50 protein-coding genes and 1 tRNA gene (2 of these 51 running past the window's edge) are annotated in these 57,671 nt (G+C 62.2%); 34 read left to right on the top strand and 17 right to left on the bottom strand.

The features are described from left to right. On the top strand, positions 1-2,189 hold the 3' portion of the coding sequence (alaS, locus tag GGR30_RS08085; protein WP_183484568.1) for an alanine--tRNA ligase. It extends 466 nt beyond the left edge of the window; 2,189 of the gene's 2,655 nt are visible here — the last part of the coding sequence; its start codon lies beyond the left edge, outside the window; its stop codon occupies positions 2,187-2,189. Positions 2,190-2,219: 30 nt separating this feature from the next. On the opposite strand, the gene dusA is transcribed toward alaS, so the two are convergent. Further along, a complete protein-coding gene (gene dusA / locus GGR30_RS08080; protein ID WP_183485045.1) occupies positions 2,220-3,200 on the bottom strand; it encodes a tRNA dihydrouridine(20/20a) synthase DusA in 981 nt (326 codons plus the stop codon). A gap of 647 nt (positions 3,201-3,847) precedes the next feature. Between dusA and ampH the strand changes: the two genes are divergently transcribed. Beyond that, positions 3,848-4,951 carry a D-alanyl-D-alanine-carboxypeptidase/endopeptidase AmpH gene (gene ampH / locus GGR30_RS08075; RefSeq protein WP_183484566.1) on the top strand — a complete coding sequence of 368 codons (1,104 nt, stop codon included), beginning with the start codon at positions 3,848-3,850 and terminating at the stop codon, positions 4,949-4,951. Positions 4,952-5,380: 429 nt separating this feature from the next. Further along, a complete protein-coding gene (locus GGR30_RS08070; protein ID WP_183484564.1) occupies positions 5,381-5,632 on the top strand; it encodes a DUF4031 domain-containing protein in 252 nt (83 codons plus the stop codon). 2 nt (positions 5,633-5,634) lie between these two features. Here GGR30_RS08070 and recJ read toward each other — a convergent pair whose 3' ends face one another. From recJ to GGR30_RS08045, 5 genes are all read right to left on the bottom strand, one after another. Beyond that, on the bottom strand, positions 5,635-7,449 hold the full coding sequence (recJ, locus tag GGR30_RS08065) for a single-stranded-DNA-specific exonuclease RecJ (protein ID WP_183484561.1): 1,815 nt from the start codon (positions 7,447-7,449) through the stop codon (positions 5,635-5,637). A gap of 558 nt (positions 7,450-8,007) precedes the next feature. After that, positions 8,008-9,321 (bottom strand): homoserine dehydrogenase, encoded by a 1,314-nt coding sequence (locus tag GGR30_RS08060; RefSeq protein ID WP_183484558.1) that lies wholly within the window; start codon positions 9,319-9,321, stop codon positions 8,008-8,010. 151 nt (positions 9,322-9,472) lie between these two features. Continuing rightward, entirely contained in the window at positions 9,473-10,690 is a 1,218-nt protein-coding gene (locus GGR30_RS08055) for an LL-diaminopimelate aminotransferase (protein ID WP_183484555.1), read from the bottom strand. A gap of 182 nt (positions 10,691-10,872) precedes the next feature. After that, entirely contained in the window at positions 10,873-11,238 is a 366-nt protein-coding gene (locus GGR30_RS08050) for a hypothetical protein (protein ID WP_183484551.1), read from the bottom strand. After that, complete coding sequence (locus tag GGR30_RS08045) at positions 11,186-11,677, bottom strand: ferritin-like domain-containing protein (protein ID WP_246413664.1); 492 nt, start codon at positions 11,675-11,677, stop codon at positions 11,186-11,188. Before GGR30_RS08045 ends, GGR30_RS08050 begins: the two co-directional genes overlap by 53 nt. 176 nt (positions 11,678-11,853) lie before the next feature. On the opposite strand from GGR30_RS08045, the gene sfsA reads away from it, so the two are divergent. From sfsA to GGR30_RS08020, 5 genes are all read left to right on the top strand, one after another. Further along, positions 11,854-12,558 (top strand): DNA/RNA nuclease SfsA, encoded by a 705-nt coding sequence (sfsA, locus tag GGR30_RS08040; RefSeq protein WP_183484548.1) that lies wholly within the window; start codon positions 11,854-11,856, stop codon positions 12,556-12,558. A 38-nt stretch (positions 12,559-12,596) separates the two neighbouring features. Further along, complete coding sequence (gene map / locus GGR30_RS08035) at positions 12,597-13,433, top strand: type I methionyl aminopeptidase (protein WP_183484544.1); 837 nt, start codon at positions 12,597-12,599, stop codon at positions 13,431-13,433. Between the two features lie 10 nt (positions 13,434-13,443). Then, complete coding sequence (gene radC / locus GGR30_RS08030) at positions 13,444-14,265, top strand: RadC family protein (RefSeq protein ID WP_183484541.1); 822 nt, start codon at positions 13,444-13,446, stop codon at positions 14,263-14,265. A gap of 211 nt (positions 14,266-14,476) precedes the next feature. Next, the gene (gene sthA / locus GGR30_RS08025; RefSeq protein WP_183484539.1) at positions 14,477-15,892 is read left to right on the top strand and encodes a Si-specific NAD(P)(+) transhydrogenase; all 1,416 of its coding nucleotides are present in this window, start codon (positions 14,477-14,479) and stop codon (positions 15,890-15,892) included. A gap of 3 nt (positions 15,893-15,895) precedes the next feature. Then, positions 15,896-16,765: an aminoglycoside phosphotransferase family protein gene (locus tag GGR30_RS08020; protein WP_183484536.1), complete on the top strand. Its 870-nt coding sequence runs from the start codon at positions 15,896-15,898 to the stop codon at positions 16,763-16,765. 58 nt (positions 16,766-16,823) lie between these two features. Here GGR30_RS08020 and tig read toward each other — a convergent pair whose 3' ends face one another. Both tig and GGR30_RS08010 read right to left on the bottom strand, forming a co-directional pair. Beyond that, on the bottom strand, positions 16,824-18,398 hold the full coding sequence (gene tig, locus GGR30_RS08015) for a trigger factor (RefSeq protein WP_183485039.1): 1,575 nt from the start codon (positions 18,396-18,398) through the stop codon (positions 16,824-16,826). Positions 18,399-18,597: 199 nt separating this feature from the next. Then, positions 18,598-18,673: transfer RNA gene (locus tag GGR30_RS08010), tRNA-Thr, on the bottom strand. Positions 18,674-18,846: 173 nt separating this feature from the next. On the opposite strand from GGR30_RS08010, the gene GGR30_RS08005 reads away from it, so the two are divergent. Together GGR30_RS08005 and GGR30_RS08000 are read left to right on the top strand one after the other, a co-directional pair. Beyond that, on the top strand, positions 18,847-19,620 hold the full coding sequence (locus GGR30_RS08005) for an NAD kinase (protein WP_183484533.1): 774 nt from the start codon (positions 18,847-18,849) through the stop codon (positions 19,618-19,620). 102 nt (positions 19,621-19,722) lie between these two features. After that, positions 19,723-21,318, top strand: coding sequence for a hypothetical protein (locus GGR30_RS08000; protein WP_183484530.1), 1,596 nt, complete (start codon positions 19,723-19,725; stop codon positions 21,316-21,318). A gap of 12 nt (positions 21,319-21,330) precedes the next feature. Here the strand turns inward: GGR30_RS08000 and GGR30_RS07995 are convergent, their stop codons facing one another. Then, positions 21,331-21,933, bottom strand: coding sequence for an NUDIX domain-containing protein (locus GGR30_RS07995; protein ID WP_183484528.1), 603 nt, complete (start codon positions 21,931-21,933; stop codon positions 21,331-21,333). A 104-nt stretch (positions 21,934-22,037) separates the two neighbouring features. Between GGR30_RS07995 and GGR30_RS07990 the strand changes: the two genes are divergently transcribed. Together GGR30_RS07990 and GGR30_RS07985 are read left to right on the top strand one after the other, a co-directional pair. Beyond that, positions 22,038-22,901, top strand: a complete 864-nt coding sequence (locus GGR30_RS07990) for a 23S rRNA (adenine(2030)-N(6))-methyltransferase RlmJ (RefSeq protein WP_183484524.1) — start codon at positions 22,038-22,040, stop codon at positions 22,899-22,901. A gap of 108 nt (positions 22,902-23,009) precedes the next feature. Next, positions 23,010-23,609 (top strand): glutathione S-transferase N-terminal domain-containing protein, encoded by a 600-nt coding sequence (locus GGR30_RS07985; protein ID WP_183484521.1) that lies wholly within the window; start codon positions 23,010-23,012, stop codon positions 23,607-23,609. 75 nt (positions 23,610-23,684) lie between these two features. On the opposite strand, the gene GGR30_RS07980 is transcribed toward GGR30_RS07985, so the two are convergent. Next, the gene (locus GGR30_RS07980; protein WP_343066477.1) at positions 23,685-24,320 is read right to left on the bottom strand and encodes an outer membrane protein; all 636 of its coding nucleotides are present in this window, start codon (positions 24,318-24,320) and stop codon (positions 23,685-23,687) included. Positions 24,321-24,659: 339 nt separating this feature from the next. Here GGR30_RS07980 and GGR30_RS07975 point away from each other — a divergent pair, with 339 nt between their 5' ends. The 7 genes from GGR30_RS07975 to GGR30_RS07945 all read left to right on the top strand — a co-directional run bounded on the left by GGR30_RS07975 (position 24,660) and on the right by GGR30_RS07945 (position 30,401). Continuing rightward, positions 24,660-25,430: an SDR family oxidoreductase gene (locus tag GGR30_RS07975; RefSeq protein ID WP_183484515.1), complete on the top strand. Its 771-nt coding sequence runs from the start codon at positions 24,660-24,662 to the stop codon at positions 25,428-25,430. Further along, the gene (uvrC, locus tag GGR30_RS07970; protein ID WP_183484512.1) at positions 25,427-27,448 is read left to right on the top strand and encodes an excinuclease ABC subunit UvrC; all 2,022 of its coding nucleotides are present in this window, start codon (positions 25,427-25,429) and stop codon (positions 27,446-27,448) included. Before GGR30_RS07975 ends, uvrC begins: the two co-directional genes overlap by 4 nt. 142 nt (positions 27,449-27,590) lie before the next feature. Further along, positions 27,591-28,187: a CDP-diacylglycerol--glycerol-3-phosphate 3-phosphatidyltransferase gene (gene pgsA, locus GGR30_RS07965; protein ID WP_183484509.1), complete on the top strand. Its 597-nt coding sequence runs from the start codon at positions 27,591-27,593 to the stop codon at positions 28,185-28,187. Beyond that, positions 28,184-28,438, top strand: coding sequence for a molybdopterin converting factor subunit 1 (gene moaD, locus GGR30_RS07960; protein WP_183484506.1), 255 nt, complete (start codon positions 28,184-28,186; stop codon positions 28,436-28,438). Before pgsA ends, moaD begins: the two co-directional genes overlap by 4 nt. 4 nt (positions 28,439-28,442) lie before the next feature. Further along, positions 28,443-28,904 (top strand): molybdenum cofactor biosynthesis protein MoaE, encoded by a 462-nt coding sequence (locus GGR30_RS07955; RefSeq protein WP_183484503.1) that lies wholly within the window; start codon positions 28,443-28,445, stop codon positions 28,902-28,904. Between the two features lie 112 nt (positions 28,905-29,016). Continuing rightward, positions 29,017-29,724, top strand: coding sequence for a DJ-1/PfpI family protein (locus GGR30_RS07950; RefSeq protein WP_183484500.1), 708 nt, complete (start codon positions 29,017-29,019; stop codon positions 29,722-29,724). A 26-nt stretch (positions 29,725-29,750) separates the two neighbouring features. Further along, positions 29,751-30,401: an FkbM family methyltransferase gene (locus GGR30_RS07945; protein WP_183484497.1), complete on the top strand. Its 651-nt coding sequence runs from the start codon at positions 29,751-29,753 to the stop codon at positions 30,399-30,401. A 66-nt stretch (positions 30,402-30,467) separates the two neighbouring features. Here the strand turns inward: GGR30_RS07945 and GGR30_RS07940 are convergent, their stop codons facing one another. Beyond that, on the bottom strand, positions 30,468-33,890 hold the full coding sequence (locus tag GGR30_RS07940; RefSeq protein ID WP_183484494.1) for a YhdP family protein: 3,423 nt from the start codon (positions 33,888-33,890) through the stop codon (positions 30,468-30,470). A gap of 185 nt (positions 33,891-34,075) precedes the next feature. Here GGR30_RS07940 and GGR30_RS07935 point away from each other — a divergent pair, with 185 nt between their 5' ends. Together GGR30_RS07935 and GGR30_RS07930 are read left to right on the top strand one after the other, a co-directional pair. Beyond that, a complete protein-coding gene (locus GGR30_RS07935; RefSeq protein WP_183484491.1) occupies positions 34,076-34,546 on the top strand; it encodes a peroxiredoxin in 471 nt (156 codons plus the stop codon). A gap of 170 nt (positions 34,547-34,716) precedes the next feature. Next, positions 34,717-36,132 carry a DEAD/DEAH box helicase gene (locus GGR30_RS07930; protein WP_183484489.1) on the top strand — a complete coding sequence of 472 codons (1,416 nt, stop codon included), beginning with the start codon at positions 34,717-34,719 and terminating at the stop codon, positions 36,130-36,132. 409 nt (positions 36,133-36,541) lie between these two features. Here the strand turns inward: GGR30_RS07930 and GGR30_RS07925 are convergent, their stop codons facing one another. Continuing rightward, positions 36,542-37,033 (bottom strand): flavin reductase family protein, encoded by a 492-nt coding sequence (locus GGR30_RS07925; protein WP_183484486.1) that lies wholly within the window; start codon positions 37,031-37,033, stop codon positions 36,542-36,544. Between the two features lie 144 nt (positions 37,034-37,177). Here GGR30_RS07925 and GGR30_RS07920 point away from each other — a divergent pair, with 144 nt between their 5' ends. The 6 genes from GGR30_RS07920 (at position 37,178) to GGR30_RS07895 (ending at position 44,620) form a co-directional block, all read left to right on the top strand. Beyond that, positions 37,178-38,266 carry a branched-chain amino acid ABC transporter substrate-binding protein gene (locus tag GGR30_RS07920; RefSeq protein ID WP_183484483.1) on the top strand — a complete coding sequence of 363 codons (1,089 nt, stop codon included), beginning with the start codon at positions 37,178-37,180 and terminating at the stop codon, positions 38,264-38,266. Positions 38,267-38,349: 83 nt separating this feature from the next. Beyond that, complete coding sequence (gene rpe / locus GGR30_RS07915; RefSeq protein ID WP_183484480.1) at positions 38,350-39,015, top strand: ribulose-phosphate 3-epimerase; 666 nt, start codon at positions 38,350-38,352, stop codon at positions 39,013-39,015. A gap of 31 nt (positions 39,016-39,046) precedes the next feature. Continuing rightward, positions 39,047-39,766, top strand: coding sequence for a DUF2259 domain-containing protein (locus GGR30_RS07910; RefSeq protein WP_183484477.1), 720 nt, complete (start codon positions 39,047-39,049; stop codon positions 39,764-39,766). Between the two features lie 119 nt (positions 39,767-39,885). Further along, entirely contained in the window at positions 39,886-41,193 is a 1,308-nt protein-coding gene (gene purB, locus GGR30_RS07905) for an adenylosuccinate lyase (protein WP_183484474.1), read from the top strand. 80 nt (positions 41,194-41,273) lie between these two features. After that, on the top strand, positions 41,274-41,825 hold the full coding sequence (locus GGR30_RS07900) for an RBBP9/YdeN family alpha/beta hydrolase (RefSeq protein WP_183484471.1): 552 nt from the start codon (positions 41,274-41,276) through the stop codon (positions 41,823-41,825). Positions 41,826-42,094: 269 nt separating this feature from the next. Then, positions 42,095-44,620, top strand: a complete 2,526-nt coding sequence (locus tag GGR30_RS07895; RefSeq protein ID WP_183484468.1) for a sensor domain-containing protein — start codon at positions 42,095-42,097, stop codon at positions 44,618-44,620. A 193-nt stretch (positions 44,621-44,813) separates the two neighbouring features. Here GGR30_RS07895 and pyrG read toward each other — a convergent pair whose 3' ends face one another. From pyrG to tpiA, 3 genes are all read right to left on the bottom strand, one after another. Then, on the bottom strand, positions 44,814-46,445 hold the full coding sequence (gene pyrG / locus GGR30_RS07890; RefSeq protein ID WP_183484464.1) for a CTP synthase: 1,632 nt from the start codon (positions 46,443-46,445) through the stop codon (positions 44,814-44,816). 191 nt (positions 46,446-46,636) lie between these two features. Next, on the bottom strand, positions 46,637-47,080 hold the full coding sequence (gene secG / locus GGR30_RS07885) for a preprotein translocase subunit SecG (RefSeq protein WP_183484461.1): 444 nt from the start codon (positions 47,078-47,080) through the stop codon (positions 46,637-46,639). Positions 47,081-47,390: 310 nt separating this feature from the next. Beyond that, positions 47,391-48,161, bottom strand: a complete 771-nt coding sequence (gene tpiA / locus GGR30_RS07880; RefSeq protein WP_183484458.1) for a triose-phosphate isomerase — start codon at positions 48,159-48,161, stop codon at positions 47,391-47,393. 397 nt (positions 48,162-48,558) lie between these two features. On the opposite strand from tpiA, the gene parE reads away from it, so the two are divergent. The 6 genes from parE (at position 48,559) to GGR30_RS07850 (ending at position 56,130) form a co-directional block, all read left to right on the top strand. Further along, positions 48,559-50,613: a DNA topoisomerase IV subunit B gene (gene parE, locus GGR30_RS07875; protein ID WP_183484455.1), complete on the top strand. Its 2,055-nt coding sequence runs from the start codon at positions 48,559-48,561 to the stop codon at positions 50,611-50,613. A gap of 333 nt (positions 50,614-50,946) precedes the next feature. Then, positions 50,947-51,888: a patatin-like phospholipase family protein gene (locus GGR30_RS07870; RefSeq protein ID WP_183484452.1), complete on the top strand. Its 942-nt coding sequence runs from the start codon at positions 50,947-50,949 to the stop codon at positions 51,886-51,888. A gap of 41 nt (positions 51,889-51,929) precedes the next feature. Continuing rightward, on the top strand, positions 51,930-53,603 hold the full coding sequence (locus tag GGR30_RS07865) for an alpha/beta hydrolase (protein WP_183484449.1): 1,674 nt from the start codon (positions 51,930-51,932) through the stop codon (positions 53,601-53,603). Between the two features lie 163 nt (positions 53,604-53,766). After that, positions 53,767-54,468 carry a L,D-transpeptidase gene (locus GGR30_RS07860; RefSeq protein WP_183484446.1) on the top strand — a complete coding sequence of 234 codons (702 nt, stop codon included), beginning with the start codon at positions 53,767-53,769 and terminating at the stop codon, positions 54,466-54,468. 255 nt (positions 54,469-54,723) lie between these two features. Beyond that, entirely contained in the window at positions 54,724-55,296 is a 573-nt protein-coding gene (locus GGR30_RS07855; RefSeq protein WP_183485036.1) for an NAD(P)H-dependent oxidoreductase, read from the top strand. A 153-nt stretch (positions 55,297-55,449) separates the two neighbouring features. Next, positions 55,450-56,130 (top strand): hypothetical protein, encoded by a 681-nt coding sequence (locus GGR30_RS07850; RefSeq protein WP_183484443.1) that lies wholly within the window; start codon positions 55,450-55,452, stop codon positions 56,128-56,130. Between the two features lie 26 nt (positions 56,131-56,156). Here GGR30_RS07850 and GGR30_RS07845 read toward each other — a convergent pair whose 3' ends face one another. Together GGR30_RS07845 and GGR30_RS07840 are read right to left on the bottom strand one after the other, a co-directional pair. Continuing rightward, complete coding sequence (locus GGR30_RS07845) at positions 56,157-56,759, bottom strand: flavin reductase family protein (protein WP_183484439.1); 603 nt, start codon at positions 56,757-56,759, stop codon at positions 56,157-56,159. A gap of 1 nt (position 56,760) precedes the next feature. Further along, a complete protein-coding gene (locus GGR30_RS07840; RefSeq protein ID WP_183485033.1) occupies positions 56,761-57,339 on the bottom strand; it encodes a nitroreductase family protein in 579 nt (192 codons plus the stop codon). A gap of 199 nt (positions 57,340-57,538) precedes the next feature. Between GGR30_RS07840 and GGR30_RS07835 the strand changes: the two genes are divergently transcribed. Further along, positions 57,539-57,671 carry the 5' end (the start) of a hypothetical protein gene (locus GGR30_RS07835; protein ID WP_183484436.1) on the top strand. It continues 743 nt past the right edge of the window, so only the first 133 of its 876 coding nucleotides appear in the window; its start codon is at positions 57,539-57,541; the stop codon falls past the right edge of the window.

Below are 57,671 nucleotides of genomic sequence, written 5' to 3'. Positions count from 1 at the left end.
CCTCCGACAATTTCTGGTCGATGGGCGATACCGGCCCCTGCGGCCCCTGCTCGGAAATCTTCTACGACCACGGCGAGCATATCTGGGGCGGCCCGCCCGGGTCGCCGGAAGAGGACGGCGACCGCTTCATCGAGATCTGGAACCTCGTCTTCATGCAGTACGAGCAGATCACCCCGGAACGCCGCGAAGACCTGCCGCGCCCCTCGATTGATACCGGCATGGGCCTCGAGCGCGTCGCCGCCGTTCTGCAGGGCAAGCACGACAATTACGATATCGACCTGTTCCAGAGGCTGATCGGGGCGTCGGTGGAGCTGACCGGCGTAAAAGCGGAAGGCGAGCGACGAGCAAGCCACCGCGTTATTGCCGACCATCTGCGCGCTTCCGCCTTCCTGATCGCCGACGGCGTTCTGCCCTCGAATGAGGGCCGCGGCTACGTTCTGCGCCGCATCATGCGCCGGGCCATGCGTCACGCCGAACTGCTCGGCGCCAAGGAACCGATCATCTATCGCCTTCTGCCGACGCTGGTCGGCGAGATGGGACGCGCCTATCCGGAACTGCCGCGCGCCGAGTCACTGATCTCCGAAACGCTGAAGCTCGAGGAAACCCGCTTCCGCAAGACGCTCGACCGCGGCCTGACGCTTCTGGAAGAGGCAACCCGCGACCTGTCCAAGGGCGACAGCCTCGACGGCGAGACCGCTTTCAAGCTCTACGACACCTACGGCTTCCCGCTTGATCTGACCCAGGATGCGCTGCGCGCGCGCGATATTCATGTCGACCTGACCGGTTTCCAGGACGCCATGCACCGCCAGCGCGCCGAGGCCCGCGCCCATTGGGCAGGCTCAGGCGATACAGCAACCGAGACCATCTGGTTCGAGCTCGGCGAAAAACACGAGGCGACCGAATTTCTCGGATACGAGACCGAGAAGGCCGAGGGTGTGGTGCTGGCGCTGGTCAAGGATGGCGCCACGGTCGAGAAGGCCGAGGCGGGGGACACCGTTGCCGTCGTCGTCAACCAGACGCCGTTTTACGGCGAATCGGGCGGCCAGATGGGTGATACGGGCACGATTTCCACCGATGAGGCGATGCTCCGGGTGATCGATACCCAGAAGAAGGGCAACGGCCTTTTCATTCACCATTGCGAAGTCGAGAAAGGCGAGGTCGCGCTTGACGAGCCGGTCAGTCTCGAGGTTGATCACCAGCGTCGCTCGCGCCTGCGCGCCAACCACTCCGCCACCCATCTGATCCATGAGGCGCTCCGCCAGAAGCTCGGGCCTCACGTGGCGCAGAAGGGCTCGCTTGTCGCGCCCGAACGGCTGCGCTTCGATATTTCGCACCCCAAGCCGATGACGGGCGAGGAACTGGCCGAGGTCGAGGACATGGCCAATGAGATCGTGCTGCAGAACGCGCCGGTCTCCACCCGCCTGATGGGCGTGGACGACGCCATCGCCGAGGGCGCGATGGCGCTGTTCGGCGAAAAATACGGCGATGAGGTGCGCGTCGTGTCCATGGGCAAGGCGGTTTCCGGTGAAAAGGCCGGCAAGACCTATTCGCTGGAGCTTTGCGGCGGCACCCATGTGCGCGCCACCGGCGAGATCGGCCTGATCCGCATCGTCGGCGAGAGCGCGGTCGGCGCGGGCGTGCGTCGCATCGAGGCGCTGACGGGCATCGCAGCGCGGCGTTACCTCACCCAGCAGGACGACAAGGTGAAGGCGCTGGCCGCCTCGCTCAAGGTCCAGCCGGACGAGGTGGCAAACCGGGTGACTGCCCTTGCAGAGGAACGACGTCGTCTGGAGCGTGAACTTGCCGAAGCGCGCAAGCAGATCGCGCTTGGCGGCTCCAGATCTTCCGACGAGACGGAGAAGATCGGCGACATCGCCCTTTCGGCAAAGGTTCTTGCCGGCGTGGCCGCCAAGGAGCTCAAGGGTCTTGCCGACAGCGCCAAGAAGGACAGGGACAGCACCGTCGTGGTGTTCATCAGCGTTGCCGAAGACAAAAAGGCCAGCGTGGTCGTGTCGGTCACGCCCGATCTGACGGATACGGTTTCGGCGGTCGACCTCGTACGCGAGGCCTCGGCCGCGCTGGGCGGCAAGGGCGGCGGCGGCAGGCCGGACATGGCCCAGGCCGGCGGCCCCGACGGCGACAAGGCCGAGGCCGCGATTGCCGCGATCCGCGAGGCCCTCAGGGGCTGACGGCGTCTTCAGCAAGAGGATGCCGGGGCGTCACGCCGTTTCGGCATCCATATCCACCGCCGCAAAAGCCTCTGCGATGACCTCAGGGCTTGCGCCGGGTTTCACAGCCTCGGCGGAAAGGATCTGGCGGTAACGCCTTGCGCCTGGATAACCGCTGAAGAGGCCGATCATGTGACGCGTGATCTGCGACAGGCGAACACCGTCCTCCATCTGCCTTGCAGCATAGTCCATCATCGTCCTGCACAGCCTTTGCGGATCGAAGGGCTTTGCCGGCCTGGCGAACAGGCGATGGTCGACATCGGCCAGGAGGCGCGGTGTCTGGTAGGCGGCGCGGCCAAGCATCACGCCATCGACATGCGCCAAATGCGCTTCCGCTTCCTCGAGCGTGGCGAGCCCGCCGTTGATTCCAATAAAGAAATCGGGAAACGCGGTCTTCATGCGATGCACAAGCGGATAATCGAGCGGCGGAACCGTCCGGTTCTCCTTGGGGCTGAGCCCCTTGAGCCACGCCTTGCGGGCGTGGATCCACAGTGCGTCCGCGCCGGCACCTTGCATGCGCGCAACGAAATCCGGCAGGACAGTCTCCGGATCCTGATCATCGACGCCGATCCGGCATTTGACCGAGATCGGCACGTCGACCGCCGCCTTCATCGCCGAGACCGCCTTCTCGACGATCTCCGGCGTCTGCATCAGGCAGGCGCCAAACGTGCCGGACTGAACGCGATCGGAAGGGCATCCGACATTCAGCCCGATCTCGTCATAGCCGAAATCCGCGCCGACCCTCGCCGCCTCCGCGAGCTTCTGCGGATCGGACCCGCCAAGCTGCAGCACCACCGGATGCTCGACGGCATCAAACCCCAGAAGCCGCTCCCGGTCGCCGCGCAGGATCGCATCGGCAACAATCATCTCGCTATAGACCTGCCCCTCGGCCATCAGCTGCCGATGGAAAAACCGGCAATGCCGATCCGTCCAATCGATCATCGGTGCAATAGCGAAGCGCTTGTCACACAGGTCTCTATGCTGAAACACTCTATCCACAGATCCGCTCATCAGACATAGGATTGACGTCCTATCCTTCTTGACTTCCTGGTTTCCCGTCCTGGCGCTGCAGCCGGATTTCGGCACGCGGGAAAACCTTTGGCGATCACGCAAACCACGACCGGCCGACACAAAGCACAAACGGCGCCGCAGGCTGGACGGCTCCGGTCCGCATAAAACGAAACGGCGAGACAGTCCACAGCAAGCGCCAGGTCTTTTGATCGCGAGAACATAAGGAGCGCGAAGACGAGCTTAACCGCTCGGTCTCTTTTGCGCAAAAACGGAAACATGCTGCCTGCCGATATGACTGACCGGGACATTCTCCCCTTCGCCTCGCAATGCCCAGACGCCTTGTCTCGCCGCGCCGTGCCCGACGCAGGCAGAAGTGGCTGCCAACGTCTGCGGGATTGCCGGTCGCGGAAGCGCAGCGCTGATGACGAATACGTTTCCCGCACGCCGGCGGGGCGAAGGTGTATGCCGCCCGACATGCTCGTTTCCCGATCTATTTCTTTGCCGAAACTGATCGTCTACAATTTATGGCAGGAGACAGGGGAGCTGGAGGAGAGCGTTCAACGGCGGCCCGAAATTCAAAGACTTCCGAACAGAAGATTGGAGCTTCGATGAGATACGCCCTTGCAGCACTCGCCATTTTCACCGCAACCTCAGCCTCTGCCAACGACCCGCTTCTTGATGATGCGGTCGAGTTCACAGGCCAGATATTTCACCTCGACACCGGCGTCCCTGGTCTCGTGATCGCGGCTGTCCGCGGTGACGAAAGCGCAGTCTTCGGCTTTGGGGAAGTCGCCAAGGGCAGCGGGCGAGAGCCGGATGCCGACACGGTGATCGGGGTCGGGTCCGTTACGAAGACCTTCACGGGCCTTTCCCTTGCGTCTCTTGCCGCGAACGGGACCGTCTCGCTGACAGATTCCGCCGGCCCTCATGCCGGCGTCGTCGATGCCCTGCCCGAAAAGGACGGCCGCGCAATTCGGCTCATCGACCTTGCCACCCATTCAAGCGGCCTGCCGCGCGAACTCGCGCCCGTTGACGGCGCCGAGAAATACAGCGATGCCTCCTTTGCAGCCAACCTTTCCGATGATCCGCTGCTCTTTGCGCCCGGAACCGGCATTCTCTATTCAAATGTCGGTTTCGATGTCCTCGCGATGTCGCTCTCGGATATGGCTGGAGCGCCCTACGCCGACCTGCTGAAATCCGAAGTTCTCGACCCTATCGGCCTGACCTCGACCGGTTACGCGCGCCCCCAGGGCGAAAACGCCATGGTCGGCTATGACTGGAACGGCAATGAAATGGATCCGGGTGATCCGATCGCGAACCGTCAGGGCGCGTCGGGTCTCTACACGACGGCAAATGACATGCTGCAGTATCTGCGGTGGAACCTCGACCGCTTCGGTGAGAACGATGCGGAGGCCCGCGCGCTCAGCCACGCAGCCTGGTTGATCCGCGACGGTCTCGATCCGGTTTACGGAATGGATGAATCGGGCCACATGAACGCGATGGGGCTTGGATGGGTCATCATGATGCCCGAAAACGACAGGCCGCTTATCATTCAGAAGGCCGGCGGAACGAACGGCGTTTTCAGCTATCTGGCCTTCGCGCCGACGCGCGGCGTCGGCGTATTCATCTCCATCAACCAGTTCAACTTTTCCGCCAGCATGGAAATGGCCCAGGTCGTCAACGAACTGATCGCAACGCTCGCGCCGCGCTGACCGGAGCAGACATGGGCTCTCCCTTCCGCCGGTTCCGGGACAGATGCGAGCGATGCGTTGACAAGCGGGACGGCGGCCCGCCCCTGCCGCCGGAAGCTCTGCCGCCCTCAGCATTCATCGACGAGGATTTCAGCAAAGCAATGGAGAGCCGAACCGGAGGCTTGCTGCATTGCGCCCTACCTGCTCGAATACCCGCAACGAATTGTCGGCCCCCGCATTGCCAAAGGCCTCCGGCCGGCAGCCTGATGAAAGCGTTTGACATGCCCTCTCGACGCGGCGACGTCAGGCGGGCATTCTTGCGCATGTTCATTCGGAACCCTAGATGGTGCTGACGCGCGGCAACGCCAGGCTCCTCGGTCGGCGTCCGCATGGAACATCTGTCGGAGGCTCGAACGCAGTGCGGATCAGGGCAAACTCAGTTGCGAGATCATGGCCGTCTATGTCGATGATATGAAATGGCCCTTCAGGGGCATGATGATGTGCCACATGCTGGCCGACACCAGCGAGGAACTGCATGCCATGGCGGAAGTCATCGGCATGGAGCGCCAATGGGTTCAGTATCCCGGCACCGCGAAGGAACATTACGACGTCCCGATGGCCCGCCGCGTGATCGCGGTCGAAGCCGGCGCGGTCGAGGTTAGCTGGCGGTTCATGGTCAGCCTGATCCGCAGCCGCCGGTAACCTCACGCAGGAAGCGAGGCGTCGATGATCCTGATCTGCACCCGCCGACGTCCCTGGAAGTAGTCGCCGGAGAGCGCCCCGGCGATGCTCAGCCTGCGCCCGCGGGCAGCAAGCAGCGCCTCGCCCAGGGGCTTGTCGGCGGCGCGAAACGCAATTCCGTCCAGATGCGCGCCTTCAGCGCTTTCAAGCGTCACCTTCACATGCCCGCCAACGCCGATCACGCGGGCGTCGCGCAGCTTATGGTCGGGTACGGCGAAAATCGGCTGGGGATGGCCGGAGCCGTAAGGGCCTGCAGCCTCCAGGCGGTCGATCAGTTCCAGCGTGGCGCCGGAGGCGTTGAGCGCCCCGTCGATCTTGAGCTCCGCATCGGCGGCAAGCGCTTCGACGGCATCGCGCGCGCGCTCCTCGAAAAAGGCCCTGAGCGCCGAGAGCCGTTCGCGGCGCACCGTCAGGCCAGCGGCCATGGCATGCCCCCCGCCCTTGACCAGAAGCCCCTCCTCCACCGCAGCGCGCACCATGCGACCCAGATCGAAACCCGCAATCGAGCGCCCGGAGCCCGTGCCCTTGCCATTGGCATCGAAGGCGATGGCAAAGGCTGGCCGCGCGAACCGGTCCTTCAGCCGTGAGGCGAGAAGCCCGACAATGCCCGGATGCCAGCCCTCGCGCGCCGTCATGATCACGCCAACGCCCGCGCCTGTTCCGAATTCGGCGATCGCGTCGGCCTCGGCCTCCTCCAGCATCGCCGCCTCGATCGCCTGGCGCTCACGGTTGAGCTGGTCCAGCCTTTCGGCGATCGCGTCGGCCTCTTCGGGCTCGTCCACGGTCAAGAGCCGGCTGCCGAGCGCGGCATCGCCGATGCGCCCGCCGGCATTGATCCTCGGCCCGATCAGGAAGCCGAAATGATAGGGCGTCACCGGTCCGGCAAGGCCTGCACGTTTGAAAAGGGCCGCAAGTCCCGGATTGGAAAGCGCGCGCGCCACGACCAGGCCCTTGACGACATAGGCCCGATTAAGCCCTTTGAGCGGCACTACATCGCACACGGTCGCAAGCGCGACGATATCGAGCCAGGACAGAAGATCGACGCGGCCCGCGCGCATGTCCCCCGCCTGCCGCAGCGCCCGCAATGTCGCAACCAGCACCAGGAACACGACGCCGGCGGCGCACAGATGCCCTTGGCCCGAAAGGTCGTCCTCGCGGTTCGGATTGACCAGCGCCGCGCATTCGGGAAGATCGACGCCGATCTGGTGATGGTCTATGACGACCACATCGATGCCGCGCGTACGGGCAACGGCAAGCGACTCGTGACTGGTCGAGCCGCAATCCACGGTGACGATGAGCCCTGCCCCGCCATCGATCAACGCGCCGATGGCCTGCGGATTGGGTCCATAGCCCTCAAAAATGCGGTCGGGAATATAGATTTCGGCGTCGATGCCGAAGGCGCCGAGAAAGCGGTAGAGCAGCGCCGAGGAACAGGCGCCGTCGACATCGTAATCGCCGAAGATCGCTATTTTCTCGCCCGCCTGGATCGCCTTGACCAGCCGCGCCGCGGCAGCCTCGCAATCCGTCAGCGTGAAGGGATCTGGCATCAATTGCCTAAGCGTCGGATCAAGGAACTCGGCCGCTTCCGCAACGGGCACGTCGCGGCCCGCCAGCACCCGCGCAACCAGTTCCGACATGCCATGGCTCTGCGCCATGGCAAGCGCCCGGTTTTCACCGGCAGCCCCCAGGCGCGGCACCCAGCGCAAATCGCGCGCGGAACGCTCGACGCCGAGAAAGGCGCGCTGTCTTGCTTTCCTGCTGGCGGGATTCTCCGTCATAGGCCTCGCTCTCCAAGGACGTCGTCTCGCCCCTGTTTAGCGTCATTCAGGCCGCAATGTCATGAGTTAACTTCAGATGCGAGCGAAAGCGGAAGCCTCCCGGCGGAAGCCCTCGCAAGCGAGCAGCCGGGCGCCGCTCGCCGGCCTGGTCGCAAACCGCCTCTTGGGCGGGCCGGCTGCCTTCACACCACCCTCAACAGAAGGACAACCAGCCCGCCCCAGAAAACGGCCCCCGCCGTCACGATCATGGCAAGCCCCGGACTGCGCCGCCGTCGGAAACCTGCCCTACGCTTTGGTTTTCTGCCGTCATCACGCCTGCCTGGTTCCCCGTAAGCCCTGATAGCGCTATCAAATCGCAAACTTTCCTCCCTCGGTTGCTCTTTGGTGCCCAAGACTATCTGGGAAACCGTCCTGACGTGTACGGCACACAGCATGAACCCGTCATGAACGGGCTCAAGCGCCGCGCATGATTGCACGTTTCAACCGGAGAGGGAAGAGTGAGAATAAAAATCGGAAAAATTGACGGCGAACGGGGCCCTGCCCGTCCGCCGATACCCGTCAGGGCTTCTCGATGCGGATCACCTGCGGCTTGCCGACGATGTAGCCGTCGCTTTCCATCGCCGAGACGGCGTTGCGCACGGACAGCTCGGTGGTCGCATGGGTGACCATGATGATCGTCTTGGTCGGGGCCTCCCCGCCGCCATTGGCGGAATGCTGGACGATCGATTCGAGCGAGATCTGGTTGTCGGCCATGCGCCGGGCAATGGCGGCGATGACGCCGATGCGGTCGACCACGCGCAGACGGATGAAATAGCCGCCTTCATGGCTGCGCATGCGGGCCTTCTTGTAGGGGGTCAGCGATTTCGCCGGACGACCGAGGGCGGCCACCGTCTGAATGCCAGGACGCGACTTGGCGATATCGGCGACGTCGCCGAGCACGGCGGACGCCGTCGCATCGCCGCCCGCGCCGGGGCCGACCATCAGCAGATCGCCGAGAATGTCGCTTTCGATCGCAACCGCATTGGTCACGCCGTCGACCTGGGCGATTACCGTGTCATGCGGCACCATGGTCGGATGGACCCGCTGCTCGATGCCGCCCTCGGTGCGCTGGGCCACGCCCAGAAGCTTGATCCGGTAGCCGAGCTCGGCGGCGGCACGGATATCCTCCTGGCTGATGTTGGAGATACCCTCCAGATAGATATCGTCGCAGGAAATCTCGCAGCCGAAGGCAAGCGCCGTCATGATGGCGAGCTTGTGGGCCGTGTCGTTGCCCTCGATGTCGAAGGTCGGATCGGCTTCGGCATAGCCGAGGCGCTGCGCCTCCTTCAGGCAATCCTCGAAGGAAAGCCCCTCCTTCTCCATCCGGGTCAGGATGTAGTTGCAGGTGCCGTTCATGATGCCGTAGACGCGCGAGATCGTGTTGCCGGTCAGCGATTCGCGCATCGCCTTGATCACCGGAATGCCACCCGCGACCGCCGCCTCGAAATTGAGCAGCAGTCCCTTCTCCTCGGCCGCGGCGGCCAGCGCCACGCCGCTTTCGGCCAGAAGCGCCTTGTTTGCGGTAACCACATGGACGCCGCGGGCAAGCGCGGCCTCGACCGCCTCGCGCGCCGCGCCGTCCGCCCCGCCGATCAGTTCGACCAGAACCTCGATTTCGCCATTCTTCGCCATGTCGACGGGATCATCGAACCAGGTGACGCCGGAAAGGTCGATGCCGCGATCCTTGTCGCGGTTGCGGGCCGATACGGCTGTGATCTCGATGGCGCGTCCGCAGGAGACGGCGAGGCTTTCCTGCCGTTCGTGGATGATACGCACAAGCGAAGCGCCGACGGTCCCGAGACCGGCGACGCCGATTTTCAAGGCTTCTGCCATGGGGGTATTCCTACTGGCCCGGATTTCAATTTCGGGCGCCATTTCCGGCGCCCGCGCTTCATTTAGATCGTTTCACGGCGAAATGAAACATCGGGCAGCGGAATTTTGGCCATACGGGACAAGACGCGACGGCCCTGCCCAGCAGAAAGACTCAACGATGGGCGTTGAGCGCCACGATATTGTCCGTCGCGACATCGGCGGAAGCGAAGAAGCGCTTCAGGTTGCGCGCGGCCTGGCGGATGCGATGCTCGTTCTCCACCAGCGCGATGCGCACATGCTGGTCGCCATGCTCGCCGAAGCCGATCCCCGGTGCGACGGCGACATCAGCCTTTTCCACCAGCAGCTTGGAAAATTCGAGCGAACCGAGCGCCTGGAAGGGTTCGGGGATCTTCGCCCAGGCAAACATGGTCGCCGCAGGCGGGGTTACGTCCCAGCCGGCCTTGCCGAAGCTTTCCACCATCACGTCACGGCGCTTGTGATAGATCGAACGGACTTCCTCGATATCCTTGCCGTCGCCGTTGAGCGCATGCGTGGCGGCCACCTGGATCGGCGTGAAGGCGCCGTAGTCGAGATAGGACTTCACCCGCGCCAGCGCCGAGATCAGCCGCTCGTTGCCAACGGCAAAGCCCATGCGCCAGCCGGGCATGGAGAAGGTCTTCGACATGGAGGTGAACTCGACGGCGACATCCTTGGCGCCCGGCACCTGCAGCACGGACGGCGGCGGCGCGCCGTCGAAATAGATCTCCGAATAGGCAAGGTCCGACAGCACGATGATCTCGTGCTTGCGGGCAAAGGCGATGACCTCCTTGTAGAAATCAAGCGTTGCCACATGCGCCGTCGGGTTGGACGGATAGTTGATCACCAGCGCCAGCGGCTTCGGGATCGAATGCTTCACCGCGCGTTCCAGCGGCGGAAAGAAACTGTCATCCGGCTCGACCGAAAGCGAGCGGATCACGCCGCCGGCCATCAGGAAGCCGAAGGCATGGATCGGATAGGTCGGGTTTGGGCAGAGGATCACGTCGCCCGGCGCAGTGATCGCCTGGGCCATGTTGGCGAAGCCTTCCTTGGAGCCGAGCGTCGCCACGACCTCGGTCTCGGGGTTGAGCTTGACGCCGAAGCGGCGGGCGTAATAGCCGGCCTGGGCGCGCCGTAGGCCTGGAATGCCCTTGGAGGACGAGTAACGATGGGTGCGCGGGTCGCGCACGACCTCGCACAGTTTATCGACGATGGATTGCGGTGTCGGAAGATCGGGATTGCCCATGCCAAGGTCGATGATATCGGCGCCCGCCGCTCGCGCGCTCGCCTTCAAACGGTTGACCTGTTCGAAAACGTATGGCGGCAGTCGCCTGACCTTGTGGAACTCTTCCATTTTCTTCCTCTTGGAATTGCAAAAGTTATGATCCGCGCTTTTCGCAGGATCATCGAAACGAGAGCAGCATAACGCGCTCCAACGCAAGAATCATCTGCACTTGCGTCAATTTTGGGGCAGAAAAGCTAACACTCTGTTTCATCATTGCCACAGCGGGCAACACCCTCGCTGCCGCGGCGGACTTACTGCCGAGCCGAAACGCCGGCAAGCCCGTCCATCTTCTCGGTCATCGTGGAGATATCCTCGTCGCTCATCTGCTGATAGGCCGGGGCGATCTCGGTGCAGACATCGGGATCGCCGCAGGTCGTGGAGCAGGATGACAGGCCGAGCGATGCGACCACGGACAACACAACGGCAAGAGCAACGCGGTACTTTCTCAAGATCTCAGACCCCCGGTTTCGGTCCGGCGCCGTCATCGTGACGCCGGAACCCTGGATGCGGCCCGAAATCTGCCCGGTTTGACCCGATTGCGCAAGCAGTTTGGCGATCGCGTCCTCAACGGCCTGCGCAACGGGTGAACGCCGGAAGGTGATTGTTCTCGGAGGCATCACGCAGCGCCTCCATGACATTGACGATATCCGGATAGGCGCTGACAGCGGGAATCAGTTGCGCGTCGTAGAGCGTGCGGTTCTCGATCTCAGCCTCGACGCCGACCTGACAGGCCTCGGCCAGGCTGGCGGGCACGGCCGCCGCGATTTCCGACGAGCCGAGCATGGCGTTTTCCGGAACGACAATGCCATAGGCGTCCATCAGGGCCGTCACGGCACCGGCATGCTGCCTTTCAGCGGCCACGATGTTGACGAAGGGGCGGACCGGGCCATAGGCATCGATCACCGCCGCATAGAATGCCTCGGCGTGATACTCGTCCTCCAGCGCGCGCGTCAGCGCCTCCTGGGCGGCTTCGGGCAAAGCCGGCGCGGCCATCGCCGCAGAGCCGATGCCCGCTGCAAGCGCGATGCCTGCCAGCACTGTCGTGGGAATTCCCATGATTTCATCCTCCCGTTTGCTGCTTTTTCCGGCCTGCCGTCGTGGCCCGCCGCTGGTTGTTAATTCTAATATTCGTATTTACGAATACTAGTTAATTGTTGGTAAGGTTCGCCAGCTTTCGCGCGTACCGCAATAAGGCGGTTGCGCAGTCGCTTGGAACGCCTAAAACCGTTGCCATGAAATTTGACCCTCCCCTTCGGCCCGCACGGCTCGTCAGGCGCTACAAGCGCTTCCTGTTCGATGCCATTTTGGAAGACGGGTCCCCCATTACCGGTTCGTGCCCCAACACCGGCTCGATGCGCGGACTGACCACCCCCGGATCGCGCATCTGGCTCTCCCGCAACGATGACGGAAAGCGCAAGTACCCGTACCGTTTCGAGATGATCGAGGCGGAGGCGACGATGGTCGGGATCAATACCGGGCTGCCCAACAGGATCGCGGAGGAGGCAATCCGCGCCGGCATGATCGCCGATTTCGCCGATTACCGGGAGACCCGTCGCGAGCAGAGATACGGGCGGCAGAGCCGTATCGACCTTCTCCTGCGCGATGATGGCCGGCCGGACCTTTATATCGAGGTCAAGAATGTCCATTTCATCCGCCAGCCGGGACTTGCCGAATTTCCCGATTCGGTCACCACCCGCGGAGCACGCCATCTCGCGGAACTGGCCGATATGGTGAAAGCCGGAAGGCGTGCAGCCATGGTCTATGTCATTCAGCGCAATGACTGCGACCGGCTGAGGATAGCGGGCGACCTGGATCCCGCCTATCACAAGGCCTTCAAGGCGGCGCGGGTCGCCGGCGTGGAGGCCTATGCGATAAAATGTGAGGTGGCCTGTGACAGCATCACGCCAGATGCTACAGTGCCGCTTGAGGACAAGTGAGCGCGGCGCGGGGACGACGCGCAGATGGTGAAGAAATCATGGTAACTTATGTTGATGCGGCCAGCGCGCCGCTGAAGAATGACGGATCGATACGCCTTTACGACGCGGAAGCGTTCGAGAAGATGCGCGAGATCTGCCAGATCACGGCGGCCTGTCTGGACGGGCTTGCCGACATCATCAAGCCTGGCGTCACGACCGAGGCGATCGACCGTTACGTCCTGGAATTCGGCCTCGACCATGGCGTCGTGCCGGCAACGCTCAACTATCGCGGCTACAAATATTCAAGCTGCACATCAATCAACCATGTCGTCTGCCATGGGATGCCCAACGCCAAACCGCTCAAGGAAGGCGATATCATCAATGTCGACGTCACCTTTGTGCGCGACGGCTGGCATGGCGATTCGAGCCGCATGTACCCGGTCGGCGAGATCAAGCGCGCGGCCGAAAGGCTCCTGGAAGTCACCTATGAATCGCTGCTTCGCGGCATTGCCGCGGTGAAGCCCGGCGCGCGCACGGGCGCGATCGGCGAGGCGATCCAGACCTATGCGGAAAGCGAGCGCTGCTCGGTGGTGCGCGATTTCTGCGGCCATGGCGTCGGCCAGCTCTTCCACGACACGCCGAACATCCTTCATTACGGCCATGCCAATGAGGGGCCCGTTCTGAAGGAAGGCATGATCTTTACCATCGAACCCATGCTCAACATCGGCAAACCGCATGTGAAGGTGCTGAACGACGGCTGGACGGCTGTCACGCGCGACCGGTCGCTTTCGGCGCAGTACGAGCATTGTGTCGGCGTAACCAAGGATGGCTGCGAGGTCTTCACGCTTTCCCCGGGCGGGCGAGACCGGCCGGGCCTGCCGGAAAACGCCACCTGACGGAACGACCATGACGAAGCCGCCCAGCAAGGACAAGAGCGACGGGCCGAGGAACGCCGGCATGCAGGACAACGAGGCGAACGAACGTTCCTTCTTCGCCGACCAGCCCCCGGAACGGCCATTGCGCGGGAAACGGCAGGACGTTGCCGTCGATAAGGACGCGCGCCAGGTGCACGGACACCGGGATCGCCTGCGCGCCCGGTTCCGCGAGAACGGCGCAAACGCGCTCGCGGACTACGAGATCCTGGAGCTCCTCCTGTTTCGTCTTATTCCGCGCCGCGACACCAAGCCGATCGCCAAGGCGCTGATAGACCGCTTCGGTTCGCTTGGCGGCGTGTTCGGTGCGCCGCCCGAGCTTTTGCAGGAGGTCTCCGGCATCGGCGAAAGCGTCGCATTCGACCTGAAGCTGATCTCGGCGCTCGCCCAGCGCAGTCTCAAGGCCACGCTCAAGGAACGCCCGGTGCTCGGCTCATGGTCATCGGTCATCGACTACTGCAACGCCGCCATGGCGCACGAAACGCGCGAGCAGTTTCGCCTTCTGTTCCTCGACAAGCGCAACAAGCTGATCGCCGACGAGATCCAGGGTATCGGCACGGTCGATCATACGCCGGTTTATCCGCGAGAGGTGGTCAAGCGCGCGCTCGAGCTTTCGGCGACCGCGATCATTCTCGTCCACAACCATCCTTCCGGCGATCCGACTCCGTCACGCGCGGATATCGACATGACCCATATGATCATCTCCAGCGCCAAGCCGCTCGGCATCACCGTGCATGACCACATCATCATCGGCAAGGACGGCTATGTCAGCTTCAAGGGGCTGAAACTCATCTGATACCGGGATGGACATGACGCACAGCTTGTGGCTGTATTCAATAAAACCATCACACAGGGCGTCTAGACAGGAAATGCGCTGCGGCGCGCGCGGGAGCGCCACGGGACATCAAGGGGACTGTTTTCACGCGAACACAAAACCTCTAAGTGTGTCATGATCATCTTGGGACTTTTCACATCCGGAATTTCAATAACCAAATCGGGGTAGTTTTATGGATTCTTACGATCTGGTCGTGATTGGCAGCGGTCCCGCTGGCCGTCGCGCCGCGGTTCAGGCCGCCAAGCTCGGCAAGACCGCACTGGTCATCGACAAGGGCTCGCAGGTGGGCGGCGTCTCCGTCCATACGGGCACCATCCCCTCGAAAACCCTGCGCGAAACCGTGCTGAACCTCACCGGCTGGCGCGAGCGCGGCTTTTACGGCCGCTCCTACCGGGTGAAGCACAAGATCACCGCCGACGACCTGCGCGCCCGCCTGATCAAGACGCTCGACTACGAGATCGACGTTCTCGAATGGCAGTTCGAGCGCAATCGTGTCGACCAGGTGCGCGGCTTCGCCCATTTCGTCGACCCGCACACCATCGAGATCGAGAAGGATACGGGCGAGATCCAGCGCGTCCACGCCAAGGCCGTGCTCGTCTCCGTCGGCACCCGCCCCTATCGCCCGCCGGAAGTGCCCTTCGACGGCCAGACGGTGATGGACAGCGATGAGCTGTTGAACATCAAATCAATCCCGCGCTCGATGATCGTCGTCGGCGCCGGCGTCATCGGCATCGAATACGCGACGATCTTCTCCGCGCTCGACACCCAGGTGATCGTCGTCGAGCCGCGCGACAGCATGCTCGACTTCATTGACCGCGAGATCCGCGACAACTTTGCCGCCCAGCTTCGCGACCGCAATGTGAAGCTGCTCTTCGGCGCAGGCGCCGACAAGGTTGAGAAGGCCTCCAATGGCAAGGCCCGGGTGACGCTGTCGAACGGACGCATTCTGATGGCCGAATCGGTGCTTTTCGCCGCTGGCCGCCAGGGCGCCACCGACACGCTAAACCTCGAGGCCGTCGGGCTTTCGGCCGACCATCGCGGCCGGCTGAAGGTCGACCCGATCACCTTCCAGACCGACGTGCCGCATATCTATGCCGCCGGTGACGTGATCGGTTTCCCGGCCCTTGCCTCGACCTCGATGGAACAGGGCCGCATCGCCGCCCGCCATGCCGTCGGCGCGGAAGCCCAGGAACCGCCGCAATTCTTCCCCTACGGCATCTATGCCGTGCCGGAAATGTCGACCTGCGGCATGACGGAAGAGGAGATCCAGGAGCGCGGCATTCCTTACGAATGCGGCGTCGCCTTCTTCCGCGAGACCTCGCGCGGCCACATCATGGGCCTGCAGAACGGGTTGCTGAAGATGATCTTCTCGCTCAAGACCCACCGTCTGCTCGGCGTCCACATCGTCGGCGAAGGCGCGACCGAGCTCATTCACATCGGCCAGGCGGTGCTGAACCTGAAGGGCACCGTCGAATATTTCGTCGAGAACACCTTCAACTATCCGACGCTGGCCGAGGCCTACAAGATCGCCGGTCTCGACGCCTCGAACCGGATGGCGATGCTGGAAAGCGCCGACGAGGGCGAATAGGCGATGGGCGATGCGCCTGCCGGACGGAACGCTTCGGCAGCCGCAAAGTTTGCGCCCTGGATCGCCCGCTGGCGGCTTGAACCCGACGGCGCGCCCATTGTGACGGCAACCGGCGCGCTGCTTCCCGTACTCCGGGGAACCAAGACTGCCATGCTGAAGCTCTTCCTGGACGAGGAGGAGAAAACGGGCGCAACGCTTCTTGGCTGGTGGGCAGGCGACGGCGCCGCCCGCGTCATCGAGGCCGATGACGGCGCGATCCTGATGGAGCGGGCCGCAGGCCGCCGCTCTCTCACAGAAATGAGCACCGCCAACAGAGATGGCGAGGCCACGGACATTCTCTGCACCGTTGCCGCCGCCCTTCACCGGGAGCGCCCTCACCAGCCGCCTGACAATCTCATTCCGCTTGAAACGCGTTTCAGGGCGCTGTTCGCCCGGGCGTCCGATTTCGGCGGCATGCTGCCCGCCTGTGCCGGCCATGCCCGCAGCCTGCTTCAAAGCCAGACGGACATCCGCCCCCTGCACGGCGATCTCCACCATGCCAATGTACTGGATTTCGGCAGCCGCGGCTTCCTCGCCATCGATCCCAAGGGGCTGCTCGGCGAGCGCGCCTTCGACCTTGCCAATATCTTCTGCAATCCCGATCTCGCCGATCCGGCACTTCGGATTGCCCGCAACCCCGTGACGTTCGAGCATCGTCTCGGCCAGATCGCGCGACGGGCCAGGATCGATCCCGAGCGCCTGTTGCGCTGGATCGCCGCATGGGGCGGGCTTTCAGCCACATGGTTCATCAAGGATGAAGACCCGCGCGCGGACATACCGCTGGAGATCGCGGGGCTTGCGCTTGCGCGCATCGAAGATCCGCCGGCACCCTGAAACGAAAAACCGCCCGGCGATGAACCGGGCGGCCTTCATTTCGATAAGGATGAGGAAATTATTCCTCGGACTTGTCGTCAGCCTTTTCAGCGGCGGCCTTGGCAGGCGCCTTCTTCTTCGGTGCGGCCTTCTTCTTCGGAGCAGCCTTCTTTGCAGCAGGCTTTTCCTCGGCGGCAGGCGCTTCCTCGGCGGCCTCAGCCTTCTCCTCGGTCTTGGCAGCAGCCTTTTTCTTCGGCGCGGCCTTCTTCTTCGGAGCCGACTTTTCCTCGGCCTTCTTGGTGGCTTCGGCGACTTCGTCCTCGTCGTCAGCCATCAGCTCTTCCTTGGAGACGGTGACGTCCTTGACGTCGATCTGCTCCAGGAGGTGGTCGACAACCTTTTCCTCGAAGATCGGAGCGCGCAGCGAAGCGGCGGCGCCGGGGGTTTCGCGGAAGAATTTGAGGATTTCCTGCTCCTGACCCGGATACTGGCGCATCTGGTCATAAAGGGCGCGCTGCATCTCGTCTTCGCCAACCTCGACGCCGGCCTTCTCGCCGATCTCGGAGAGAACCAGGCCCAGACGGACGCGACGCTCGGCAAGCTTGCGGTATTCCGCGCGCGCGTCTTCCTCGGTGGTTTCTTCGTCTTCGAAGGTCTTGCCGCTGCGTTCCAGATCGGCATTCACCTGACGCCAGATGTTCTCGAACTCGGCATCGACAAGCGATTCCGGCGCTTCGAAGGAATACTGCTCGTCGAGCTGGTCGAGGATCTGACGCTTGACCTTCTGACGGGTGAACTGGTTGTACTGACCCTCGATCTGTTCGCGAACGAGACCGCGCAGGCGCTCGGCCGATTCCAGACCCAGCTTTTCAGCCAGTTCGTCGTTGATTTCCAGTTCGCCGGCGGAAGCGACTTCCTTGACGGTAACTTCAAAGACGGCTTCCTTGCCGGCAAGCTGCTCGGCCGGATACTCTTCCGGGAAGGTAACCTTCACCTGCTTCTCATCGCCGGCCTTGACGCCGACAAGCTGGTCCTCGAAGCCGGGGATGAAGCGGTCGGAGCCGAGCACGAGCTGCGAATCGGTGTCGGTACCGCCATCAAAGGCTTCGCCGTCGATCTTGCCGACATAATCAATGGTGACGCGATCGCCGTTTTCGGCAGCGCCGTCCTTGGTCTCATATTCGCGGGCGTTTTCGGCAACCGCCTTGACCTGCTCCTCGACTTCCTCGTCGGCGATCTCGACAACCGGACGCTCGACCTTCAGGCCGTCGGTTGGCTGCAACTCGAACTTCGGCAGGATTTCGTAGGCGACGGTGAATTCGAAATCGGCTTCGCCATTCAGAACCCGATTGGCCTCGCCTTCATCCTCGGTCATGTCGATCTTCGGCTGGCCGGCAGCGCGTTCGCCACGCTCGTTGATGACTTCCTGCGGCTTTTCCTGCAGGGTCTCGTTGATCAGCTCGGCCATGATCGACTTGCCGTACATCTTCTTCAGATGCGCGATCGGCACCTTGCCCGGACGAAAGCCATTGATGCGAACCTTGTCCTTGGCCTCAGCCAGGCGCTCGTTCATCCGCGCCTTCAGATCGTCCGCAGGAACAGTGATCTTGATTTCGCGCTTCAGCCCTTCGGCGAGCGTTTCGGTTACCTGCATATCCATACCTTCATTTCATCTCGGCTTCAAAAGCCGTTGGGTTTCATGCGCACAACAGGCCGGCATGACCGGGCGCGACTTCATGCAATATCCTCGGCATTTTGACAAGCTTTTCAGGGCTCGGACAAAATGGCGCCAGGGTAAGCGTGCGGAAAAGACGTTCTCGAAACGCCCGGCAGCGATTACCCTGAAAGCGACTTGGTGCCCCCGGCAGGATTCGAACCCGCGACCCTCTGATTACAAATCAGATGCTCTACCAACTGAGCTACAAGGGCATTGGGCATGCCCACTAGCAGATTTGCCTTCTCTGTAAAACGAAAAAATCAACAATTTGGCCGGTATTTTCGCGGCTACGATCAAGTTCATTGCAGCTCGGGGCTTGCAAAACACTGCCCTCTCGGGTGATCTGGCGCGGCGAAAGACCTCTTCCCGCGAACGGAAATGCGCAATGCCAGAGAAAACGCCTTTACTGTGCTTCCTGTCTTCGGAAGCAGACGATGCCAAGAAAGCAAAGGCGGAGCTGATCGGACGCTATGGCAACGCGTCGGCCGAGGAAGCCGACTTCATCGTGGCACTTGGCGGCGATGGCTTCATGCTGCAGACGCTGCACGAGACCATGAATTCCGACACTCCGGTATACGGCATGAACCGCGGCTCGGTCGGCTTCCTGATGAACGAGTATTCGACCGACAACCTGCACGAACGGCTCAAGGCCGCCGACGTGAACGAACTCAGGCCGCTCAGGATGACGACGCGGAACGCCGACGGCACATCCTCGATCGCGCTGGCGATCAACGAGGTTTCGATGCTGCGCCAGTCGCACCAGGCAGCCAAGCTTCAGGTGCGTGTCGATGATCGCGTCCGCCTGCCGGAACTTGCCTGTGACGGCATTCTCGTGGCAACGCCGGCCGGCTCCACCGCCTATAATCTCTCGGTTCACGGGCCGATCATTCCGCTCGAGGCCCCGCTTCTCGCCATCACCCCGGTCAGCGCCTTCCGTCCGCGACGCTGGCGCGGCGCGCTTTTGCCGAACAATTCGGTGGTCGACATTGAAGTGCTGGAACCGGAAAAACGCCTCGTAAACGCCTTTGCCGACCACACCGAAGTCAAGCATGTGCTGCATGTGCGCATCGAGCAGGATCCGGAGGCCCGGGCCAAGGTCCTGTCGGATCCGAACCGGTCCTGGTCGGAACGTATCCTCGCCGAACAGTTTTCCGACTGAGGTATGAATGCCCGCCAGATTTGCGGGACATCAAGGACACAACCAAAAATACAGGCATCATTCGCCTCCGGCATTCTGGCAATCGAATTGCGGGAGGAATGGATGTCGAAAGGCAGGAAGCTGATCTTCACGCTGGGCCTGGTCGCCGTTGCCGCCGTTCTGGCCGCTACGGCGCTCATTGCCTTCGAGGCCAACCGGGTAAAACAGATTTTTGCGGCGAACGCAGCGTTGAAGGAGGAAGGCTACTATCTTTCGCCCTTCGAGTTCGAGATGCTGAGCGTGTCCTATTATCTCGACCACGGGCACTATCTGAAGGGCATTTCCCGCCTCAACCAGATCCACGAGCAGATGACGACGCGCCAGGGACTGGTCAGAATTCCCCAATTCACTGACGCACAGGAAGAACTCGCCTTCTTCAAGGGCCTGCAGAACCCGGACACCGGCGCCTTCTACCCCAACGGTGACGATCCGGTGGTCACCAATATCGGGGTGACGGCCAACATGATCAATCTGATCGAGGCCTTGAGCGCCAAGGCAGGCGAGCCCTTCGCACTCGAATATCCGCTCTCCTTCCTCGACAGGATCGACACGCCGGAAGAACTGACGACCATGCTGGACGATGCCTCGCAGGTCGGCTGGATCGGCACCATGATCAAGCCGGCCTTTGTCAGCGCAGTCGAGTTGCAGGACCTGATCGAGCAGGATGAGCGGCTCGGATTCTACGGCTTCCCGGAAGACTGGAAGCAGTCCTACTATCGATGGTTCTACGATAACCAGAATCCCGAGACGGGCCTGTGGGGGCCGCGCGACCGCAATACCGGCGAAATGCTGGAGGGCGGCGATATCGGCGACAGCGGCAAGATCATCAAGATGTTCGTCGATTCAAACGGCGACAATATTCGCCCCGACATGCCGCTTCGCTACACCGACCGCATCTTCGCATCGGTGATCGCCGGCCTTTCAAAGCCGATGCCGGAGGCGCCGGACCGGCTGCATCGCTGGATCATCGATCAGGATCGCGGCTTTCGCTTCCTGACGAAATATGTCTGGAAGAACGCGACGCCCGCGGAAAGGGACACGGTGCAGGACCTGCTCGAGCGCTTCATCACGACACGCTTCGCGCTCTACTACCTGCCTCGAGAGGGTGCCTTCTCGCTCTATCCCGATGCCGCCCATGCCGATCTGGACGGCACCAGCGAAGCCGCCGGAATGCTCGATTATGCGGGCGAATTGTCGGAAGAGCGCCAGGCAGCGCTCTGGGGCCGTCCGGAGGAAACGATAGAAGCCCTTGGCACGATCACTACGGGGACGCTGGACGAGACCGCGCTCCAGACCATAACGGAGAAAACCGATCTCGTTTCCATCCGCTTCTACGAGACCGAGCCCGCCGGCAATTTCACCGCAACGCCGCTCGCCATTTATTATCCGCGCGAGCCTCTCGTGCGCGACACGGTCGACCTCGTGCGGCACTTGCGCCTGTGGCTTGACGTCACCACGCAGGCGATGGGTAATTGGGGCCGGCGCGAGGCAATCCAGGAACGTCTTTCGGCAACGCCGATCAGCACCGATGCGCCGGTCCTCTCGGCCCGCGATACCGCCGCTCTTGCGACGCTCCTCCAGGAAAACGGCGACTTGATCGCGATCGGCTTCGATACGCTTCAGGTCCCGCGCTACCGCATGGACTACGCGACACCTTGATGCCGCCAGCGCTCAAAGACCGAATACGTCCCTGTTCAAGGCCGCCCATTGCAGCATAACGATTGTCTTCGCGTCGGATATCTCGCCGCTATCGACCATCGCCATGGCTTCGTCGAAGGCAAGATGCACGACTTGGATTTCTTCGTGTTCTTCGTCGAGCCCGCCGCCGGCACCGATCCGCATGCCCTCATCGACGATGGCGGCATAACAATGGATCTTCTCCGTCATCAGGCCGGGCGCTGCGATGATGGCGCGGATCGGCAGCAGTTCCTCGACATGATATCCCGTTTCCTCGCATACTTCCCGGATGGCGGTTTCCTCCGGGCTTTCGCCGTCGTCGATCAGACCGGCCGCTGTTTCCAGAAAAAAGCCATCCCCCTCGCCCATCGCATAGACGGGAACGCGGAACTGGCGGACGAGCACGAATTTCCGGCTGGAGCGATCGAATACGAGAACCGACGTGGCCTCTGGCCGTTCGCAGACCTCCCAGGAGCGTTCGACGACCCTTCCATCGGCAAAGTGATAGTCGAATGCATACTCGACCAGCCGGCACCAGCCGTCGCTCAGCGTGGTCCTGGACAGGTTGGAAATGGGCGCGCTCTGGTCCCTGGTCATGAAAATGTCCTTTTGAAAACGCCGCCGCCCGTTGCCGGACGCTGCTTGTAAAACATGTTCGAGACTCATAATAACTTCTCCTGCAAACACAATGCGGAGCCGCAATGAACTATCGACACATCTACCACGCCGGAAACTTCGCGGATGTGCTCAAGCATGCGGTTTTCGCGCGGCTGATCACCTATCTCCAGAAGAAGGAGGCCGCCTTCCGCATTCTCGACACCCATGCCGGCACCGGGCAATACGACCTGTCCAGCGCCGAGGCGCAGAAGACCGGCGAGTGGCAGACCGGCATCGGCCGGCTTCTCGCAACCGACCTCCCGGACGATGTCGCCGCCCTCCTAGCCCCCTATCTCGACGCCGTCAGGGCGATGAACGCGACGCCGGAGATCGCGACCTATCCGGGCTCGCCGAAACTCGCCCGCATGCTGATGCGCAAGCAGGACCGGCTTTCCCTGATGGAACTGCACGAGGCGGATTTCGCGACGCTTCAGGCACGCTTTGCCGGCGACCATCATGTGCGGGCGACGAAGCTCGACGGCTGGCTGTCGCTTGCGGGCCACCTGCCGCCGAAGGAACGGCGCGGCCTTGTTCTCGTCGATCCGCCCTTCGAGAAAGAGGGCGAGTTCGAGCGGCTTGTGGATGGCCTGGCCAAGGCCTACCGGCGTTTTGCCACGGGCACCTACTGCCTCTGGTACCCGTTGAAGAAAGGCGCGCCGGTCTCAGCCTTCCATGGCGCGCTTGAGGGGCTGGGCATACCCAAAACCCTCTGCGCAGAGCTTTCGGTCAGGAGTGACCGCGAAAGCGACGGTCTCATCGGCTCCGGCCTCGTCATCGTCAACCCGCCCTACACGCTGAAGGCGGAGCTCAACATCCTGCTGCCCTTTCTGAAGGAGAGCCTGGCGCAGGACCGTTTCGCAAGCCAGCGCTCATTCTGGATTGCCGGAGAACAGCACGACCAGAACTGACGCGGATCGCCCTTCACGCGAGCGCGGTTCCGGTCTATCGGTTCTGGTGACGCGATCTCGCGAATCTCAGGCAGCATGCCTGACAGCAATGACCGGAGGGAGTGACCAGTGAAACTGCTTTATGCGACTGCCTCGCCGTTTTCCGCCAAGGTGGTCATGGCCGCACACCATCTCGGCCTCGACATCGATCTCGAGCCGGTTGACACGGTAAAGCCGCCGGAGGCTCTGCTTGCCGCCAACCCGCTTGGCAAGATCCCGACGCTTGTAACCGATGACGGCCTGACGCTCTACGACAGCCGCACGATCATGCACTATCTCGACCGCCTTGCAGATGACAAGCGCCTCTACCCGCACAAGCTTGAAAAGCGCGCAGCGGTCGAACGCATGGAAGCGCTTTGCGACGGCATTTGCGACGCGGTAGTGCTGGTTGTCTATGAGAAGCGCTACCGCACGCCCGAGACCTGGCACCAGCCATGGGTCGACCGGCAATGGGACAAGATCCGTCGCGGCCTCGATTATCTCGATGAGAACCCGCCGCAACTGAAGAAGAAGCTGAATGCAGGCCATTTCGCCCTCGGCGGGCTCATCGGCTATCTGATGCTGCGTTTCCCGGGCGAATGGGAGGAACATCGCGTTCGCCTCGCCCGCTGGCCGTCTGCCTTCGAGGAGGCCTTTCCGGCCTTCAGAACGCTGAAGTCACACGTTTGAGCCGCCGGTTGGGCATAAAACGCGAAAACCCGCCGTGATGGCGGGTTTTCTTAATGTCCTGCAGCGGAACGGCAATCAGAAGTGGACGCCGAGACCAACCTTGACGGTGTTTTCCTGGAAGCCGCGCTCATAGGTGTTGCCGTTGAGCTTGAAGTCCTGCTTGCCGTAGTCGGTATAGCGATATTCGACGCGGGCCGAAATGTTCTCGGTGACCATGGCTTCGACACCGGCGCCGACAGTCCAGCCCCAGCCCATCTGCGTGTCCTTGTCGCCGGCCTGCTTGGCAACCAGCTTGGAACCGGCGAGACCGGCCGTGCCGTACAGCAGGACAGGATCCATGGCATAGCCGACGCGACCGCGCAGCGAGCCGTTGAAGCCCTGCTCCATCTTCAGGCCGGGATTGATGGTCTCGCTCTGGTTGGAGGTGGCGAGGTCGCCTTCCACACCGTAGACGATCGAGCCGGACTGCATGTTGTAGCCGCCGAACAGCGTGCCGCCCCAGCCGTCTGCCTTGAAGTCGCCCTCATCGAACGTGCCCCAGTCCCAGTTGGCGGCGCCGCCGAGATAGAAGCCGCTCCAGTTGGAGATCGGCGCCGGAGCCGCATAGGTCGCCGGGCTCGGTTCATAGGGCTGGGCAACGATCGCATCGGCGGCCTGAGCCGCGCCGGCGCCCATCAGTACCGCGGTTGCGGCAGCAAGTGTCTTGTTCATGTTCCGCATCTTGTCTCTCCTTCAGTCGATACCGGCTGCCGGACGCCCGGGAAAAGGCGATCACCGCGCCGTATGCGCTTAAAAGATGAAATAGAACCGGGAACACACCTTTTCAATACTCAAAAAGTCCTTGTAATATCCTTGGTTAACGATCTATTTACAGTCAAAATCAGAAAGAAGTTTATGTTTAATAAAAGATTTATACAAAATTTAACGTTATTTAAACTAAAGAAGTTCTTTCAGTAGCGCCATCACCATCGAGCAACCGCATCAATTTCCATTTGGCGCTTTGACGCGAGAGGCGATATAAGCTTTCGGCCGAAGAGAGGGAACATCACGATGCAGCAGAACACATCCGCCAGGACCGTGCTCGTCACGGGAGGCGCGAAAAGACTTGGCCGCGCGATCGTCGAGGACCTGGCCAATTGCGGCTTCAATGTGGCAATCCATGCCCATACCTCCCTTTCCGAGGCCCGTGAACTGGCTAAATCATTGCGCCGGACGGGCGTTGAGGCCGAAGCCTTCGGCGCCGATCTCCTGGATGCCGAAGCGACCGGCGGGCTTTTCGGCGCGGTCAATGCTGCGATGGGGCCGGTTGATTTGCTCGTCAACAATGCCTCCCTGTTTCGCGCCGACAGCGCCGACCATTTCGATGAGGCGCAGTTCGACCAGCATTTCGCCATCCACGTGAAGGCGCCGCTCATTCTGGCCGAGCATTTTGCCCGGCAATTGCCCGACGGCGCAAACGGGCTGATCGTCAACATGATCGACCAGCGGGTCTGGGCGCCGGTTCCGAACTTCTTCACCTACGGGCTTTCCAAGAGCGCCATGTGGGCGGCAACGCAAACGCTGGCGCAGGCGCTCGCGCCCCGCATCCGCGTCAACGCCATCGGTCCGGGACCGACGCTTAAAAACAGCCGGCAGAGCGATGAGGATTTTGAAAGCCAGGTCGCGGCTCTTATCTTAAGGAGAGCACCGGAGCTTGGCGAATTCGGGTCAACGATTCGCTATCTCTTCGAAACGCCTTCGATCACGGGACAGATGATTGCGCTCGATGGCGGGCAGCACCTGGCCTGGGAAACGCCCGATGTGGCAGGGATCAACGAATGACACGACAGACGCCGCCCGATGGCGGCATCCTTTATGACGAAGACGACGGCGACCTGCCGGAGGTGGCGGAGACAAGCGCCGCGATCGAGGCGGGCGAGATTGTCTGGAATGACGCCGCCAGCCAAAAACACGCGCTGAAGGGCGCGGCGCTGATCGGCGAATTCGTCAAGCACCTGCCCAACAGCCCCGGCGTCTACCGCATGTTCAACGCCAATGGCGACGTGCTTTACGTTGGCAAGGCGCGCTCGCTGAAGAAGCGCGTCACCAATTACGCCCAGGGGCGCGGACATTCCAACCGCATCACCCGCATGATCACCCAGACGGCGCATATGGAATTCGTCACCACGCGGACGGAGACCGAGGCGCTGCTGCTGGAGGCAAACCTGATCAAGCGCTTGCGGCCGCGCTTCAACGTTCTGCTGCGCGACGACAAGTCCTTTCCCTATATCCTGATCACCGGCGATCACGAGGCCCCGGCGCTGTTCAAGCATCGCGGCGCGCGCGCCCGCAAGGGCGACTATTTCGGCCCCTTTGCCTCAGCCGGCGCGGTCGGACGCACGATCAACGCCATGCAGCGGGCCTTCCTGATCCGCTCCTGCACCGACAGCGTCTATGAAAGTCGCACGCGGCCCTGCCTGCTCTACCAGATCAAGCGCTGCGCCGGCCCCTGCACCGGCGAGATCTCCACCGAGGACTATGGCGAGCTGGTGAACGAGGCGAAGGCCTTTCTTTCGGGCAAGAGCAAGCAGGTTCACGCCGAACTCGCGGACGCCATGAACCAGGCCTCCGAAGAGCTCGACTTCGAGCGCGCGGCGATCTATCGCGACCGCCTGTCGGCGCTTTCCCATGTGCTCGGCCACCAGGGCGTCAATCCGGCGGGGATCGAGGAGGCCGATGTCTTCGCCATTCATAACGAAGGCGGGCTCTGCTGCATCCAGGTGTTCTTCTACCGGACCGGCCAGAACTGGGGCAACCGCGCCTATTTCCCGAAAACCGATCCCTCGCTGTCCGCCGCCGAAATCCTCAACGCGTTCCTGGCGCAGTTCTACGATGACAAGCCGATCCCGCGCGACGTCTTCCTGTCGGAGGAGATCGAGGAGCGGGCTTTGCTTGAACTGGCGCTTTCCGAACGCGCCGGGCGCAAGGTGAACATCGCCGTGCCCAAGCGGGGCGAAAAGCGCGAGGCGGTCGACCATGTTCTCGCCAATGCGCGCGAGGCCCATGGCCGCAAGCTTTCCGAAACGGCAACGCAATCGCGCCTGCTGCAGGGCTTTGCCGAGACCTTCGGGCTCTCTTCGGCCCCCCGGCGCATCGAGGTCTACGACAACTCCCATATCATGGGCACCAATGCCGTCGGCGGCATGATCGTCGCCGGGCCGGAAGGCTTCGTGAAGGCGCAGTATCGCAAGTTCAACATCAAATCGACGGAGATCACGCCGGGCGACGATTTCGGCATGATGCGCGAGGTGATGACCCGCCGTTTCTCACGTCTCGTCAAGGAACACGGCATTCCCGACCGCAGCCAGCCGGTCGAGGCCGATGACGACGCCCCCTTCCCCGCCTGGCCGGATGTCATCCTCATCGATGGCGGCCAGGGGCAGATGTCAGCGGTGCGCGCCATTCTCGAAGAACTCGGCATCAAGGATGCGGTGACCGCCATCGGCATCGCCAAGGGCGCGGACCGCGAGGCCGGGCGCGAGCGCTTCTTCATGGAGGGCAAGCCCGATTTCTCGTTGCCGCCGCGCGATCCGGTGCTCTATTTCATCCAGCGCCTGCGCGACGAGGCGCATCGCTTTGCCATCGGCTCGCACCGCGCCCGGCGCAAGAAGGAGATGGTGAAGAACCCGCTCGACGAGATCGCCGGCATCGGCCCGTCGCGCAAGCGGGCGCTGCTGCAGCATTTCGGCTCGGCCAAGGCCGTCTCGCGCGCCGGGCTGACCGATCTCAGCGCCGTCGAGGGCATCTCGGAAGCGATGGCGCAGCAGATCTATGATCACTTCCATGACGGCGGCGGCTAATAGGAAGTCCTTCCTGCAGCCAGGGGCGATATGACACACTATTAATCCGGGCCGGCATTGACCTTGGCCATGCAATGGAAGCAATTTGCCCCTACATAAAGCGCACTGCCCAGCAGGCAGTGCGAGCACACGGAATGAAGCCATGGCATCAAAAGCGTATAATATCCCCAACCTCCTGACCTATGGCCGCATTCTTGCAGTGCCCCTGATCGTTCTGTGCTTCTTTCTGGAGGGCAAGCTTTCCAGTTCGGATACGGCCCGCTGGGCGGCGCTGACGATCTTTCTGATCGCCTCGATCACCGATTTCTTCGATGGCTATCTGGCGCGCGCCTGGAACCAGCAATCCAATATCGGGCGCATGCTGGATCCGATCGCTGACAAGCTTCTGGTCTCCACCTGCCTCCTTCTGCTTGCCGCCGATGTCGAACGGACGATTGCCGGATGGTCGCTCTGGGCCGCGATCATCATCCTGTGCCGCGAAGTTCTGGTCTCCGGCCTCAGGGAATATCTCGCCGGTCTGAAGGTGTCCGTTCCGGTCACGCGGATCGCCAAATGGAAGACAACCTTCCAGATGATCGCGATCGGCCTGCTGCTGGCCGGCCCTGCCGGTGACAAGATCATGCCCTACACCACCAATCTCGGCATCGTGCTGTTGTGGGTGGCCGCGATTTTGACGATGTATACCGGCTACGACTATTTCAGGGCCGGGCTGAAACACGTGGTGGAGGCTGAAAAGTGACCAAGCTTGTCTATTTCGCCTGGGTGCGCGAGCGGATCGGCGTTGCCGAAGAAGACATCATCCTGCCCGAGAACGTGACCGATATCGCCGGACTGCTGCGTTTTCTGACGGAGCGCGGCGAGGGCTATGAAGCGGCGCTTCAGGAGCCGGAGATTATCCGCGTGGCGCTCGACCGGGTTCATGCCGAACATGACGCCCCGCTTGACGGCGCGCGCGAAATCGCCCTTTTCCCGCCGATGACGGGGGGCTGAAACAGTGCCCCTAGCCCCCGATATCCGCATCCAGGCGGAGGATTTCGACATCGCGACCGAACAGGACAGGCTCGGCGCGAACCGAGCCAATATCGGCGCGCTCGTCAGCTTCACCGGGCTTTGTCGCGACGAGAACGGCCAGCTGGAAGCCCTCGAACTTGAGCACTATCCCGGCATGGCCGAAAGCGAGATCACCCGCATCGCCAAGACCGCCATCGATCGCTTTGGCCTTCTTGGCCTCACCGCAATCCACCGCTACGGCCGGATCAGGCCCGGCGAAAACATCGTTCTGGTCGTCGCGGCAGCAAAACACAGACAGGCGGCATTTGACGGTGCGGCCTTCGTCATGGACTTCCTGAAAACGGACGCTCCCTTCTGGAAGAAGGAACACCTGAAGGACGGCGGCGAGACCGGCTGGGTCGAAGCGCGCGAGACCGATCTTTCCGCCCGGAGCAAGTGGCAATAAAACAGACATGAGCCGCCCTTAAGATAGCGCTTGTCGAACGCCCCAGACAGCCTATTCTTGTTCCAGATTCTAATCGATTTGGCTTTGCGGCTTCACCCTGAACGAGGACAATATGCCTTCAAGTTCCGATTCGCTTACCGTCGGCTTCATCATGTATCCCGGCCTGACGCAGCTTGATCTGTTCGGGCCTGCCGATGTCCTGAACCGGATGCCCGGCACCGAGATCAAGTTCCTGTGGAAGAATCTCGACCCCGTCATCGTCGACCGCGGTATGCGCATCCTGCCTAATACCACGTTCGGACAGTGCCAAAAGCTCGACATCATCTGCGTTCCCGGCGGCCCCGGCCAGATCGCCCTGATGGATGACGACGAGACGCTGAACTTCCTGCGCCGCATCGCGCCCGGCTGCAAGCTGGTCACCGCGGTATGCACCGGTTCGCTGGTGCTGGGCGCGGCCGGCCTCTTGAAGGGTTACCGCGCCACCTCGCACTGGTCCTCGGTCGACCAATTGTCTCTGTTCGGCGCGATCCCGGTGGAAGAGCGCGTCGTCATGGACCGCAACCGGATCACCGGCGCGGGGGTCACCTCGGGCATAGATTTCGCGCTGCGCGTGGTCGAGAACCTGATGGACAAGACGACCGCCCAGCAGATCCAGTTGCAGATGGAATATGATCCGGAACCGCCCTATCGCTGCGGCACGCCGAAGACCGCGCCGCCGGAAATCCTCGACAGCGTGCGCGCGCGCCTCCACATGTTCCAGTCGAGCCGTCGCTCCGCCAGCGAGCGCGCCGCCGAACGTTTGGCTACACGCGACAAGTGACAGAGACGTGTTTCAGGAGGACACGAATGAACCCTATTCAGCGTCGAATGCAGATTCTAGAGAAACGAGACGTCAATGTTGTACTGGACGTTGGCGCAAATGCGGGCCAGTTTGCTCAGGAGTTGCGAGCGAACGGCTATGCAGGACGTATCATTTCCTTTGAACCGACAAATAACGCCTTCGCGACCTTGAGCGAGGCAGCAGAATCTGATGCCGAATGGACGACAATGCAGCTTGCGTTGGGCGAGTTCAACGACACTGCGGTGATCAATGTATCGGAGAACTCATTCAGCAGTTCACTGCTCGAGGCCAAACAATGGTCAATCGATATCGAATCCTCTATCCGATGTGTCGCGCAGGAGGAGGTACAGGTTCGAAGGCTGGATAGCATTTTCGAGGAACTGATCCGCCCAAACGATCGTACGTTTCTGAAAGTCGACACACAGGGCTTTGAATTGCCGGTAATACGGGGTGCACTTGGGTGTTTGCGCCGTATCCCGCTTATTCAGTTGGAGGTGTCATTTCGTTCCGTCTATTCCAGCGAACCGCCCGCCCATGATGTCCTGTCAGTGATGGCGGGCCTCGGCTACCGGGTAGTCCTTGTCGGGGATGGTTGGGACGATCCCGGCTCGGCGGAATTGTTGCAAGCCGACTTCATGTTCGCAGCAGAGCGTTGATTGCACGACAGGACGGGTCGCCGGGATGGCCCCACCCCCCTTTTCCTGGCCAGATAGTTTCCGCCTCTACTGAAACTCGAAGATCTTGCGGAAGACGCCGGGCGCGATCGCCGAAAGCGGATTGACCACCAGGTCGGGATCCGCCGTCTTGCCGGTCAGCTTGAAGGTGATGCCGAAAAGACCCTTGTCGTTGCCATTGCCCAGAAGCGGACCGAAGATCGGGATTTCCGCGAAGATCCGGTTCAGCCCGTAAGCGGGCATGAACGTGCCGGTCATGTCGATATTGCCGGCCGCGTCGCGCACCACGCCCTTGAAGGTCGCGCCCACCTGGTCACCGCGCACGAAGGCGTCGGAGACCTGCAGAACTCCGTCCGAGATGTCGATCACGGCCTGGCCGCGCTGGAAACGCTGTTCGGATTCGTTGATCTGGTTGCGATAGGTCGCGTTCAGGCTCTTGCCGTTTGAGCCCGTCGGCGAGGACAGAAGGCGCTTGAGCTGCTGATCGTTGATCAGGCGAAACTCGGTGAGGTTGAGCAATCCGCGCCAGCCCGAAGCGGTTTCGACAAGGTTGAGGTCGAGCGTGCCACCTGTCATCTTCTGATATACGCCGAGGAAGCGCAGCAGCGCGCCGGTCCCGGACGTCGCAAGCGAGACCGTCTTTTTACCGCCGTCGATGCCGAGCTTGAGCGTCAGGGGCTGTCCCGTCGCCGTCGTCGCCGATAATGAGCCGGAAACAACATCACCGCTCCTGACCAGAAGGTCGCCGGCGGCGGAGGAAAGCTGCCGGCCGCCCTCGCCGGTCACGCGCGCTATATCGAAGTGAACGCGCGCATTGTCGTTGCCACCCTTTTCACCGCTTTCGTCATCGCTCGCGCTCAGGTGATCGAGAAGCGGACTGGCCATGAAGCTCCGTCCCGTCACAACGACATCCAGGCCCTGTTGCTCGCGCTGAATGGCGATGTTGACATCGTCACCCTTGGTCAGGGCGACATGGGTGAGCGTCGTCGAAAGCAGTCCGTCCTTGTCGAGCGTGACGCTGCCGTGCGCCGAAAGCCCGCTTCCCGAAAGCTGCAGGTCTTCAAGGATCGTTAGTCCGTCCTTGTTTTCATCGTCCAGCCGGAAGCTGAGCGTCGCCGGTGTGCCACTCGGCTTCTTCCAACCCATCCATGGCAGGGAGAGGACCGTCCTGCGCAGGTCGAGCGTCACGCGGCTTCCCTCGGGTTCGTTTTCGACGGACATCGAAATCGGGCCGTTGACGTAGCTGCCAAGCCCTGGCGCCAGTTTCTCGCGCTCGGAGTCGTCGAGATCGGCCGCAAGCCAGAGCACCGATTCCGATTTCGAATTGGCGCCAAGCGGTTCGGCCCATTCGATATCGAGCGGCACGCCATTGGCGGTGCCCGTCCCCTCGAAGGCAAGCCGGTCGGGTACGATTTCCAGGAGGCCCGAAAGATCGGCCACCGTGTAGCCGCTCACCGGCTTCGCCAGCTTGCCCTCGCTGATATCGGCCGCCACGCTCCAGGTCGGCGGCAGCGGGCCTGGCTCATCCAGCGGGAAGCGCGCCTTGACGTTGACCTCCGCCATGCCGGCGAAATCATCGGGCGTGAAATCCAGACCCTTCAGCGCGTTGATCGGAGGCGCGGCGGCCAGTTCCACGAGGTCGCGAACCTTGCCGGCGAGCATCACGTCCACTTCGCCCGTCAGCGGTTTGGCAAAGCTGTCGGCAATGGCGAAGGTTCCCTCGCGAAGCGTGATCGTCCGGCCCTTGGCGATCGAAAGCGTGCCCTCCTCGATCTCGACATCGACGCTTTCGCCCATAATCTCCACCCGCGCATCGCTGCGGTTCACGTCGGGAAACTTGTCGTTGAGGGTGATGCGGGTATCATCGATGTCGAAGGCGATGTTGAGCTCGGTCTCGTCGAGATTGACGGGAACGCCCTGCCCCTCGATCCGTCCGGCGGGAAGATAGACGGCGATGTCGCCATTGGTGACGACGCCGCCATGCAGATTGCGGCTGACCCATTCTCGCGGCTTTCGCGCGATCCAGAATGGCCAGAGCTGTTTGACCGCTTCCGTATCCATCCGTTCGACCCGCGCGCCGAAGGAAAGTTCCGGGCTCGTCGCATTGCCGAAGACGGCCTTGAAGGAAGCAGCCATGATGCCCTGCGGAGAGCTGACGGCAATGTTGTCCAGAAGCAGGCGCGGATTGTCGGTCTGGTATTCGCCGGTGAACTTGGCGTCGAAGATCAGCGGCGGAAGGCCCGGCTCGCGCGATTTGAACCGCCCGCCGCGCACCAGGACGTCGAGCGCATAGCCGGCTTCCTCGGCGCCAGGCCGGAAGCGGTCGAGATCCATGATGCCGGCTGTGAAGGGGAAGCGGCTCCCGTCAAAATCGATCGACGAATCCGTCAGCTCCAGCGACTGCTTATCCGTATCGTAGGTAAGATTGAGGCGTGCGTCGGAAAAGGCGCGCGCAATCGAATCGGCCACGAAGCGGCCCTTTGCCACATCGAACTCGGCCACCACCTCCGGCAGGCCGCCCGGGGCGGCGCGCGCCAGGGCGATTGCCATGTCGGCGGTTCCCTCGACCCCCATCATCGCCTCGCCCTCGTTGTTTTCCTGCAGCAGGAACGGCGTCAGCTTGACATTGCTGATCTCGGCCTGAAGGTTTTTCGTTCGGCCGCGATCCGCAATCGCCTCGAGCGTGAATCCCGTGGCCGTGCCGTCCAGCGAGACTGCGCCATCGACCCTTAGCACGCCATCGGGCAGGAGGTTCAGATTGACCTCGCGGATATCGACGGAGACGGTTCTGCCGGGCGAGGCGCTGCCGACGGGAAACTGAATGTCGCTGAGCTGGATCGTCTGCGTTTCGGCTGCGCTGAGGATGCCGCGCGCGAAATCGGTCTGGGTGAAGATCTGCTCCACCAGTATCGGCAGGCTGTCGACGCGATGGTCGGTAAGGCGAAACGTGCCGGTCGAGGGCAATGCGGAAGCATCGACGTCGATATCGTCGGCAAGGACCGCGTTCACGGAGATCTGGCCGCGCGCGAGGCTGACCGGATCGATGGCGAAGCTCAGGACGCCGATGGAGGCAATCTCCTTTTCGGACGGGCCGAAGAGGTTCACACCGCTGACATTGAGCCGCAGTGACAGGCCGCCGCCGACCCTGAGCGCCGCCGCCTCGATGCTGGCATGATAGCCGTCCGGCATGGCCGCGCGGATCTGCTCATTGGCCTTGGAGGCGAGAAAGCGGTCCAGAGATCCGCTTTCGATGACATAGAAGACCGCCGCAAGGATGATGGCGAAGCCGAGCACGAAGAGCAGGAACAACCGGGCGCAGGCATGAGAAAACTTGTGATGGGGACGCGTGTGGACGATATGCGGATCGCTGGTCTGCGCCGACGGCAGACGGTGAAGCGCGACGCGCTCGCGCCGGCTGAACCGCGTGCGCTGCCCGCGAACAAAAAAGTCTTTGTCGTTCTTGTCGTTCAAATTCGCCCCGACGAATAATATATTCGTGATCAAAAGGATATTCGGCGCGAATCCCTTCAAGCACGGCTATGATAATCACGATGACGCACGCGGCTGGCAAGCAGACAATCGGCGCAGACAGACTTTGCCCAAAGCCATATATCAAGAATTCGACTTGAACATGATATGAACGAGGAGTGTTTCCGATGAGCGAAGTGACAGAAGGCGAGAAGACCCCGGATTTTTCCATCTCCGTTGCCGAGGGAGAGACATTCTCGCAGGCCGATGCCGAAGGCAGATCGATCGTGCTTTATTTCTACCCCAAGGACGACACCAAGGGCTGCACGGTTGAGGCGATCGCCTTTTCCGCCCTTGCCGGCGAATTCGAGAAAGCCGGTGCGATCGTCATCGGCGTCTCGCCCGATACGCTTCAAAGCCATGCCCGTTTCGAGAAGAAGCACGAGCTTTCGGTCCTGCTCGGCTCCGACGAGGACCACGCGGTCGCGGAAGCCTATGGGGTCTGGAAGGAAAAGAGCATGTATGGCCGCAAATTCATGGGGATAGAACGTTCGACCTTCCTGATCGGACCGGACGGCATCATCAAGAAGGCCTGGCGCAAGGTCAAGGTCGACGGCCACGCGGAGACGGTTCTTGACGCCGTCAAGGGCCAGGACTGACGAGTCCGCTCCCGCGATTGCCAGAAAATCGATGTGAAAAGAGCCCGGAAGCCCCGACACTTCCGGGCTTTTCTTGACTCTCGCGCCGTTTGATACTATCCCGCCCTCGTAAAAGCGAAGGCGGCCAGGATCCGTCTATTTGTCAACGACAACACGGAACACGTTTCCCTTTGACCTCATTCTCAGATCTTGGGCTCAGCCCCAAAGTACTTTCCGCTGTGACCGAAGCTGGCTATAGCGAACCGACGCCCATTCAGGCAGGCGCCATTCCGCACGCCCTGACCCGCCGCGATGTCTGCGGCATTGCACAGACCGGCACAGGCAAGACCGCCTCTTTCGTGCTGCCGATGCTTACGCTTCTGGAGCGCGGACGCGCCCGCGCCCGCATGCCGCGCACGCTCATTCTCGAGCCGACCCGGGAACTGGCGGCCCAGGTGGCCGAGAATTTCGAAAAATACGGCAAGAATCACAAGCTCAACGTCGCCCTTCTGATCGGCGGCGTTTCCTTCGATGAGCAGGACCGCAAGATCGAGCGCGGCGCCGACGTGCTGATCGCCACCCCCGGACGCCTGCTCGACCATACCGAACGCGGCAAGCTCCTGATGACCGGCGTCGAGATCTTCGTCATCGACGAGGCCGATCGCATGCTCGACATGGGCTTCATCCCCGATATCGAGCGGATCGCCAAGCTCATTCCGTTCACGCGCCAGACCCTGTTCTTCTCCGCCACCATGCCGCCGGAAATCCAGAAGCTGGCCGACCGGTTCCTGCAGAATCCGGCCCGCGTCGAAGTCGCTCCGCCGTCTTCCACCGCCGCGACTGTCGAGCAGAAGCTCGTCGCCTCGAAGGCGAAGGACTACGAAAAGCGCGAGACGCTGCGCTCGATCATCGACCAGCAGGATGACCTGAAAAACGCGATCATCTTCTGCAACAGGAAGAAGTCGGTGGCCGATCTGCTGCGATCGCTGCAGCGCCATGAATATGCCTGCGGCGCGTTGCATGGCGACATGGACCAGCATTCACGCACGACGATCCTGCAGAATTTCCGCGACGGAAAGCTGCCGCTGCTGGTGGCTTCCGATGTCGCCGCCCGCGGTCTCGACATTCCCGATGTCAGCCATGTCTTCAATTACGATGTGCCGATCCATGCGGAAGACTATGTGCACCGTATCGGCCGGACCGGCCGCGCAGGACGCAAGGGCAAGGCGTTCACTATCGCCACGGCGAAGGATTCCAAGTTCGTCGACGCGATCGAAAAGCTGATCGACCGCAAGATCGACTGGGTTGACGGTCCGCCCTCCTCTCACGCAGCGGAAGAAGCCAGCGAGAAGCCGGCGCCGCGCGCGCGCCGTGGCGCCAGGAAGCAGGACACCTCCTCCGAGAGCAAAAGCGAGCCGAAGGCCGCGCCTCAGCAGGACAACCGCGCTGCAAAGCCTGCAAATGCCCCGAACGGCAAGGCCGCCGGCGGCAAGCCCGCCAATGATGACCGCAAGCGCTCGCGCCGCCGCGACCGTGACGACGATCCGACCCCCGTCGGCTTCGGCGACGATATTCCAGCCTTCATGCTGATCGGCGCGAAAAGCTGACATCGCTCGGGCGTCTGATCTCCAGAGCGGTTTCGCCTTCACGAAAGGACGAAACCGCTCTTTTCGTTTGTCCCTGCAAGGTCCGGCAGGCACCAACCTCTCAAGCCTGACCGAGACATACAGCTGACTGCCATCCCCTGACAGCCGCTGCATCGCACGCACGGGATGACGCGGTCACCCTCAAACAGATACAGGCAAACGAGAAAGAGCCGCACTTCCTGGGAGTGAAGCGCGGCCCTAATTGTGCTGGCAAACGGTTCGTTTGATAAGAATTGAATAGGATTACAGTGAATTCACCTTCATCCAAAAGCAATACGGAGAAGTCTTATAATAGGAATTCAGTATGTATTCAGACCTACCGCAAGCCGCTTTTTTAGTCAAGCCTATTTTTTGGACATTTATGTGACGCCTACAGGGTCCGGTATGCACGCCGGTAATACATCAGCGCCTCATCCTCGTCGCCGCAACGGGTTTTGACGACCTCTCCGATCAGGATCCAGTGGGTCGACATTTCCTTCGCCTCGACCAGGCGGCAATCAAAACTGGCGAGCGCGTCGTTCAACACAGGCGCCCCGGAACCGTCAAAGGACCAGTCGCCCATGGCGAAGCGTTCTTCAGTGGACAGGCCGCCAAGGCCGGAAAAGGCGTCCGAAAGCGGCTTGTGGCGGGCGCCGAGCGTATTGAGCGCGAAATTGCCGCTTTCAAGGAAGATCTCGTTTTTCGGGTTGAAGCGGTTCACACAGGCAAGAACGGTCGGCGGATCGTCCGACACCGAGCAGCAGGCAGTCGCCGTGACGCCGCGCATCGCCCCGCCGGAGGCCGTGGTCACAATCTGGACATGGCCGGCGAAACGGGCCATCGCATCGCGATAGGCGCGGGAAAATGGGTGTTCATCATGCATGGTGATCGCGATACCGGTGATCTGGTGAAATAGACAAAAAGCGTCCCTTCATCTCTTGGTCGGGGTACTTACGGCGTTGCCCCTGTCTCTGGCAAGGGGTATGACTCTTGTTAACGCGCCAGAGTGAGAACCAGACCCGCCATCATGAGATTATTTAAGGCTTTCCTTGCCCTTGCCGCGCTGTCCTTCAGTGCCGCCACGCCTGCCAATGCCCAGCAGGGCAGTATCGGCGTTGTGGCCCCCGTGAGCGGTGATTACGCAGTGCTCGGCGCCCAGATGCTCGATGGCGCGGGACTTGCCGCGCGCGGTCTCGGCGTGGAACTGACCGTCGTTGATGAAAGCTGCGAAGATGGAAGCGGCGACGGCGTTGCCGAGGCGCTCGAAGATGCCGGGGTCGCGATCGCCGTCGGCTTCTTCTGCAGCGAAACCCTGCGCGGCGCCCTGCCCGGCCTTGCCGCTGCCGGCATTCCGGCCGTCACGGTTTCCGTCCGTTCCCTGCCGCTGATGGCGGACGCGCGCGACAATGGCTGGCCGCTCTACCGCATGGCGCCGAACCGCCAGGACCAGGTGGATGCGATCGTGGATCTGATCATGAGCGAGTGGGTCGATCGGCCGGTAGCGCTGGTCGATGACGGCACGATCTACTATCGCGAGCTTATCAATGCGGTGCGCAACGCCATCGAGGCGCGCGGGCTCGAGCCGGTCTTCATCGATACCTTCCGCCCCGCCCAGCAGCAGCAATTGTCGCTCGTCCGACGCCTTTCCCAGGCTGGCGCGACGCATGTACTCGTCGGCGGCACGCGCGGCGATGTGGCGATCATCGCCCGCGACGCGCGCGAGCAAGGCGCACCCCTGACGCTCCTTGGCGATGACGGGTTGCGCGCCGCGCGCACCAATCCTCCGCTCGCAGACGGCGTTCTGGCGATGGCGCTGCCGGAATATGGAGAGCTTCCTCCCGCAGCCGACCTGGCCGAGGCGGCCCGCGCGGAGGCGGTTGTGCCCGAGGGCTACGTCATTCCCGGCGCGGCCGCCGTCGAACTTGCCAGCCAGGCGCTTCTGGCGGCCGAAGATGCCGGCAACGGAATTGACGCGGCGCTTTTGAACAACAGCTTCATGACAGCGATCGGGCCCGTCAGCTTCACGGCCGCGCACGAGCTTTCCGACAACCCGTTCTTTCTGCTGCGCTGGCAGAATGGCGCGTTCGTTCCCGTCTTCGACAGCGAACGACAGTAAGGAACAGAAAAGACCGGCCAGGTCTGAAAAACGGCAATATGTGAGGAAATGGGCCCGATGGGCCAGCATTGAGGAATGAAGAAGTGAAACGTCCCCTGCGTATCGCACCGTCCATCCTTTCGGCCGATTTCTCCGATCTCGGCCAGGATGTCAGGGCCGTTGTCGCCGATGGCGCCGACTGGGTCCATCTCGACATCATGGACGGCCATTTCGTGCCGAACATCACCTTCGGACCGCCGGTGGTGAAGGCGCTGCGCCGTCACACCGACGCGGTTTTCGACTGTCACCTGATGATAGCGCCCGCCGATCCCTATATCGAGGCCTTCGCCGACGCAGGCTGCGACATCATCACCGTGCATCAGGAAGCCGGCCCGCATCTGCACCGCTCGCTGCAGACGATCCGCAATCTCGGCAAGAAGGCGGGCGTCGCGCTCAATCCGGCGACCCCCGTATCGATGATCGAACACGTGATTGACGATCTCGACCTGATTCTGATCATGACCGTCAATCCGGGCTTTGGCGGCCAGAAATTCATTCCCGCCACACTCGACAAGATCGAGCAGGCCAATGCCCTGATCGGCGACCGGCCGATCGATCTCGAGGTCGATGGCGGGATCGCGCCCGATACGGTCGGCACCGTCACGAAAGCGGGCGCGAATGTGCTGGTCGCCGGATCCGCGATCTTCGGAAAGGCGGTCGAGGGCAGCTACCGCCCGCCGATGGAGGCCCTGCGCGCCGGCGAACAATAGGCCGGCCCGGAAAGAAAGGGAGGAAACAGCAATGCCTCAGTTCCTGCCACGCATAACCCTTGCGTCGCTGTTCGGCCTTTCGGCCGTTGGTGCAGCAGCCGGCGATTTCGCCACTTTCACGCCGCTCGGCTTTTCCGAGGACGGCAGCGTCTTCGCCTTCGAGGAGTTCGGCGTGGAAGACGGCTCCGGCTTTCCCTATTCGAACATCTTCTTCATCGATACCGAACGCGACGCCTTTCTCGACGAGACGCCGTTCCGCGTGCGCGAGGAAGACGAGAACGCGACCATCAGTTCCGTGCGCGGCCTTGCCGTCGGCGAAGCACTGCCGCTGATCCAGGACTACAACCTGCTGGCCCATCCCGGCTGGCTCGCCGCCTTCAACCCGGTCACGGAAGAAGTCGAAGGCGACGGCCAGACGATCCGCTATCGTTCGCACCCCAACCTCTCGCCGGTCGGAACGCTTTCGCTGGAAACCTTCGCGCTCGATCCGATCTCGGCCTGCGCCGCCATCACCCAGGATGCGCAAGGGTTCCGGCTCGCCTATACCGGTCCCGACGGCGAAAGCCGGACAATCCATGAGGACAGTCGCATTCCGACAAGCCGCAACTGTCCGACGGATTACCGGCTTGGCGGGGTGATGACCTATGGCGGCGGCGCGGACAATGCCGTCCATGTCGCGCTGATCACCGTGCTCTCGCATGGCTTCGAAGGGCCGGATGGCCGCTGGATCGCCGTCCCATTCCGGCCATAGTCCGCATTTAGCGCCCGATTTTGGGCGGCCGCGCCGTTTCCTTTGCCGGAAAAATGCTCTAGAGCGTGTCAGGCCTTGAGACACTGGCCGGCACGACGTTAAGAAGGATCCCTTACCCGATGATACCGCGCTACTCCCGCCCGCAAATGACAGACATCTGGTCGCCGGAAACCAAGTTCCGCATCTGGTTCGAGATCGAGGCCCATGCCTGCACCGCGCTGGCCGAGATCGGCGTGATCCCGAAGAGCGCCGCCGAGACGATCTGGGAAAAGGGCAACGCCGCCACTTTCGACGTCGCGCGCATCGACGAGATCGAGGCCGTGACCAAGCATGACGTCATCGCCTTCCTTACGCATCTTGCTGAAATCGTCGGCCCGGATGCCCGCTTCGTCCATCAGGGCATGACCTCCTCGGACGTGCTCGATACCTGTTTCAACGTTCAGCTGACGCGGGCAAGCGACCTGCTGCTCGCCGATCTTGACGGGCTGCTTGCCGCGCTGAAGCGCCGCGCCTTCGAGCACAAGGACACGATCACCATCGGTCGCTCGCACGGCATTCATGCCGAGCCGACCACGTTCGGCATCAAGCTTGCCCAGGCCTATGCGGAGTTCGACCGCTGCCGGGCACGCCTCGTCGCCGCGCGCGAGGAAATCGCGACCTGCGCCATTTCCGGCGCGGTCGGAACCTTCGCCAATATCGATCCGCGCGTCGAGGAACATGTCGCCGAGGCCATGGGCCTGCAGCCGGAGGCGGTCTCGACCCAGGTCATTCCGCGCGACCGGCACGCGATGTTCTTTGCCACGCTCGGCGTGATCGCCTCCTCCGTCGAACGGCTCGCCATCGAAATCCGCCACCTGCAGCGCACGGAAGTTCTGGAAGCGGAGGAATATTTCTCTCCCGGCCAGAAGGGCTCGTCGGCCATGCCGCACAAGCGCAACCCGGTGCTGACGGAAAACCTGACCGGCCTCGCCCGCATGGTGCGCGGCTATGCGCTGCCGGCAATGGAAAACGTCGCCCTCTGGCACGAGCGCGACATTTCGCATTCTTCCGTCGAACGCATGATCGGCCCCGACGCCACCGTGACGCTTGATTTCGCGCTGGCGCGTCTCACCGGCGTGATCGACAAGCTTCTGGTCTATCCCGACCACATGATGGACAATCTCAACAAGTTCCGCGGCCTGGTGCATTCCCAGCGCGTGCTCCTGGCGCTCACCCAGGCCGGCGTCTCGCGCGAGGATGCCTATCGTCTGGTCCAGCGCAACGCCATGAAGGTTTGGGAGGAAGGCAAGGACTTCCTCGAGGAACTGCTCGCCGACGACGAAGTGACAGCCGCACTTACGGAAGATCAGATCCGCGAGAAGTTCGACCTCGGCTATCACACCAAACATGCCGACACGATCTTCAACCGCGTTTTCGGCGAAAGCTGATCGCGGCCAAAGTCAGCAACCCGATCCGCAGCGTCCGGCTTCTGCCGGGCGTCGCTCCAAGAAATATCATGTGAAGCGCCATGAAGATTTCCGAAACAGAAATCCTGATTGTTCCCGGCTACAAGAATGCCGGGCCGGACCACTGGCAAAGCCGCTGGGAGCGCAAATTGTCCACCGCCCGGCGCGTCGAGCAGGAAGCCTGGTCGAAGCCGGTGTGCGAGGAATGGACGGCAAGGCTTGCCGAGGAAGTGAACCGCGCCGAACGCCCGGTGGTGCTCGTCGCCCACTCGCTCGGCATTCCAACCTCGGTTCTGGCGATCCCGGATTTCCAGAATCGCGTCGCCGGCGCCTTCTTCGTCGCGCCGCCCGAGGTCGACAATCCGAAAGTCAGGCCGAAACACATGATGACCTTCGGTCCTTACCCGCGCGAGCCCCTGCCCTTTCCCACAATTGTGATCGCCAGCCGCAACGACCCCTTCGGCCGTTTCGAGCCGGCCCGCGACATTGCCGGCGCCTGGGGCGCGGACTTCTACGACATGGGCGAAGCGGGCCATATCAACGACAAGGCGGGGTTCGGTCCCTGGCCCGAAGGCACGCTGATGTTCGGCCGTTTCGTCTCCGGACTGCGCTGACGGCTCGGTCTGAGGCATGCGCCCGACGGTTCCGGACGGCTGCAATTTCACGCCGTGCTTATGGATAGAATTGACATTCTGCCTTCATCCATCACACTGACTCGTCTGGAGCACGCTCATGCGTGCCTGGAAGCATGTTGGTACCATGGAGCGCGGACCCGGGTTGTGGCGGCCCGATCCATTCGAGACAGCGGGAACAAAGCGTTTCGAATGCCCGTTCTCCCCGAAAGGATGACCGTTTGGCGAGGGAAACGAGGAACTCAGATTTGTTGGGCGAGGCCGATCTGGCCAATGCGATGATCGAGCGGTCGCCGCTGGCGGTCGCGGTCGTGGAGCTCGACGGCCATACGATAACCGCGACCAACCAGAATTTCGAAGCGATCATGCCCGGCATCAAGGCTGACGGTCACAGCATTCTGGAATGGATTCACAAGGACGATCACCCGCTGCTTCGCGGTCTCATCGGCCCGACATCGGGCATTTCCGGGCGCGAGCAGAAACGCGAGATGCGCATCGGCAGGCGCCCGGACGGCCCCTGGCGCTGGATGCTGGTGGCTGCGACCATTCTGAAGGACGAGGACCCGCAGGCAACGCGACGCGCGCTCTTCTACTTCATCGACATTCATGCCCAGAAAAGCCACGAACTCCTGGAAAGCGAACGCGCGCGGCGTTGGAATTACGCGCTTGTGAGCTCCGGTCTGGGTGTCTGGGATCATAATTACCGCAAGCAGGAATTCTTCTATTCCCAAACCTGGCGAGCCATGCGCGGCTATGCCTCCACCGGGGCCACCCCTTTTTCCAGCACGGAACAATGGCTCCAGCTCGTGCACCCCGAGGACCGGGATTTCGTTGCTCATGCCATCGAGCGCCAGAAGGCCGGAGATCTCAGATACATGAACTTCGAATACCGGGAGCGCCATTGCGACGGTCACTGGATCTGGATCGAGTGCCGCGGCGATGCGGTGGAATATTTCCCCGACAACCGGCCTGCTCGCATCATCGGCACGGATCAGGACGTCACCGATCGCAAGAATGCCGAAGCCCTTCTCGCCCATACGCGCCAACGCCTGGAGATGGCGCTCACAACCTCGCGCATCGGCGTGTTCGAACATGACCGCAACACCGGCACCGTCTATGGCGATGCCCGTATCTGCGAGATCTACGGCTTCGACGACCAACCGGAAAGCTTCGACATTCAAAGGGTCTTCGACCTCGTTCACCCGGAAGACCTGAAACGCACGCTTGCTCGTTCGTCGGAGCTCGTCCCCGGCGGCGGCCCGGTCTCAGCCGAATTCCGCATCTACCGCGAAAATGACGGCTCTCTGCGCCATGTCCGCCATCTGGTGCGTCTCCATCTTGGTGAAAACGGCGAGGAAACCATCGTGGGCATTAACTGGGACGTGACGGAGGAAGTGCGCCTCCGTCAGGACCTCGTGACCGCCAAGCAACTGGCGGAGGCTCGCAATTTCGAACTCGACCGGGCGAAATCCGACATCGAATATGCAGCGCTCCATGACTACCTCACAGCCCTGCCCAACCGCCGCTTTCTCGAAGACGAGCTGGAACGCCGGGTCTCGATCGCCGCCGCCTCCGATCTTAAGGTCGGGCTGCTGCAGATCGACGTCGACGACTTCAAGGGCATCAACAGCACCTATGGCCATGGCGCCGGCGACCGCGTGCTCTGTCATGCGGCCCAGACCCTTCTGGATATGTCAAAGCACAATGATTTCGTCGCCCGCATGGGCGGAGACGAATTCGCCATGATCATCAGCTATGAAGGCGGCAGGGACAAGCTGGAGCAGACGGCGAAACGGGTTCTGCTCGAACTTGCAAAGCCGATCTCACTCAACGATGCGCGCGTCCGGATTTCCGCGAGCATCGGCATCGCGACGATGGGAAACAAGAAGGCTGACGCCGCCGCGATGCTGCGCGACAGCGACCACGCGCTGAAGCATGCCAAATCGAGGGGTCACGGCCAGACCGCCTTCTTCACCCCCGGAATCCGCATTGCCGATGTCGTCGACCGCAAGCCTTCGGACCGGCTGATGCAGGCGATCGAGCAGAACGACTTTATCCCCTTCTATCAACCGCAATATGACGCCGAGACATTCGAGATCCAGGGCATAGAGACGCTGGCCCGCTGGCGCCAATCCGATGGCAGCTTCAGCGAGCCGTCGAGCTTCATCCCGCTCGCGCAGTCGCTCAACATCATGAACATCATCGATGCCAGCATTCTAGCCCAGGCGCTTGAAGACCATCGCCACTGGCGGGACAACGGGCTGTCGCCGCCCCGACTGTCGCTCAACCTCTCGCCTCACCGCCTCAGCGATCCCGCGCTTGTGCCCGCCCTGCAGCGCACGGAACTGCCCGCCGGCACGCTGACCTTCGAACTTCTCGAGTCGATCTTCCTCGACCAGCAGGACGACGTGAGCGCCTACAATCTGAAACAGATCCGCAGGCTCGGCATCAATATCGATGTCGATGATTTCGGAACCGGCTACACATCGATCACCGGCCTCTTGAAGGTGGCGCCGAACGGCTTGAAAATCGCCCGGGAACTGGTTTTGCCGCTGACCCGCTCGCATGATCAGCGCGCCATCGTCAAATCGATCGTCGACATCGGAAAGACGTTGAATATCAGGGTGATCGCCGAAGGCGTCGAATCCCGGCAACACGCTCGCATCCTAACCGATCTTGGCTGCGACGCGCTTCAGGGCTACTGGCTCGCCCGGCCAATGCCGGCGGATGCGATGGAAACGCTTCTGCGCCGCAAGATGGCCGAAGCCTCGGTCTGAAGCCTGCCGACACGGACAGAACGTTTTCAGGAAGAGTGGATAGGGTTTTCCGCCTGCAGCGTGAAACACTGTCACACCGGTCTCGCGCCGGCATGACGGATCGGGCGGAGAGTAAGTGGTGCCCGACCGATCCAACTATACGCTCTGACGCATCATCGCGGAGGCCAGGCGTTTCCGCCCGACCGCGAATGAGCTATACGAGCCGGCTCTGTTCCAGCGCGGCGGCAATGAAGCTCGAGAACAGCGGGTGCGGCTGCAGCGGGCGGCTCTTCAGCTCGGGGTGATACTGTACGCCGATGAACCACGGATGATCGGCATATTCGATCGTCTCCGGCAGGACGCCGTCCGGCGAGGTGCCAGAAAAGACCAGGCCGCAGGCCTCGAGCTTCTCGCGATAGCCGAAATTGACCTCGTAGCGGTGGCGGTGACGCTCGGAAATCTCCGTCGTGCCGTAGATCTCGGCAATCTTGGTGTCTGCGCCCAGATGCGCCTTGTAGGCGCCGAGCCGCATCGTGCCGCCGAGATCGTCCCGGTCGCTGCGCTTTTCCAGTTGATTGCCCTTTACCCATTCGGTCATCAGGCCGACGACGGGTTCGCTCGCATTGCGGTCGAACTCGGTCGATGACGCGTCCTTGATGCCAGCGAGATCGCGCGCCGCCTCGATAACGGCCATCTGCATGCCGAAACAAATGCCGAAATACGGCACCTTGTGGGTGCGGGCGAAGCGGGCAGCGCGGATCTTGCCTTCCGAGCCGCGCTCGCCGAAACCGCCCGGCACGAGAATGCCGTGGACCTTTTCCAGATAGGGCGACGGGTCTTCCTTCTCGAAGATCTCCGACTCGATCCATTCCAGATTGACCTTAACCCGGTTGGCGATGCCGCCATGGGTGAGCGCTTCGATCAGCGATTTATAGGCATCCTTGAGGCCGGTATATTTGCCGACGACGGCGATCGTCACCTCGCCTTCCGGCGTGCGGATGCGCTCGCAGACATTCTTCCATGCATCCATGCGCGGCACGGGCGCGGGATCGATGCCGAAGGCGTGCAGCACTTCGTCGTCCAGTCCCTCGCGGTGATAGGCGAGCGGCACGTCGTAGATGTTGGAGACATCGAGCGCCTGGATGACGGCGGAGGAGCGGACATTGCAGAACAGCGACAGCTTGCGCCGCTCGGCTTCCGGGATCTCGCGGTCGGCGCGCACCAGAAGGATGTCGGGATGGATACCGAGCGCCTGGAGTTCCTTCACCGAATGCTGCGTCGGCTTGGTTTTCAACTCGCCGGCGGCCGGGATATAGGGCATCAGCGTCAGGTGGACATAGACGGCATTGCCGCGCGGCAGGTCGTTGCCGAGCTGGCGGATCGCCTCCATGAACGGCATCGCCTCGATGTCGCCCACCGTGCCGCCGATCTCGCAGAGCACGAAATCGAAGTCGTCATTGCCCTCGAGAACGAATTCCTTGATCTCGTTGGTCACATGCGGAATGACCTGGACGGTGGCGCCGAGATAGTCGCCGCGCCGTTCCTTGTCGAGAATGTTCTTGTAGATGCGGCCGGTGGTGATGTTGTCGGTCTTCGTCGCCGAGCGGCCGGTAAAGCGCTCGTAGTGACCGAGATCGAGGTCGGTCTCCGCCCCGTCATCGGTGACGAACACCTCGCCATGCTGGGTCGGGCTCATCGTTCCGGGATCGACGTTAAGATAGGGGTCGAGCTTGCGCAGACGGACCCGGTAACCCCGTGACTGCAACAAAGCACCCAGTGCTGCTGCGGCGATCCCTTTTCCGAGTGAGGAAACCACGCCGCCGGTGATGAAGATATATCGCGCCATGGGCTTATTCCGATACCGTTTCTCAGCCGATTCTGCCAGAGGCTTTCCGTAAAAAAACCACAGGCAACCGGTGCATTGTCACAAGAACGCCCTTCCGCGCGCTCAGCGTCTGCTGCTTCGCACGGTTGGGCCCAAAGAAAATCCGGCGGGCTGTTGCCTCCCGCCGGATATGTTTTTCCGATTTTCGGCGATCAATCGCCGGTGGGAACGCCCGTCGCGTTCGAGTCCGCCGCCGGCGTCGAAACCGCGGGCTGCTGGCCGTCGGCCGGAGCCGCGCTGTCTGCGCCCGTCGGCACGCCCGCGTCATTGGTCGCCGGGGCCTCGGTGGTGATCGAGCCGCCAAGCTGGTTCAGGATGCCCTGGCCATCCGTCTCGGCGTTCTGTTCGATCCGGTCGAGAATATCCGACGGATTGCCCTGGTAACGGGAAAGGATGCCGAGACCGAGCGAGGTGACGAAAAACAGCGTGGCGAGGATGGCGGTCGTGCGGGTCAGCGCATTGGCCGTTCCGCGCGCCGTCATGAAGCCGGATCCGCCGCCGATGCCGAGCCCGCCGCCTTCAGACCTCTGAATGAGGATCACACCGGCAAGCGCAACGACGATTATCAGGTGAATTACGATCAGTACCGTCTGCATGAATGTCCAATCCGGCCCCGCCCGCGAGGTGCAAACGGGGCAATCCAAGAATATCTGGCGCTTCTCTACATGAGGCGCGCTGTCAATCCAACCCCTTTTTCATACCTGCCCGCCAAACGCGCAGCCGCCGGTTTGCCGCGGGTGAGACGGCAGACGGCCCGCTTGTTCCGGGAGGACTTCGGCAGTCAGGCGGAAGACACTGGCGCCGAAAGAGAAGCCGCCCAGCCGGGCAGATCCGATAATACCTCTATTTTTCTTTTTACTTCAATGACCTATCGGCCTGTTTGAAGGATCCGATCGAACGCATTGCCTAAACGATATCCTCATAGGCATGATAGATTGAGAGGAAATCGGCCGCCTTGAGGCTTGCCCCGCCGATCAGCGCGCCGTTGACATGCGGCACGCTCATCAGTTCCTTGGCATTGCCCGGCTTTACAGAGCCGCCATAGAGCAGACGGAAGCGCTCGCCGGCCTCGCCGAAGCGCTCGATCAGGTCGCGCCGCATGGCCGCATGCACGTCCGCCACCTGTTCTGGACCGGGCGTCTGGCCCGTGCCGATCGCCCAGACGGGCTCATAGGCGATGACCGTATTGTCGCCGGTGGCATCGTCCGGCATGCTCTCGAAAAGCTGGCGGTGCAGAACCTCCATGGTGCGACCGCTCGCATGCTCCGACCGTGTTTCGCCGATGCAGACGATCGCCGTCAGACCCTGATCATAGGCCGCGCGCGCCTTGGTGGAGACCACCTTGTTGTTTTCCTTGTGCTCCTTGCGCCGCTCGGAATGTCCGACGATGACGTGGGTGGCAAAGCAGTCGCGGATCATCTCCGCCGAGATGTCGCCCGTATGGGCGCCGGTGCGGGCCTTCTGGTGGCAATCCTGCGCGCCGATCAGAAGCTTGGTGTCCACCGTCAGCGTGGTCGCGACGTAAAGCAGCGTCGAGGGCGGGCAGATCAGCGCATCCAGTTTCCGCGAAAGAGGGCCGCTGACGCCGTGTGCAATCGCTCTGATCTGATCAAGCGATGCCCGGGTTCCGTTCATTTTCCAGTTCCCGGCGACCAGCGGTCGGATGTCGGATGTCATCTATCTTTTACTCCCAAAATGTCTTTCGTCAGGCACCGAGGGTCCTTGTCCCCTTCTTCCCCTATTCAGGGTCGAGGCGCAAATGCCGCGATGCCGGCTCTCCTCATGCGCCGGCCGCAAATCTTCCGTCTTGTCCCAGAACAAACGGCAGGAACACGATGGTGAAATTTCCGGTTCTGCGCTCCTCCTAATCGGTTTGACGCGCAGTTCAATCGAATCGCGTCGCAGGCAGCAGTGCCTTTCTTGCGGCCCTTTTGACACGTCGCCGCGCCTTCATCCACAGCCAGACTGCGACAATTTGGCACAGCATCGCCTAACGGCCCAATCTTTGCCAGAATAGAGCACTGATTCGCCTATAAGGCGCATGCACACCAACCAGAACACTCTGCCGGACCTTATGGATAACAGCAAAGACCTCTTCGCCGACATTTCGGGCAACAGCAAGAAGCCAGCCGAGGATGCGGCTCCGCGCCCTGCGCGCAAGTCAGCCGAAAAGCCCCCTGCCGAGATCAAGGCTGCGGACGACGACTACGGCGCGTCCTCCATCCGCGTGCTGGAGGGGCTGGAGCCGGTGCGCATGCGGCCGGGCATGTATATCGGCGGAACCGACGACAAGGCGCTGCACCATCTCTTCGCGGAAGTCATCGACAATTCCATGGACGAGGCCGTGGCCGGCCATGCGGACTTCATCGAGGTGCATCTCGACGCCGAAGGCATGCTGACGGTGACGGATAACGGCCGGGGCATTCCGGTGGAAAACCATCCGCAGGTGCCGGGCAAGTCGACGCTCGAAGTGATCATGACCAAGCTGCATGCCGGCGGCAAGTTCGACGGCAAGGCCTACGAGACCTCTGGCGGCCTGCACGGCGTCGGCGTGTCCGTGGTCAACGCGCTGTCCGACATGCTGGAGGTGGAAGTCGCCCGCGAGCGGCGTCTCTACCGGCTGGCCTTCTCGCGCGGCGTGCCGCAGGGCGAGCTGCAGGACCTTGGACCGATCCAGAACCGTCGCGGCACGCGCGTGCGCTTTCACCCCGACGCCGAAATCTTCGGACCGCGGGCGAAATTCGATCCGGCCCGCGTCATGCGCATGGCCCGTTCCAAGGCCTATCTCTTCGGCGGCGTGGAGATCCGCTGGTCCTGCGATCCCTCGCTCGTCGAGGGCAATGAGGACGTTCCGGACAAGGCGGTGTTCCACTTCCCCGGCGGGCTGAAGGATTATCTGGCGGCAACCATCGGCAAGGATTTCACCGTCACCCGCGAAATTTTCGCCGGCAAGACGGAGAAGACCGGCGGCCACGGCGCCGTCGAATGGGCCGTCTCCTGGTATGGCGGCGATCCCGACGTCCACTCCTACTGCAATACCGTGCCGACGCCCGAGGGTGGAACGCATGAGGCGGGCCTGCGCCAGGCGCTGATGCGCGGGCTGAAGAATTACGCCGAGATGATCGGCAACAAGCGCGGCGCGCAGATCACCACCGACGACGTGATGATCTCCGCGATCGGCATGCTCTCGGTCTTCATCCGCGAGCCGGAATTCGTCGGCCAGACCAAGGACAGACTGGCGACCGTGGAAGCCCAGCGCATCGTCGAGAACGCGCTGCGCGACCCCTTCGACCTCTATCTCTCCGCCAATCCGATGGAAGCCGAAAAGCTTCTCGACTGGGTGATCGAGCGCTCCGAGGAAAGGCTGCGCCGGCGCAAGGAGCGCGAGGTCAACCGCAAGTCCGCCGTCAAGAAACTGCGGCTTCCCGGCAAGCTTGCCGACTGTTCGCAGAACACGGCGGCAGGGGCGGAACTCTTTCTCGTCGAGGGCGATTCGGCCGGCGGTTCGGCCAAGCAGGCGCGCAACCGAACCAACCAGGCGATCCTGCCGCTCAGGGGCAAGATCCTGAACGTGGCGAGCGCCGGACGCGACAAGTTCACGTCCAACCAGTTGCTCGCCGACATGATCCAGGCGCTCGGCTGCGGCACGCGGACGAAATACCGCGAAGAGGACCTTCGCTATGAGCGCATCATCATCATGACCGATGCGGACGTCGACGGCGCCCATATCGCCTCGCTGCTGATCACGTTCTTCTACAAGGAGATGCCGGAGCTGATCCGCCAGGGCCATCTCTTCCTGGCCGTGCCGCCGCTCTACAAGATCACCCAGGGCGGCAAGACGGCCTATGCCCGTGATGATGCCCACCGCGCCGAACTGATGGAAACCTACTTCACCGGGCGCGGTAAGGTCGAGATCAGCCGGTTCAAGGGTCTTGGCGAAATGCTGCCCGCCCAGTTGAAGGAAACCACGATGGACCCGAAGAAGCGCATGCTGCTGAGGGTCGATATCGATGCGGTTGACTTCGAGGGCACCAAGACCGCCGTCGACGACCTGATGGGCACCAAGGCCGATGCCCGTTTCCGCTTCATCCAGGAAAACGCCGCCTTTGCGGAGAATCTGGATATCTAGCAGGCGTTCGACTTTGACGGGCGGCCGTTGGCAATCAGGCCATGCCTGCATTCAAGACGAGATTGCCCGCCACTCCGCGCCGAGCCGGTTTGTCAGCGCTGCGTTCATTTCATGCTCTTGCCTCATGAGCTTGAAGACGACGAGCCAACGTCAAAATCTGCGATAGAATATTTTTTCACATAAATTTCATCAACTTATATGGTTAACTTCATATAAATAGCGCTGAAGTTCATGCAGAGGATTAACGGTGAACACCCGCCATTGGCACCTTTGCTTGCCTGCCAAACCCGGGCAAATTATAGTCCGCACAAGCGCCTTCAAACGGAAAGAGCCATGGTCCAACGTCGAAACTTCCTGCTTGCCGCAGGCGCCGGCCTGATTGCCGGATCCGCGCGCGCGCAAGCACCGCTGCCAAAGGACCCCGCCATGGCCGACACCGCCGAGGTTGCTTCACGCAAGAAAGAGGGGCTGGCACTGGCGCTCGGCGGCGGCGCTGCCAAGGCCTTCGCCCATATCCCCTATCTCGAAAGTCTGGATGCGCTCGGCGTGCGGCCCAGGGAAGTGGCCGGAACCTCGATGGGCTCGATCCTCGGCACGCTTTACTGCGACGGCATGAGCGGCCGCGAGATCCGCGACTATATCGTCGACCTCTTCACCCGCCGCCAGTCGCTCCTCAAAAAGCTGCTGATCGACACCGGCGACACCTGGGGATCGCTGATCAACATCTTCCGGCCCGCCGTCGTGGAGCCCGAAATCCTGTTCGCGGCGCTGTTTCCCGAGGGCATGGCCCGTGTTTTTTCCGAGCTGAAAATCCCGCTCACGATCGTCGCCACCGACTTCTATCGCCAGAACGAATATGTGATGCGCGACGGTCCGCTTCTGTCGGCGATCTCCGCCTCCTCCTGCCTGCCCGTGCTGCTGACCCCGGTCCGCCGCGATGGGCGCGTGCTGATCGACGGCGGCTTCGTCAATCCGACGCCCTTCGACCTCCTAGACAAGACCCGCTATTTCACCGTCGCAATCGACGTGACCGGAACCGATGTCGAGGACACCGGCGAGATCCCGGGCTCCTTCGAGACCTGGGCCGGCTCCTTCAGCATCACCCAGAGCTCGATCGTCGCCGAGAAGGTCAAGTGTGCCCGGCCCGATCTCTTCATCGAACCGGCTGTCGGCGGTTTCAATCCGATGGATTTCTTCGAGGTCGAGGACATCCTCGCCGCTGCCGACGCAGATCAGGATTCTTTCCGGCGCCGGATCGAGAAAATTCTTAATTAACAGACAATTAGAACAATAAACAGAGAGACGGGTCAAAGCAGATGGAACAGGATGATCGCCAAAGCCGAAGCTGGTACAGCATCAGCATTTTCGCCCTTTCGCTGGGGCTGGTGTTCTTCGCCGCTTCGCTGACGCCGTCGCTGATCCCGCGCGGCTGGCCGCTGCAGGGCGTGCTGGCGGGCCTGGTGATGGCGCTCGGCTACATGATCGGCCGGTTTCTGCTGTCCCTCTGGCGCGCGCTGCAGATCCCCGAGCCGCGCGGCACCTGGCAAACAGTCGGCCGCGCCATCGTCCTTGTCGCATCGCTTGGCCTTCTTGCCTTCTGCCTGTCGATGTGGACCGAATGGCAGAATTCGGTGCGCTCGCGGGTCAATATGGAGCTTCTCGAAAGCGGCGCGGTTCTGGCGATCCTCGTCATCGGGCTTGTGACCTTTGCCGTCCTGTTCCTGATCGGCGCGCTGTTCCAGTCCGCCTTCGACGGGCTTCGGCGGCGGCTTTACCGGGTCATTCCGCCGCGCGCGGCCAATCTGCTCGGCCTGGTCATCGTGCTGCTTATCGTCTTCGTCGCCTCGCGCGACTGGGTCCTGCCCTCTGCCATCGAGTTCCTCGACGAGACCTATGAGACGGCGCAGGACCTGTTCGAGACCGCGCCGCCCGCGCCGACGGATGCCTTCATTCCCGGCAGTCGCGAATCGCTCGTGAGCTGGGAGGCGATGGGCCAGCCCGGCCGGGATTTCGTCACCAGCGCGCCCTCGGCGGAAGATATCGCGACCTTCAGCGGCGTTCCCGCCGAACGCCCGATCCGCGTCTATGTCGGCCGGTCGGAGGATGACGACCCGAAGGAGCGGGCGGAGATCGCGCTGCAGGAACTGATCCGGCTGGACGCCTTCGACCGCAAGATCCTGCTGATCGCAAGCCCCACCGGCACCGGCTGGCTCGATCCCGGCGCGCATGACACGCTGGAATTCATGCAGAACGGCGATGTCGCGACGGTCGCCGTTCAATACTCCTTCCTGCAATCGCCGCTGGCGCTGATCTTCGAGACCGATACCGGTCTCGCGCAGGCAAGCGCGACGATGGAAGCGGTCTACCGCTACTGGCTCACCCTGCCGGAAGACAGCCGCCCGGAACTCTACATGCACGGCATCAGCCTCGGCGCATGGTCGTCCATGCATTCCTTCAACGTGTTCCAGATGATGGACCAGCCGGTGGCCGGCGCCGTCTGGGCCGGCCCGCCCTTCCCTTCCTATCTCTGGCGTCAGACGGTTTCCGCGCGCAATGAAGGCACGCCCTATGTGCTGCCGGTTGTCGACAAGGGCGAGGTCGTGCGTTTTTCCTCGCAGTTCCGCAAGCCGGCGCAAAGCGGCGGCTCCTGGGGCAGGATCAGGATCAATTTCCTCCAGTATGCCTCTGATCCGATTGTGTTTTTCGAACCCAATTCCGGTTTTCGCGAGCCGGAATGGATGAAGGAGAAGCCGGCGCCGGACGTTTCGCCCTATCTGCGCTTCGTGCCGGTGGTGACCCAGTTCCAGCTGGCCCTCGACATGGCTTTGTCGAAGGCGCTTCCGGCCGGCTTCGGGCACAATTACCTCGCCCGCGATTATATCGACGCCTGGGTCGCCGTTTCCAATCCCGACGACTGGAGCCCGGTCCGCACCCAGGCGCTGAAGAACATCTGCAATCTGGGCAGGGATACCGGCTGCGCGGTGGAATAAGGCCTCATGAAGGGCGGGCGCGGCAAAACTGCGTGTTTTCGGCCACACCTGCCCGACCAAGCGACGCGATACCGCGATTGTGACCGGGTGACGCTATCAAGGTGGAACGCGCTCGGCTAAAAGCCGTTTAGGACCAGACTATTTCAATTATCAAGAGGCTTGAATGCTCGTTGACAAGACGATGTCGCGCCGCACCTTCCTTCTCGGCGCCGTTTCGACCACCGCAGTCCTCACCGGCTGCGTGAGCCAGTACCCGGCCCAGCCCGTGGCTCCGGCAGAGCCGCGCATCGGCGGCACGCCCTACACCGCCGCGCAGCTCGACGCCATGTACGGCCCGCTCGAGGACAATGGCTACATGATCCCGGCCGTGCCGTGGCGCCAGATTGACCCGCTCTACTACCGCCAGGAAGTCCGCGACCCGACCGGCGAGGCCCCCGGAACGGTCGTGGTCGATACGCCGAACCGCTTCCTCTACCTGGTCGGCGAGAACGGCATGGCGATGCGTTATGGCGTCGGCATCGGCCGCGCCGGCTTCTCCTGGGGCGGCAATGGCGTGATCAAATGGAAGCAGGAATGGCCGAAATGGTTCCCGCCGAAGGAAATGATCGAGCGCGATCCGAAGCTTGAGAAATATTCCAACGAAAATGGCGGCATGGAAGCGGGCCTGATGAACCCGCTCGGCGCGCGCGCGCTCTACATCTTCGAAAACGGCAAGGACACGCTCTACCGCGTCCACGGCAATCCGGACTGGACCTCGATCGGCAAGGCCGTTTCCTCCGGCTGCATCCGCATGCTGAACCAGGATGTGATCGACCTGTACAACCGGGTCAACAACCTCCCGACCCCGATCGTCGTCTACCAGTAGGCGGAAGCGGCCGGCACGGAAGGTCTGCAGCAATAGACAAGCCTTGCGCCCCGCCTCCGGGCGGGGCAAGAACGCCTCGGGCGCGAGTGGTTACCCGCAGGTGACCTGGTCACATCCCCGTCCTCCCTTGCCTCCCCCCATTTGGCCGCCTATTTTCCCTGTCGTGTTCATCCAGGACCGGCGGGCAGCCTTCCGGCCGGTTCTTTCATTCGAAATTCGGCGACGACGGCATGCCCCTCGCGCTGCGGCAAGGAGATTTCCATGAAGCTCAACATCATCATCGGCAGCACCCGCCCCGGCCGGGTCGGACCGTCCATTGCCAAATGGGTCGGCGATTTCGCCCGCGAGCATGGCAAGTTCGAGGTTGAGGTCGTCGATCTCGATGATTTCAAGCTGCCCTTTCTTGATGAGCCGAAGCATCCGCGGCTGCAGGAATATGAGCACGAGCATACCCGCAAGTGGAGCGAAAGCGTCGCCTCTGCCGACGCCTTCATCTTTGTGACCCCGGAATATGATTTCTTCGCCCCGGCAACGCTCGTGAACGCGCTGCAGGTGGTCTCCAAGGAATGGGGCTACAAGCCGGCCGGCGTTGTCAGCTATGGCGGCGTTTCCGGCGGCCTGCGCGCCGCCCAGGAGTTGCGCACGCTGATCGTCAACCTCAACGCCCACCCCCTGCCCCAGGTCGTGCCGATTCCCTTCTTCCCCAAATTCCTCGGCGAAGACGGCAAGCTGACGCCGAACGACGAGATGAAGGCGGGCGCGACCGGCCTTCTCGACGAGCTTTACAAATGGGCGGGCCCGCTGGCCGAAATGCGCAAGGCCTCCTGACCGACAAAGCCGGGCGGGAACGCCCCGCCCGGCCTGTTTTTGACCGGCGATAGACGTAAAACTGTCATATTACAGGTGGAAAGGCGGCGAAGGCCGTTTCCAACCGGCTAACATTCGTTCATCCTGACAAATGTGGGAGACACGGTTGGAGGAATGACGATGGACATTCGCCGCATGAAAGTCTGGTTGCTCGGCATGGCAACAGACGACCCCCTTCCCTTCGATCCCCAGGCAAACCGTCCCGACTGTCTTTGTCTTCACGCCAAAGACGAGGAAAAGCTCGGCGAACGCATCGCGTCGCTCAGGAGCGTTCTGCCTTCGCTGCCGGTCTTCCTGATCTGCGAATCAATATCCAAGGCCTATAATGTCGAGGATTTTTGCCGCGCCGCGCGCGCCGCGCCCGACGGCATCATCCTGCGCGGCGTTGAAAGTGCCGCCCGTATCCAAATGGCCGAGACGCTGCTGAGGGTTGTGGAGGCGCGCGAGGACCTGGAAGAGGGATCGATCGCCCTCATCGCGATGATCGGTGACAATGGCGGCGGGCTTCTCAATGCCCGCCATTTTGTTCACAAGCACGGCCGTCTGATCGCGCTCGGCTATGACGGCGATGCGCTGGAACCCGGCGACGGCGTGATCGCACGCCAGGGCGCGGTGGCAACCATGCTCGCCGCCCGCAATCTCGGCGTCCCGGCGATCGACTTCTCGGCCGCCCGATCACCGGCGGAAGCCTTCGCGACTTCATGTCATCAGGCCGCTCGCACCGGCTTTGCCGGCAAACTGACCGAAAACCCGGCCCATATCGACATCATCAAGAGCGCATTCGGCGCTGCCTGAAGAAAAATCAGGGCGTTCCAGCGCGCCTATCGTGGCCGGACCATCTCGAAAACGTCACCGCCATCGCAATAGTCGCGGTAGCCGAGGCGCGCGAGCGGGCGAACCTTGCCCATGTCGAGGCGGCCATCGCCGGTGAGCGCCTCGTCCTTGATGTGGATCGCGACGACCTGTCCGAAGACCATGCGACTGTGCGTGACGGCGCCTTCGAGCGTCGGCGGCGCCATGATGCCCGTCAGCCGGCACTCAAGCACCGCATAGGCCTCGCCGACATAGGGTGCATCGACCAGTTTCCCGGTCACGGACGCAAGACCGGCAGCCTCGAACTCGCTTTCTCCATGTTCAAGCGATGCCGATGTGGCGTTCATCTGTTCGGCAAGGTCCCTGCTTGCCAGATTCACGGTGAAGACGCCGGTTTCTTCGATATTGCGCAGGCTGTCCTTGACGTGATCGGATGAAAACATCACCACCGGCGGCACGCTGGAAACGGCATTGAAGAAGGAATAGGGCGCAAGATTGTCACGGCCCCTGGCGCTGCGCGAACCGATCCAGCCGATCGGTCGCGGTGAAACGATCGCCTTGAAGGGATCATGCGGCAGGCCATGCGCGTTTGTGTCAGTGGAATAAAACATCTCAGATGTCTCCGCGCCAGGTGACCACGTCGCCGAGTTCCGGGCGGACGCGTTCGAACGGCGCTTCTTTCCTGGTGCCGATATGAACGAAGCCGACAACCCGTTCGCCGGGCTCGACGCCGAGTGCGGCAAAGGCGCGCTCGTCAAAGGCATACCATTCGCTGAGCCAGGTAGCGCCGTAGCCGAGGGCATTGGCCGCGGCCACGAGATTGTAGCAGGCGGCGCCTGCCGACATGATCTGCTCCCATTCGGGGATTTTCGGATGGATGGCGGCGCGGCTGACGACGCCAATGACCAGGGGGGCGCGGGTCAGCCGCTCGCGCTCGAGCTTGAGGCGCTCGGGCGAGGCCTCGGCATCCCCTTCAAGCGTGATCTCGGCAAGCGCCTCGCCCACTTCGGCGCGGGCCGCTCCGGCGTAGACGATGAAACGCCAGGGCGCGAGCTTGCCATGATCGGGCACGCGCGAGGCGATTGTCAGCATTTCCTCGAGTTCGGCGCGGCCGGGCCCGGGTTCCCCGAGCTGCAGCACCGGCGTGGAGCGACGGGTTTTGAGAAAATCGACGACGGCTTCATTCTTCACGGTCAATGCAAACCTCATAAGTTCAAAAACAGCGACCCTTGCCCTTGAAAAGGCCACGATATTCAGGCCAAAACGCTTTCTACGAATTTGGAGTGAACGCTTGCGAACCGCAAGTCAACCGGCGAGAAACATGTCTCTCTTTGCTCAGCACCGACCTCCCCTTCTCCGGCTGGCTGCGACGCTCTTTTGCGCCCTGCTGATGTCCTTTCTCCCGGCCGCCGCCCAGACCGCTGGCGAAGATCCCTTTTCGCTGATGCGCGGAACCCAGGAACCCGGCGCCAAACGGGCCGTTGCCTTCGAGGCGCGGCTGACGAAGGACGGCGCGGTGATGC

Source organism: Martelella radicis (assembly GCF_014196625.1).
Classification (GTDB): domain Bacteria; phylum Pseudomonadota; class Alphaproteobacteria; order Rhizobiales; family Rhizobiaceae; genus Martelella; species Martelella radicis.
The sequence above is the reverse complement of the archived record's forward strand: the minus strand, read 5'-3'. Positions and strand labels throughout refer to the sequence as shown.

Excerpts from the sequence above, each read along its gene's own strand:
- tig (WP_183485039.1), bottom strand. The coding sequence starts at position 18,398 with ATGCAGGTAACCGAAACGCTCGCCGAAGGGCTGAAGCGCGAAATCAAG.
- GGR30_RS07860 (WP_183484446.1), top strand. The coding sequence starts at position 53,767 with ATGCTCGTTGACAAGACGATGTCGCGCCGCACCTTCCTTCTCGGCGCC.
- GGR30_RS08050 (WP_183484551.1), bottom strand. The coding sequence starts at position 11,238 with ATGCCTCCGAGAACAATCACCTTCCGGCGTTCACCCGTTGCGCAGGCC.
- pgsA (WP_183484509.1), top strand. The coding sequence starts at position 27,591 with ATGGCATCAAAAGCGTATAATATCCCCAACCTCCTGACCTATGGCCGC.
- sfsA (WP_183484548.1), top strand. The coding sequence starts at position 11,854 with ATGAAATTTGACCCTCCCCTTCGGCCCGCACGGCTCGTCAGGCGCTAC.
- tpiA (WP_183484458.1), bottom strand. The coding sequence starts at position 48,161 with ATGACATCCGACATCCGACCGCTGGTCGCCGGGAACTGGAAAATGAAC.
- GGR30_RS07850 (WP_183484443.1), top strand. The coding sequence starts at position 55,450 with ATGACGATGGACATTCGCCGCATGAAAGTCTGGTTGCTCGGCATGGCA.
- GGR30_RS07865 (WP_183484449.1), top strand. The coding sequence starts at position 51,930 with ATGGAACAGGATGATCGCCAAAGCCGAAGCTGGTACAGCATCAGCATT.
- GGR30_RS07995 (WP_183484528.1), bottom strand. The coding sequence starts at position 21,933 with ATGACCAGGGACCAGAGCGCGCCCATTTCCAACCTGTCCAGGACCACG.
- GGR30_RS07910 (WP_183484477.1), top strand. The coding sequence starts at position 39,047 with ATGCCTCAGTTCCTGCCACGCATAACCCTTGCGTCGCTGTTCGGCCTT.
- map (WP_183484544.1), top strand. The coding sequence starts at position 12,597 with ATGGTAACTTATGTTGATGCGGCCAGCGCGCCGCTGAAGAATGACGGA.
- ampH (WP_183484566.1), top strand. The coding sequence starts at position 3,848 with ATGAGATACGCCCTTGCAGCACTCGCCATTTTCACCGCAACCTCAGCC.
- radC (WP_183484541.1), top strand. The coding sequence starts at position 13,444 with ATGACGAAGCCGCCCAGCAAGGACAAGAGCGACGGGCCGAGGAACGCC.
- GGR30_RS07935 (WP_183484491.1), top strand. The coding sequence starts at position 34,076 with ATGAGCGAAGTGACAGAAGGCGAGAAGACCCCGGATTTTTCCATCTCC.
- GGR30_RS07945 (WP_183484497.1), top strand. The coding sequence starts at position 29,751 with ATGAACCCTATTCAGCGTCGAATGCAGATTCTAGAGAAACGAGACGTC.
- GGR30_RS07845 (WP_183484439.1), bottom strand. The coding sequence starts at position 56,759 with ATGTTTTATTCCACTGACACAAACGCGCATGGCCTGCCGCATGATCCC.
- secG (WP_183484461.1), bottom strand. The coding sequence starts at position 47,080 with ATGCAGACGGTACTGATCGTAATTCACCTGATAATCGTCGTTGCGCTT.
- pyrG (WP_183484464.1), bottom strand. The coding sequence starts at position 46,445 with ATGGCGCGATATATCTTCATCACCGGCGGCGTGGTTTCCTCACTCGGA.
- GGR30_RS08060 (WP_183484558.1), bottom strand. The coding sequence starts at position 9,321 with ATGGCAGAAGCCTTGAAAATCGGCGTCGCCGGTCTCGGGACCGTCGGC.
- GGR30_RS07980 (WP_343066477.1), bottom strand. The coding sequence starts at position 24,320 with ATGAACAAGACACTTGCTGCCGCAACCGCGGTACTGATGGGCGCCGGC.
- purB (WP_183484474.1), top strand. The coding sequence starts at position 39,886 with ATGATACCGCGCTACTCCCGCCCGCAAATGACAGACATCTGGTCGCCG.
- GGR30_RS07975 (WP_183484515.1), top strand. The coding sequence starts at position 24,660 with ATGCAGCAGAACACATCCGCCAGGACCGTGCTCGTCACGGGAGGCGCG.
- GGR30_RS07870 (WP_183484452.1), top strand. The coding sequence starts at position 50,947 with ATGGTCCAACGTCGAAACTTCCTGCTTGCCGCAGGCGCCGGCCTGATT.
- GGR30_RS08070 (WP_183484564.1), top strand. The coding sequence starts at position 5,381 with ATGGCCGTCTATGTCGATGATATGAAATGGCCCTTCAGGGGCATGATG.
- GGR30_RS07950 (WP_183484500.1), top strand. The coding sequence starts at position 29,017 with ATGCCTTCAAGTTCCGATTCGCTTACCGTCGGCTTCATCATGTATCCC.
- GGR30_RS08045 (WP_246413664.1), bottom strand. The coding sequence starts at position 11,677 with ATGGGAATTCCCACGACAGTGCTGGCAGGCATCGCGCTTGCAGCGGGC.
- GGR30_RS07990 (WP_183484524.1), top strand. The coding sequence starts at position 22,038 with ATGAACTATCGACACATCTACCACGCCGGAAACTTCGCGGATGTGCTC.
- sthA (WP_183484539.1), top strand. The coding sequence starts at position 14,477 with ATGGATTCTTACGATCTGGTCGTGATTGGCAGCGGTCCCGCTGGCCGT.
- GGR30_RS08000 (WP_183484530.1), top strand. The coding sequence starts at position 19,723 with ATGTCGAAAGGCAGGAAGCTGATCTTCACGCTGGGCCTGGTCGCCGTT.
- GGR30_RS08055 (WP_183484555.1), bottom strand. The coding sequence starts at position 10,690 with ATGGAAGAGTTCCACAAGGTCAGGCGACTGCCGCCATACGTTTTCGAA.
- parE (WP_183484455.1), top strand. The coding sequence starts at position 48,559 with ATGGATAACAGCAAAGACCTCTTCGCCGACATTTCGGGCAACAGCAAG.
- uvrC (WP_183484512.1), top strand. The coding sequence starts at position 25,427 with ATGACACGACAGACGCCGCCCGATGGCGGCATCCTTTATGACGAAGAC.
- GGR30_RS08020 (WP_183484536.1), top strand. The coding sequence starts at position 15,896 with ATGGGCGATGCGCCTGCCGGACGGAACGCTTCGGCAGCCGCAAAGTTT.
- recJ (WP_183484561.1), bottom strand. The coding sequence starts at position 7,449 with ATGACGGAGAATCCCGCCAGCAGGAAAGCAAGACAGCGCGCCTTTCTC.
- GGR30_RS07900 (WP_183484471.1), top strand. The coding sequence starts at position 41,274 with ATGAAGATTTCCGAAACAGAAATCCTGATTGTTCCCGGCTACAAGAAT.
- GGR30_RS08005 (WP_183484533.1), top strand. The coding sequence starts at position 18,847 with ATGCCAGAGAAAACGCCTTTACTGTGCTTCCTGTCTTCGGAAGCAGAC.
- GGR30_RS07925 (WP_183484486.1), bottom strand. The coding sequence starts at position 37,033 with ATGCATGATGAACACCCATTTTCCCGCGCCTATCGCGATGCGATGGCC.
- GGR30_RS07920 (WP_183484483.1), top strand. The coding sequence starts at position 37,178 with ATGAGATTATTTAAGGCTTTCCTTGCCCTTGCCGCGCTGTCCTTCAGT.